Raw genomic sequence first — 44500 nt, 5'->3', positions numbered from 1 at the left:
CCCCTGCTGATCGATCCCTGCGAGATTGGCTCGACCCATTGCATGATGTTCGCCGGATCGGGCGGCTATAAGACGACGACGGCCATCTCCACGCTGCTGACATGGACCGGCTCGGCCATTGTCCTTGACCCCTCGGTGGAGCTGGGGCCGATGCTGCGCCAGGCGCGCGAGGCCATGGGCCACAAGGTCTATATGCTCGATCCCCGCACGGCCCGCGAAATCGGGTTCAATGTGCTGGACTGGATCGATGTGTCCTCCCCTCTCGCGGAAATCGACGTTCAGGCCGTGGTTGAGTGGGTTTGCGGCGATACCAAAGCAGGCGGCGATGAAAACGCTTCCTTCTTCAAGAACAGCGGCAAGGAGCTGGTGACGGCGCTGCTCGCGCATATGCTCTGGGACGAACACCTGGACCCGCACGAAAAGACCTTGCGCGCCGTCCGTGCGGCCATCGTCACGCCCGAAAAGGAGCTGCGGAACGTCCTGGCCCATATTCACAAGAACTCGCAAAGCCGCCTCGCCCGCGATCTCGCCGGTAGCTTGAAGGACATCGTGGATGAGACCTTTAGCGGCATCTACAAGAACGCCACCCAAGACACGGCCTGGCTTTCAACCGCCGCTTATGCGGATCTCGTTTCCGGCAACACGTTCCGGTGCGCTGAGCTGACGCTCGGCAAGGCCACGGTTTTCATCAACATTCCGCTGAAGGCGCTCGATGCCACCCCGGCCGTCGCCCGCGTCATCACCGGCGCCCTGCTGAACGCGGCCTATGAAGCGGATGGCGCGATCGAAGGCCGCGTGTTGTTCCTGCTCGATGAGGCCGCCCGCCTCGGCCCCATGAAAATCCTCGAAACCGCCCGCGACTGCGCCCGGAAATACAAGATCACGCTGTTTCCGTTTTATCAGTCGATCGGCCAGCTTCGCGAGCTGTTCGGCCAGGACGGCCCGGCCAAGTGGTTTGAATCAGTCAGCTGGTATGGCTTCGCCGGCGTCAAAACCAAGGCGGTCGCCGAGGAGCTGGCTACGGCGATCGGCGAATATGGCGTGCTGGCCTGGTCGGAAGGCTCAAACACCGGCAACTCAGCGAAGGGGCTGGAAACAGGCACGCGCTCGACCGGCCAGACCAAAACCTATCATGAGCTGAAACGCCAACTCATCCGGGCTGAGGAAATCATGCACGACATGCGGGATGATGAGCAGATCATCTTCCCAAAATCCGGCCGGCCGCTGCGCTGCGGCCGGGCCATTTATTTCCGGCGACCTGAGATGACAGAGCGCGTCGGCGAAAACCGCTTTGCCGTCAACACAAAATAGCCACGGGCCAAGAACGACGGGGAGGAGGGGGTCAAATTAAATGTCCGTACACGACCCAATGGCGATACTTGACGACGTGGAGTAAAATACGGTTAGCGGACATTCCGAGAGGGCGTCCCTCGTGCTCGGATGGTTATCTTGGCGTAGATCTCTAATAAAATTTTGTTCCGAGATAGGTGCAATGCATTCGCTGCAAATGATACAGAAGCTTCAAAGCCTTGACTTTGACGGCAAGGGGGAGGCGTTCGTCGAATCTCGTTTTTTATCGCCTCTTTTGGAAGCCCTCGGGTACGAAACCCATAGGGATTACGAGGTTGTTCGTCATGGGGACGACGGCTCTGCCTTCAAGCTGCACTATCCCCCGGTTGAAAGCGGCGCACAGCGAGTCAAACACTATCACCCAGACTACATACCAACGATCCGGAAGAAGATGTTCTGGATAATAGAGGCCAAGTCGCCGAAAGATGTGACCTTCCCGTTTGATCAAAAATATCTTGTTCAAGGTTTCCAATACTGTATCCATCCAGAAATACAGGCAAAATACCTGCTGGTGACCACGGGCGCTCATTCGGCAGTGTATGACGCTCATAGTGCCGTGTTTCTTGGACAAGATATCTATCAACCAATCTTGGTATTTCAAGCTTTCGAACTTATCAGCCGATGGGAGGAGATATTTAATCTACTTTCAGTTGAGAAATTGCGCTCTCGGATAGAGAGCGACCTCAAAACAATGTATGATAAACTTTGTCTCTCGAGCCTCGACAAGACTTACCCTAGCCGACTAATTGGGACGATCGGTCTGTCTGCAACTGACAACGCAAGGAAGATTGAGGAAAACGTTCGGAATCTTTCGATCAGTGAAATTTCCCATGCTCGGAAGGCATGGATAGAAGATTTGAAACAGCGAGATACCGCTACCCTGTTCGCCAATATGGACTGCCCTCTGCAGCCTACCGGCTTACAAGTAGAAGGCTACTATTTCGTAGTGAACAGTCTGACCGAAGGGACTTCCCCCCGGGATCTCTTCGAGAAATTGACGAAGGATTTTGAGCAACATAGAATTTTTCGCAAGATGCAAACCCTTATCGCGCTATGTGCGCTTTATCGCCGTACGGATGATGAAGAATTAAAAGCGAGATGTGAAGAGTTTTTTGCTGAACACGCAGATGAAGATTTACCCCTTCTCAACCAAGTTGAGTGCGCAGCTATTCGCCTGAGACGAAAGATAGGGACGGTTGCTTTGTATCCACCTCTTGCCGAACGCCTGCGGCAACAGCTGATGACGGCACCAGAGCTAGTTCGATTTGTTAATCCCCCAAACGTGGCTGGCCAACTTTACGAGTGGGAAATCATCGAAGCCTTCAAAACTTTCGAGGCGGTCAAGGTGCTCAAAGACGAGCAACTTCGGCGAGCCCTCGATGATCTGTTGGAAAAAGAACAGGCAATTGAGCTAGATTTTCAAACTGCTTACATTGCTCTCCCGGATTCGGAAAAATTGATGGATGGTTTCGCAGGATACGGCGCGGGCGGGAAAAACCCTGGTTTTAGAAATATTTTAAGTGTCTGCGGCCTTGAACCGCCATCATGATTGGATCAAATTTTCTTCTGGCCAATCGGTCATGCCCTTTATGGTGGGTCCGATTTTCTATCTATCTGCCGGGGTAGCAGACTGTCGCAAATCCTGAGCGTCTGGGCGAGATAGCGTTGCGGGTCGACGGCATTCAGTTTGCAGGTTTCGATAAGGGAAGCCACCGCTGCCCAATTCTCGGCGCCGTCGTCGTTGCCGGCAAACAGTGCGTTTTTCCGGCTCAAGGCGACCGGGCGCATGCTTCGCTCGATCGTGTTGGAGTCGATCTCGATGCGGCCGTCGTCGAGGAAGCGGACCAGGCCGTCCCAGTGGTTCAAGGTGTAGCCGATTGCCTCCGCGGTCGGGCCGCGGGCGAAGAGCTTCGCGTGTTGCGCCTTCAGCCAGATGCCCAGATCCGCGACCAGCGGAGCGCTGCGGCGCTGTCGGTGCGCGTGGCGCTCGGCCGCGTTCAGTCCCCTGATCTCCGCCTCGATGCGATAGAGCGCGGCGATGCGCTCGAGCGCCTCGGTGGCGATCGGCGCGGCACGGGTCTTGGCAAGATCGTAGAAGCCGCGCCGGACATGGGACCAGCAAAAGGCAAGCGCGCTCGGTCCGGTCCGGCCGGTCGGGTCGGCGAGCTTCTTGTAGCCGGCGTAGCCATCGACCTGCAGGATGCCGCGATAGTCGCCGAGCAGGGCGCGACCATGTACGTGCCCGCGGCCGGGCGCGTAGGTGTAGACCACCGCCGGCGGATCGGTGCCGCCCCAGGGCCGGTCGTCGCGCGCAATCGCCCAGAAGTAGCCGGTCCTGGTGCGTCCGCGCCCGGGATCGAGCACCGGCACCGTCGTCTCGTCGGCAAAGATGTGCGCCGAGGCCAGCATGATCTGCTTCAGTCGCGCCACCACCGGCGCCAGTTCCGCGGCCGCGGTGCCCACCCAGGCGGCCAGCGTCGAGCGATCGACGACCACGCCCTGGCGCGTCCAGATCTGCGCCTGACGATAGAGCGGAAGATGATCGGCGTAGCGGGCGACGAGTACATGCGCGACGGTCGCCTCGGTCGGAATGCCGCCGGCGATCAGCCGTGCCGGTGCCGGCGGCTGCACCACCACGCCCGAACAGGCCCGGCAGGCGAGCTTCGGCCGCCGCGTCACCAATACTCGGAACTGCGCCGGGATGACGTCGAGCCGCTCGGCACGATCCTCGCCGATCACCACCATGGCGGCCTGACAGCACGGGCAGGCGCTCGCCTCGGGCGCCAGATCGACCTCGATCCGTGGCAGATGCGCGGGCAGCTTGCCGCGACCGGCCCGGCGCTTCGCCGCACGCTCGCGACGCAGCGCCGGATCGGTCCGCTCCGCCTCTGCCTCGACCTTGGCGATCGCCGCTTCCGTATCCTCGAGGCCGAGCTGCAGCTGCGCCTCCGGCAGCCGCTCGGACTTCGCGCCATAGTGCAGGCGGCGCAGCGTGCGCAGCAGATGTTCCAACTGCGCGTTACGGACCGTCAGCGTGTCGCGTTCAATGACAACGGCATCCCGCTCGGCGGTAATGGCATCGCGCTCGGCCATCATCGCCAGCACCAGCGCGCGCAGTGCCGCGGCGTCGGTCGGCAAGTCCGGCAGGGTCGGTGCAGCGTCCGTCACGCTCCGATTCTAGGCGACCGCAATCGGCTTGGGAATCCTTCGTGTCGACTGCACGCGCGACCAATCCAACCCGTCGAACAGTGCCGCAAATTCCACCGCCGAAAGGCGCATCACGCCATCCGTCACCGGTGGCCAGCGGAAGCCGCCCTGCGACAACTGCTTCCACACCAGAACCAGACCACTGCCGTCCCAAATCAGCAGCTTGATCCTGTCCGTCCGCTTCGCGCGGAACACCAGTACCGCGCTCGAGAACGGATCCTCGCCCAGCACCTCGGCGGCCAGCGCCGCCAGGCCGTGGGCTCCCTTGCGGAAATCCACGGGACGCATCGCCACCAGCACACGCACCCCCGGCGGGATCGCGATCACGCCGCAGACGCCCTGATCGCCCGCAGCACCTCGGTCAGCAGCGTGCCGTCCGTCTCTACCGGCACCCGCAGCACCGCGCCGGCGAGCCGGATCTCGAGGCATGGTGCCGACCTCGTCCGCTGCGCCGCTTGCCCCACGGAAACCGCACGCCTCTCGTCCGTCTCCGCCAATGGCGCCGCCGGCACGATCGGCACGAACGCCGGCACATGCTCGTCCTGAATGAGCGCCAAGTGCCCTTCGCGGGCCTGCCGACGCCAGCCCCAGATCTGCTGCGGACAAAGCGCCCAGCGCCGCGCAACCTCCGTCACCGTCGCTCCCCCACGAAGCGTCTCGGCAACAATCCGCGCCTTCTCCGCGTCCGACCACCGCCGTCGCCGGCCCGGACCAGTCAAAACCTCAATCCGCCGAAACCCCGCTGCCTTCGCGTCGTCGTTAATTACGTCCATAAAGACCGCTCGATGCCCAAACTCCGCACCGATCCAGCACAAATCATCCCATCACAGGAAGAAGGGTTCCAGCGCTCCGCTTACGCATAAACCTCCACCGAATACATCCCCCGTCGCCTCTCCCTCCATTCCGAAAGAGGCAACTCTACAAGTGGCCGGCTTTTGCCCCGCCACGCAGCAGCATTATGCCGCCGCTACATGGCCTACTTTTCCACCGCCGCGTACAGTGGAGCCAACCCCTAGCAGCCGGTCACGGTCAGCCAGACAGGACAAAACAACCCGCTCCGGGGCTGGGGCCTGCTCGGGCTACGCCCTCACAGCCCCCAGCCCCGGATTCTCACCCTGATTGTCGCAGATTCTCACGCTGATTGTCGCGCGGCAGACGATCGTATCCAGCACCCACATCCGGCGGTCGAGCCGGGGCGCAACCAGCATGATCGCCTCATCCATGCGGCTGTTCATGCCGGCGTGGTCGGCGTCATTCATATGATTCAGGGCGGTGTCGAGCAGCAGCCCTTCGGGCATGCGGCCGGCAAAATCGCGAAGCGCTGCAAGATCCTGCTCGTTCACCCGGCCCATGGCCGCCATCCGCCTGACGATCGAACCGCCCCGCAAGATCGCCCGGCGGAGATACCACATCCGGTCGATGATCACCGCTACTGCGATGACGAAAAGACCAGCGAGCACATAAAGCACACCGTCCGAATAATTTGCGAGATGAACGATATAGTCATAAGACACAGGCATACCTCGTGAAGAATGTATCATATAATTCATATAAACAGAGGCGGATGTTTTCCGCCTCTGTTAATCATTTCAATTATCAACGAAATTTTACATTTAAACTTCCATATGCGGTAAAAGGTGCGCCCGGCTCAGCTAAAAGTTGGCCAGGGACGCCATAGTAGCCACCACCAGAATAATATTCGAACGCATTATATTTATTATTAAGAACATTGAGAAGGTCGACATTAAAATCGATGGCATGAACAAATGTTGTCTTAGGCGTAGCCAAAGCGACCTTCATTCCAAGATTAAGAATGCCGTATCCACCAAGTTTATTTCGCGTTGGTAGTCCTGTATTATTATTATATATATTCTGACTTCCTGTATACTGATACCAAATTCTTGGCTGATAGAGAATATTTGATTTGAAAAATGAATAATAAAGACCGCTATTGAATGTCACCCATGGAACATTTGAAATAGGCAATCCATTATAACTCTGACCGCCAGTTACATAATTAGAGTAGTTTGCGCTTTCAAAGCTGGCATTTGCATATACGTGTATGTTGTATTTTGGGTCGTCTTCAAAGTATATATTGAAACCATGAAACACAGATGATCCCGATGCAAAACGTTTATAATTTTGGTTTGCAATTGGGATGGGAATAATTTGGTTTAGATCATTTAAATGATAATAGTTCGCGCTAAATATGGCATGATGAAGATAGGGGGCATTCGGAATTAATATTTTTATTCCCAATTGATATTGGTTAGACTTTTGTGGCTTTAATGTCGCGGCATCAAAATGTGCATATGTCCCACTAGCTCCGCCAACCCCTTTATAAGCAGTAGAGTAGTTAGCATACAAAGCGATATTTTTGTTAATTTTATAGCTTGCACCTATAGATGGTTCAAATTCAACAAAATTTGTCGACGAATTAGGCCTCCGATCCCCATTGACACCAACAACAGAATCTAGCCCTGTTGTAGTATTGTATGGAAATGTGGCAAGTGAGTTATTAACAAAATCTGTATGCATAGAAACAACGCTCAACCCAGGTGTCAGCCGAATATTTTTATTCGGCCGAATCACATCCTGTGCAAAAGCAGCAAGATCTGTTTCATACAAAAACGAGTTGTGAAAATTATGTGGAATAGCAAGACTATAGTTAACCGGTGTACCGTTAATAAGAACCGGCTGCCCCACATTCGGCCCCGAACTATATACGGCTGGATTGTTTGGATTATAGTAATCTAGAAATGAATTAAATTTGTTATAAACTGCATAACCGCCTATTGATAACGTATTGTATGGTAATTTAAATGTAAAATAAGCTTTATCACCAAACGTTTGGCTGTGAGCATTGTAGTACTGTATTAGTACATTGTTGCTTTGACCATAATTATCATAATGTTCATGTATTCTCTCTCCATATCTGTAAAATAATATGTTGTGAAATGAAGATATTGAATCTAATCTATCAAAAAATTTTGAATATATGAGATATGTTCTTATTGGTATCCTCTTATAATATATAGACTTTGGCAATGTATTATAAAATCCCGTCGTCTGTTGAGAATAAATTGGTCCTGGGTATGGATTCCCTGTTATAGGATTATCGCCATTGATAGTAACTTGCGAATTCGGAGATACTGGGATAGGCACAGGTCTATAAGCAGAAGACCTGGATGCGAATCCTCCAATGCTGATTCGACCACCAGGGAATTTCTTGATTATCTTTGCATAATACGCGTAGTTATTTGATGGATTGTCGAAGCCATAACCGCTTAAATAATTTCCACTTCTGCCGATAGTTCCGGCAAATACGGCTGACCAACCGTCGTGTTCACCAGTATCAAAAGAGAAATTGGTACCGCGCGCGCCGTATGACCCGAAGTAACCACCGATATCAGCCTGCGCCTTGGCTGTTGGTTCAATAGGTACAAAATTTAGGCCACCACCGATGTTATCGTACCAGCGATTAATGGGGTATCCTGGGCCGTAAGTGACAGATACGCCCTTGATAAAAGAAAGATTAGGAATCTCTGAAGCCTGCCAGACACCGTATGCCGGATCGACCATTGGCACACCATCGAAAGTAACCATGACAGTCCCATCGTTGGAATTGCCGGCTATATTCCCCCACCCCGTTTTCATACCATTGATACTGATACCCGCCCTCGGGGAACCACTCGTGCCATCAGCCTCAATGCTTACTCCGGGCGCAACAGCTAGCGCTTGAGCCGCACCGGCAGCCGGCCCCAATGCCTTGATCTGCTTTCTGCCTACCACTTTAATTGATTGAGTCGAGTTGAATATTTCTCTTTTCGTGGGCAATTTTAGTAATGTATTCAATGCCCCTGAGGATGCTGTTACCTCTCCAGCATTTACAACAGTACCACTTCCGGAACTTACAGTCTGTGCGGATGCAGTATGGCTAAAGGGCAACGTCGCCATAGCAGTCGTTCCGAGTAAAAAAAATATATGTTTGTACGACGTTGGTCCCATAAACTTCTTATGACGTCTGTAAATGTAGGGCTCCATGACCTTGTACATTCGGTGTCTCCGTGCAAGTTATGTTTCACATGCAGGAATCTACCTAAAGACTTTCCTGCGCACGGAATCGATATCAAAAAAAACTATGAATTTGATGACAATAAAAAGTCATACATATTACAATGCGAAATAACACATATATTTGATTATTCGATATAGATGCAACAAAACATGAAATATGACATGAAAAGTATCGCCAAGTCGACGCATAATACAGTTATAAACCAAAAATGAAAGGCGATCTGCACGGGCATATGGCCCCGGCAACAGCGCCGATATTTCGGTTCTGTTGCCGATATTCGATCGCCAGTGGTCGCGCTTCGGTATCGGCCGTGTCAGTGCCCTCGCAGGTCACGGCGTCAAATTTTCTGCCCCCCTTTAACGACCACTTTAATACTGGTTCACGTCGATGATGCCCCTGCCATCATCGGTGACACGGCGGCCTCGTCCGTGGTCTCATTGCTCGCAGCCTCCAGACTGAGACCGGCCGGCTCGCGCAGGCATACCGCTGTCAACGCCAGTCCAACCATCGAAAAGACAAAGGTGATGCGCAGCGTGCCATAAAGCCCAAAATCTGTGATCAGGATCGGGAAGATAAATGCGCCGATGAACGCACCCACTTTCGCCACTCCCGCCGAGGCGCCGTGGCCGGTGGTACGTATGTTGACCGGAAAGACCTCGCTGGAGAGCAAGAATGTCGTCGTATTCGGCCCGAATTCGGCGAAAAAATAGGACAGACCATAGACGATCAGGAAGAGTCCGATGGTTGAAATCAGCGCCGGAAACAGTCCGATGATCAGAAACATCAATCCCATGCCCGCAAAGCCGATCAGTTGCAGCCTCTTATGGCCGATCCGATCTACTGTCAGGATCGCGAGGATATAACCGGGCACCGCCGCCACCGCGAAGATAATCAGGCTCATTGCCGTGCTGGTCAGTAGGCTTGCATGCGGCGCGATCTGCTGCATGATCATAGGGGTCGAAATCGTGTTGCCATAATAGGCATAGTCGAACACGAACCACGCGCCGGCGGTCCCCAGGAAAGTAAGCAAATAGCGGCTGAATGGCTGCTTCACCACCTTGTCGCGCCCTGCGGACGTCGCAGTTCCCAAGCTGAACGAAGCGAGTTCTCGCGCAGCGCGCGTACCGTCGCCTTTCACCCTGGCAAGCCATCGCGGGCTTTCCGGCAGGGTGCGTCGAATATAGATCACCATTGCTGCCGGTAGAGCGCCCAGGCCGAGCATGATGCGCCATGCGATGTCGTGATCGATGCCGGCGGCTAGCAGAGTGAGCGCGATCGCCGGACCAACCACTAGGCCGGCTGCCTGGGTGGAAAACACGAGGCTGACCATGCGGCCGCGTGATTTCGTGTTGGAATACTCGCTCATCAAAACGGCGGAAAGCGGATAGTCACCACCGATTCCGAATCCGAGGATCACTCGAGCAATCAAAAGAATGGCGACATTGGGGGCGAACGCCGAGAGGAGAGCGCCCACCGTCATCAAGAGAGCTTCAAGGCCATAGATCGACTTACGACCAAAAATATCCGCAGTACGCCCGAATACGAAGGCGCCAACAAAGGTGGCGGCCAGCGAAATCGAGCCGATCAGCGCGACCGATCCGGGCGACAAATGCCATTCACCCTTTATCAAGGTCAGAGCAGTGCCGATGATGAACAGATCGTAGGCTGAGGCAAAAAATCCCATTCCCGCCGCAAAAATAGCTCGCAAATGGAACGGACTGAATACGACCTGGTTGAGCGCCTCGGAGACGGTATTTTCTACGGACGGAAGTGATGCTGCTGATGTCGATGTCGACATGGAAGGCTCCTCGTCCTGGGTAAGTCCTGAATGGGCATCCGACCTAGGCTAATCGAGGAAACCACCTAGAGGCTATGCGAGCCGCCGTGTGTTACGTTTCAATTACGGAGACCAACATCGAGTAACGTTCCGGTGATGCGCTTGATACTATTGTCCCGATTCCGATTGGTATCCCTGACTTGATTATGCTGTTGTCTTGAGAATGCATGGGGTTAGGCGACGATCAAACAATCTGATATCTTCATTTCTGCCCCCTCATCCCGCCAGCCACTCCCTGAGCTTCGACCACCGGCGCCGGCCCGAGACATTCCGCACGGCGATGGCGACAGCACGCCGACTGCCGACCAGAACGACAAGTCGCCGACCGCGCGTGATGCCGGTGTAGAGCAGGTTCCGCTGCAGCATCACGTAGTGCTGGGTCAGCACCGGAATGACGACGGCAGGGTATTCAGAGCCCTGGGACTTATGGATCGTCGCCGCATAGGCCGGCACCAGCGCGTCCAGCTCGCCGAGGCCGTAGACCACCTCCCGTCCGTCGAAGCCGACGGCGATCTCACCAGCCTCCGCCTCTACCCGGGCGATAAAGCCGATATCGCCGTTGTAGACCTCTCGATCGTAGTCGTTCTCGATCTGCATGACCTTGTCGCCGGGGGCGTAGGTCCAGCCGAATCTCTCGACCCGCGGCTCCGCCGCGCCATTCAGCGCGGCCTGCAGGGTGATGTTGAGTGACCGTGCGCCGACCCCGCCTCGGGCCATCGGACAGAGCACCTGGATGTCGCGAATCGGATCCAGTCCGAACCGGCGCGGAATCCGCGTCTTCACCAGCTCAACAATCCGCTCGACCGCCGCCTCCGCCTCGTCGGCCGCCACGAAATGGAAATCGCTCTCGGGATCGGCGCGGCCGAGATCGGGGATCTCTCCTCGATTGACGCTATGCGCCACGGTGATGATCCGGCTCGCCGCGGCCTGGCGGAAGATCTCTGCCAGCCGCACCACCGGTATCGCGCCAGACCCGATCAGGTCCGCGAGCACCTGCCCCGGTCCCACCGAGGGAAGCTGGTCGACATCTCCCACCACCAGCAGCGCCGCCTCGTCGGGGATCGCCCTGGTCAGCGCATGCATCAACGGCACGTCCACCATCGAGGTCTCGTCGATCACCAGCAGGTCGCATTCCAGCGGATGGTCGACGCCGCGGCGGAAACCGCCGCTCGCAGGATCTACCTCGAGCAGGCGGTGGATCGTCTTCGCCTCGACCCCCGTCGTCTCGGCAAGGCGCTTGGCTGCCCGGCCGGTCGGCGCGGCGAGCAGAATGCGGACGGATTTCGCAGCGAGGATCCGCAGGATCGCCCGGACGATCGTGGTCTTGCCGACACCCGGTCCGCCAGTGATCACCAGCAGCTTCGAGGTCAGCGCCAGCCGCACCGCCTCACTCTGGCTCATCGCCAGATTCATGCCGAGATGGCTTTCCACCCAACCGATCGCCTTGTCGGCATCGATCGATGGCCAGGGCGTTTCACCGGAGGCAATGGTCCGCAGCCGCTCGGCGATACCCTGCTCCGCCCGATACAAGCCGGCCAGGAACACACAATCGGTGCCCGCCACCTGATCGGCGATCACCGTGCCCTCTGCCAGTTCGAGGTCGAGTGCCGTCCCGATCAGCGGCGCCGGCACCTCGAGCAGCGCTTCGGCGAGCGAGACCAGTTCGCCAGCCGGCAGGCCACAATGGCCATCATCCATTGCCGTCGCCAGAGCATGTCCGATGCCGGCACGCACCCGGATCATCGCATCCCTGGCGATGCCAAGCTTCTCCGCGATCGCATCCGCTGTCCGGAAACCGATCCCCCTGATGTCCCGCGCCAGCCGATAAGGGTTCTCGCTCATCACCTGCACCGCGTCGGCGCCGTAGGTCTTGAAGATCCGCACGGCGCGGGCCGTGCTCACCCCATGGCTGTGCAGGAACACCATGATCTCCCGCACCACCTTCTGCTCGGCCCAGGCATTGACGATCCGCCCGGCCCGCACCGCGCCGATACCCGGCACCTCGCGCAGGCGCTCGGGCTTTGCCTCGATCACGTCGAACACCGTCTCGCCGAAGGCCCGGATCAGTTTCTTCGCATAGACCGGGCCGATGCCGCGGATCATGCCGGAGGCCAGATAGCGCTCGATCCCCTCGGCCGTGGTCGGCGCCGATGTCCGCAGGAACCTCGACCGGAATTGCTGGCCATGAACCCGGTCGTTCACCCATTCACCGCTCGCGGTCAGCCACTCACCAGCGCTGATCGTCGCGGCATGCCCGATGACTGTAACGAGATCACGGTGTCCCCGGGCCTTCACCCGCAGCACGCAAAAACCGTTCTCGGCATTGTGGAATGTCACCCGCTCAACCAGGCCCGCGAGGACCTCGCGATCGGGTGTCTGAGCAGGGGCAGTGGAAATAGAATGGTTCCCCATCACCCCATGCGACGCTGTCTTCCGGCGCCGGTCAAGTCAGTCGCAGGCGCGTCTGCTTACGCGGCGCGGCTCCAAGGAGGGGGGCAAAAAAATGGCGGCCATTGAGGCCGCCAAGTTTAGGGAGGAAACGTCCAAAAAGGCGAGGCAGTGCCTCGCGCAGGACCGATATAGCGCCGCAGGACGCAGTTGTCTTATATATTTTGTGCAGTGCAGCATTGTTGCCTGTCATGACCCGGAGCAACGGGGTAGAATTCCTGGCACCGATTATGGAATTGGCCGTGCCAGAGAGCAGCAGGGACGATAGCAGTTCCTCAAGGAACTGGATCCAAAACCCTACCGCCCGCGGCCACGCTTGCGGCTTTCCTGTTCAACCGGACGTTCCTCGGCTTGGCGCTGCGCCTGGCGGCGATGCCCCTCCAGCGCTTTCTGTAGGCGGGCGCGAGCACTCCGGTGAGCAGCCTCGATTAACGGCCGCGCCCGCTCCCACCCCGCCGCCACGGCTGCCCTTACGGCCGGAGCCGCCCGCTCGATGCGGGCCAGCGCCTGCCCCTTATCCTCGGCAGCGCGCGCCATGGTTTCGGTCAAGCGGCTTTGCGCGCCGGCCCGGGCCTGGCTGCGCGCAAAACGCTGGGACAGGTCAGAGGGTAAGCCGGCGGCCTCGCGTTTCTCGTCGGCCGCCAGCCCTTTGAGGAAGGCGCGGGCAGCATTGCGGCGGGCCTCCTCGCCGATCTTCACCAGATCGAGCGCATTGGTCTTTTCCGGCTGGCGCGCGATGTTCCGCGTCCAGTTCGTCCAGATGTCGTGCTCGCGGATCGGACGCGGATCTCCAAGCGGCCGGCGGCCCGCGATCTCCTGACGCTCGGCGCCTTCCGAGGTCAGCCAGTAATCCCGCTCCCGGTGCCGCGACCCGGACACATAGGTCTTGAAGCCGTCCGTGGTCTGCGAGCCGCCCGGGGTTACAAAGATATGCTCGGTCGTGGTGATTCCCTGGGCGGTGTTGGTGGTCATGGCATAGCCATAGGCCAGCCGCATCCGGCCGGTTTCCTTGTCGGCCAGCGTGTCCCACTTCACAAAGCCCTCGCGGCCATGGTCGTTCCGCAGCACCAGGCCTTCGTCGCGGATGCTGGTGATTTCGAGGATCGAGCCGTTATCCCCGATCGCGCCCTTGCTGCCGTCCAGCATCGCCGCATTGGTCCGGGCGAAGAGCCGGATTTTTTCGCCGATGGCGATCGGCATCGCGTAGTGCTCGCCGGTATTCTTGTCGATCGCTGCCAGCGTCATGCGGCTCTGCCCCAGCTCGCCAGAGGCCAGCAGCCGTTGCCGGATTGCCTCGCCGATCGCGCGCGCATCCTGATTGGTCGGTGTGCTGATCGAAAGCGTAAAGCGCGGCCGGTCGGCGTTCGCTTTCCGGCGCTCATCCCAGAGTTCGGCGGCCCGCGCGATCACCTCGCTATGCCCGCCGGCGACGATCTCGGCCGTGCCGTCCTGCCGCTTCATGTCCAGCGCCTTGCCAACAGCCTCGGCACCGCCTTGGCGCAGCAAGCCCGCGATTTCGCGCGCCCGTTCGTTGGTTTGGCGCACGGTGCTTTCGATCGACGGCACCTTGCCCAGCCCTTTTGCGAGAAGGCCGATCACCTGGCCCGCCTCGATCGACTGGCATTGCTTCGGATCACCGATCGCCACCATGCGGAACCCGTGCCGCTCCTGGAGCCGCAACAGATCGAGCATCTGGCGCGTGCCGATCGTGCCCAGCTCATCGATCACCACGACGCTGCGGTGGGACAAATCCAGCCGGCCGCTCTCCACCCGGTTAATGAACACCGACACGGCCGCGATCGTGTCACGCCCGCCGGTCTCGGCCTCGGTATTCAGCCCGGCCTCGCGCAGCTCGCGCGCCTGGCGCCAGCCGAGGCTGATGCCGTGAATGTCCGCACCCTGGTCACGCCACGCCGCCACCAGCGGCTTCAACAGCGTGGTCTTGCCAGCACCGGCCGCACCGATCCCCACCGCGAACCGGCCGCCCATGCCGAGATGATCGATCATCCGGCGCTGGGCAGCGCCATGCGCGCCGGTGAAGCTCAGCCCGCTCGCCTCGATCCCGCGCTTGATCTGTACCGGGTTGAGCGTGCCGCGCCGATCCCGGCCCGCCTGTCCCGCCAGCTCGACCAGCGCGCTCTCCTGCTCGACATGGGCGCGCGTCGTCAGCCTGGTTATGGTGATCGTCACATCCGGGTTGTCCGGGTCATCCCGCTCGGTCTCGACCGCGATGATCTGCGTGCGCGCGGACTCACCATTGCCGCCAGCACCGCCCGTTTCGACAACACCGCGCGCCCGCAACCGCGCGATCACCTGATCAACATCACCGCCATCCTTGATCCCGGCCGCCACCAGGCCACGCGCTGCGGCAACGCGCTCATCCTCGGCCTTGATGACCGCCCGCCGGGCAAACTGCTCGCCCAGCACGCGCGAAGCCGCCTCATAGGCCAGATCAAGCCGGGCCGCTTCGGTCAGTTTCTCCGCTGGCACTGCGTCCTGCAGAACGCTCTTGTGCTGATAGCCGCGATCCTCCGCCTGGCGCCGCCAGCTCGCAAAATCGCTCAGATCATCGGCCTTGGCACTGCGGCTCGCAAAGGCACCGCCTTTCAGCAGCTTGATTCGTTCGTCGCCGGTCATGCGGTCCCAATCCGCCCCCAGCGAGGCGGCATAGGCTTTCGCGTCGGAGAGGGCATCGCGGGTCCGCTTACTGAACGCCGCCCTGATCTCCTCTGGCACGGCGCTGAGCCGCGCCGCGCCGGTGGTTCGGTCCAGCTCTATACTCGCGCCGGCCCGCCGGAGATTCTGGGCGAGATGAGCCTGGTAGATCGCTCCCCATTCATGAATGCGGCCGTGCATCTGCAACGTGTTAAGGGACACAACCCGGCCGCTCTCAGTGACGATGACATTCGGCACCGCGACATGCGTATGAAGCTGCGGATCGCCGGCCACTTTCACCGAGACGATCTCGGTTTCCGTGCGGCCATCCGCTGTCTGCCGGGCGATTTCGATTGTGGGCCGGGCCGTATAGTGGTCAAAGGTGATCCACCCGATACGGCCCTGCTCGGTGCCTTCCTTGCCGCCTTTGCCCTTCCGGGCCTGGCCAATGACCTGCTCGATCTCGGCCATGGTCGCGGCCACCGCATCCTTGTGCGCCTGGGCCAGCTGGTTGCGCTCCGCCTCGGTCGGCGCGAAGGCCCAGGCTAGCGACACCGACTTGTCGGCCGAGAAGGTAAAATCAACGTAGCCGATCGGGGTTTTCGAGCGGTTCACCGCGTTCCGCCAATCGGCCGCATCCAGCGCCGCTCCATCAGCCCGTTTGCCATCAAGGATGTTGGCCCGCTCGGTCTCGGAAAGGCCGCGTCCGTCTTTGGCGCCGAGTGCCTTGTAGAGCCGCACAAGCTCGGGATGAGGCGCGGGCTGTCTTGGTTCGGTCTCGTGGGCGGGCGGGCCATCTGGCGCCGCGCTAGGAGAGGTAGGCGCCAGCTTCGCCTCGATCCGCGCCCGGTCGGCAGCGCTCGACGCCTGGGCCGTCGCCAGCGCCCGCCGCAAGCCGGCGGCGCCGCCTTCGCGCAAGGCATCGGCCCAATCGGCGCCCTTTGCTCCGCCCGCAACATCAGCCGGCGGTTCAAGATAGACCGCCTCGCCGCCATTGGCCTCGATCAAGGCCGCGGCCTTGGCGGCCGCCTTCTGCCCGGCCTCGCCAACATCACGGCCATTATGGAGGCGGGCATTATCGCGATCGGCCAGCAGCGCAACCGGCGTCGAGCCGCTGAACTGCCCGGCCCAGGCCACCAGGCCGCCAGCATTGTAGCCGACAACACCAGCCTGCCGCGTTGCCTGCACCACACTCGCGACGGTCTCGAACCCTTCACCGGCAACCCGGGCCTGGTCATGGCCACCAATCGGCACCGCCGCGCCAGCAGGCGGATGCAGCAGCCAGGCGCCCGAGGCCCCCAGCATCCGGCGGCCGATTTTTGCTCCGCCCTCGGTCAGATAGGTGCGCTGCACGCCCGTCAGCCGCACCAGGCCATCCTCATCCTGGCCGAACATCGGCGTCAGCATCACCACCGCCGCACCGGCCGCCAACTCCGCTGCGTCATAGTTCGGATGCGGCCGGACCAGCCGCACATGGCTCATCAACCAATCAGGATCGAGACCGCGCCCGCTGAGATAGGCCCGGGCTGACGCCCGCAGGACCGCGGCCTCGTCCACGCGCGCCGCATGCGCCGCGCGCTGCTGCAATTTCTGCCCCACCGCCCCGTGCAAACGCGGCGCGCGCAGCTCGCCCGTGCCCGGAATCGCCTCATCCCAGAGCTTCCCGGCAATGCTCTTGCGAAAGGTGTTGCGCCGTATCTCGGCAGTACGCGCCGCCTTGGCCGCCTCGGGATCCAGCTCGACCGCCTCGGCTTTGACGCCCAGCCGGCGCACCAGGCTCTCGAACCGTCCGCCTTCGCTGGCGGCAAAGTCGGTCCATTGGCCAGTGGTGGCGTTGACCGAGACCGTCCAGCTTTCTCCTCCGCGCCAGGTCGCTTGCAGGCGCAACCGGCCGCCGCTGGTCCGGTAAGGCACACCGGCGGCATCAAGCGCCGCCGCAACATCGATCGCCCGTGGTTCCGCTGGCCGCTCCTCGGCCGCCGGGCCACGCGGCGGCACCGCCGGTTCACCGCCCCGCGCAACATCCGCGCGCCAGTCAGCCGACAACTCCGCATCCCGATCATACGCGGCTGCCTCGTCCATCGGGGGCGGTGCAAAATCATCCGGCCAGGGCGGCGGGCCGTCTGGCGCGTGCCCCAGCTCGCCAAGCACCGCCGCTTCGGCGGCAAGGGCCGCGTCGCGATCCTCCGCCTCGTTCACCTCAACAGCCTTTGGCGCTGCGGTCTGCGGATTGGTCGAAAGGGGCGCCTCCACGGGCGCGGCTGGCAGATCAAGTCCGTCAGCCCGTTTGCCGGCCAGCAGGCTTTCCAGCTCCGCGCGGGTCGGCAACCGCATCGGATCAAGCCCGAATACCTCGGCAAGCGGCGTCACCGCGCGCTGATACTGTTTGCCCGCGATCTTATCGCCATCCGCCCGGTTGCCCGCCAGCAGCTCGGCAATCTCGTCACGAGTCAGCGGGCGCGACGTGTCGATCCCCAGCGCGGCGGCAACGGTGGGGTGCATATCCCGGCGGGGCTCGGGAATGGTGCCAGGGCGGGCCGCATCCGTCGCGGTGGCCGCCGCGTTATCTTCCGCCGCGGCCGTGCCGGGCTGCCAAAGCCCGCCCTCGACCGTCATGCCGCGCTGATAATACGCCGCCATGTCCTGCTCGAACCCCGGCAGCGTCATGGTCATCAGGTGATCCGCCATCTTCCCGGCGGCACCGGATGAGGTGGAGGCCGCACCGGCGCGGAACGTCAGCACGTCTCTCCGCCCGCCTCGGACTGCGATCCGTCGTCACCCGGCTCGAGCGCCGTCGCCAGGCCACGCATCACCCCGGCCTCAACCTCCGCCCCCAACCCGTCCAGCGTCGTGCCGATTTGCAGGAGCGCGGTGGTCTGGTCGCTTAGCGCGCCGGCGATTCGCGCCAAGGCTTCCTCAAGCGGGCTTTCCTCCGAAGGGGTCGCCAGCTCGATCAGCCGCGCCAGCATTTGGCTGTGCGTGTTCTGCGTTTCGATCATCAGCCGCATCGCCTGGATGACGGCATCGAGGCGGTCATCTTTCGGGGGCGGCGGGGCGGTTTCGGGCTCGGGCATCGGGCGGAACTCCTGCCGTCACCGTAGCCCCATTGTCACTTGCGCCGCAAGCTCCATAGGTGCAATGGTCTGTAACTCCTCTTCTGAACTTTCCGCTCGCATCGTGGCGGGGATTTGGCGGGCTTTATGGCGCGTATTTGCTGTGATTATGCCGTGAATTTGCATTTTATTTGCCGCGAAAATGGCGGTTGTTATGAAGTGAATCTGCTGAGGTTGTGCTGCGTTCTATTGACGTGCAGAGGTTGAAATCGGTAGGGTTCTCCATGCCCGCGCCTGATCTCGACATTGAAAAGCTCGGTGCGGCGATGGCTTCCGGCCTTCGTCGGCGCTCCCCGTTGATGGTCTGGTTTATCGAGCACCACGACGAATTTGCCGCCCTCCTCGACAAGCATGGAGCGCATTGGAAGGGGTTGGCGGAGCACTTCGCGGCGGCCGGGCTGGTCTCGCGCACGGGCCAGCCGCTCACGCCGCGCACCGTCGAAAACTATTGGCTGCGGGCGCGGCGCCTGGTCGCCAAGCAACGGGCCGAAGGGCGCCCGGTTACGGCGGCCCCAGCCAGCACGCCGGCGGCCGAACCGAAATTCAAACCCTTCACCTTGAGAAGCGAGGGGCGCGGTGTTTCCCCTGCGGAACGCCAGGCCCTCGGCGATCCCACCGCACCAGCTGACCAGGCGGCCCAGCCGGTGCCCAAGTTTCAACGATCATGGATGAGAAATGAGGGCCGGGGCGTTTCCGCTGCGGAACGCCGCGCCCTTGGTGATCCAACCGCCCCGGCCGATCCTGACGATCCAAAATGGAGAGGCGACAAATCCCGATAGGAGAATTTGATGACTGAGGCCCCCTCATCAGAAAAGAAGCCCACCGGCGCGGAAACACCCGCAACCCCCGTATTCCGCCCCGGCAGCTCGACCGCCGGGCTCAAGCCTGCGGAAATCAAACCGCTGCTGACCAGCGAGCAATCCAGCATCGAACCCGTCGCCCAGGGCCTCGATCTCGCCGATCGCCCCAAGATCATCCTGACGGCCGGCCGGGGCAAAACCGGCAAAACCACCTTCCTGCGCTGGATCGTGGAGATGGCGCAGCGGGACGGGAAAGCGCCGCTCCTGGCTGACATTGACCCCACCAACGCGACGTTCTCGACCTATTTCGGCGGGGTCGCTCGGCCGGACACCTTCAACCAGGCCGCCGTTCGCGACTGGCTCCAGGACTTCATGGAGTTCGCCATCGCCGAAAAACAAACCGCCATCATCGATCTCGGGGGTGGCGATACGATCCTCCGCACCATAGCCGGAGAAATGCCCGGCTTCGATGCAATGATCGAGGAGGCGGGCATGGCCGTGGTGATGTTCTACCTCGCCGGCCCGCATCCCGAGGATTTAACCCCTGCGGCCACGCTCGGCGCCTTGGGCTTCAAGCCCCGCGCGCGGGCCTTCGTGCTCAATGAAGGTATGGCTCCAGCCGGACAATCCCGCGACCAGGCATTCAGCCGCGTGATCTCCTCCAACGTCTATCGCGATGAAACGGCGGACGGCGCGCTCACCCTCTGGATGCCGCGCCTGCACGCGGCCGAGGCGGTCGAGGCGCGCACCGCGAGTTTCATCGCTGCACGGGACGGTCAGACAGAACCGCCGCTCGGGGTGTTCAACCGCTCGCGGGTGGGCCACTGGCTCAAGGCTATGGATGAGCAATTCGCCGGCGTGAAATCTTGGATGCCATGAGCGAGGCTGTCGATCAGGACGGAGCAGAAGCCGCGATCCGCGCTGCGCAAGCGGAGCTGGATCGGGCCGAACAGCTGGCCCGGCTCGACAATGACCCCACCGCGCAAACGCTCCACGCGCTCCGGGTGTTTTTAGACTCGACCGCCGCCATTGCCGCCGATCAGCGGCGCGCCATGGCTGAACACCGCTTGCATGTCGATCGGGATTTTAGCGCCGTGCGCCAGGCGCGGGATGGCTTGGCGCAAACCATCGATCAAGCCTTTCATGCCGCAAAGGCGCAGGCCGAAGCGGCGCATGCGGATCTCTCGCGCCAGTTTGTGGCCTCGTTTGCGAAAGAGGCAGAAAAGCGCCTCAAGTCCATGTCGCGATGGGTATGGTGGCGAACGCTCGCCTCGGGCTCGGCACTGGCGATCGTGATCCTCGCGCTCGGCTATGGCCTGGGCTACTGGCGCGGCAACGCGGCCGGGTACAGCCAGGCCGCCGGCACCATTCACGCTGCCGGGGCCGTTGAGCAATCCGTCCTCGGCTCGCAAGGCCCGGCTGGCTTGGCGCAATGGCACCAACTCATGCGCGACAACGCCATCCTCGACACGATGAAAACCGACTGCACCGGCAAGAACGTGGCGCATCAGGATGGCCGCACGGCTTGCCATCTCTGGCTTTGGACAACGCCGAATGTCGCACCGGCCGCTATTGCGGCCATGCGCATGAAAGCGAGACAATGAGCAGGGTATAGACCCAACGGATGCCGGTATGAGCGCGGACATTGAGCAGGGTTTGCCGTCTGCCGAGGCCGAGAGGCTCTTGCGGCAATTTGGTACGAACGAGGTTGCGGATAAATCCGAGAGCTGGCCGCATGCGCTGGCAGCCAAATTATGGGCGCCTTTGCCTTGGATGCTCGAAGCCACAATCCTGCTGGAAGTGTTTCTCGGTCACGGGCTGCAGGCTGTCATTATTTCCGTATTGCTGATTTTCAACGCCATTCTGGGGCTGACCCAGGAAGCCCGCGCCAAGGCGGCGGTCAAGGCGCTCCGGCGGACACTGGCGGTGATGGCCTCGGTCCGGCGCGATGGACGCTGGATGCGCCTCGGTGCATCTCAGCTGGTGCCCGGCGATCTGGTAAAACTGGCGCTTGGCGCGGTGGTGCCCGCCGATATTAAAATCGCCGCAGGCAACGTGCTGGCGGACCAATCGATGCTGACGGGTGAATCCCTGCCGGTTGAGCGCAAACCGGGCGATCTGGCCTATGCCGGCGCGATGATCCGCCAGGGCGAGGCTACCGGCATCGTGGTGGCCACCGGCACACGCACCTATTTCGGCAAAACAGCTTCCTTGGTGCAGGATGCTCACGGTGTCAGCAGCGAGCAGCGCGCGGTTCTGACGGTGGTGCGGGATCTGGCCGTGGTCAACGGTGCCGTGGTGCTGGCGATGCTCGCCTATGCCCATGCGATTGGCCGGAGCTTCGCCGAAACCGTACCCTTGCTGCTGACCGCCCTGCTTGCATCCATCCCCGTTGCCCTGCCTTCCACCTTTACCCTGGCCGCGGCGCTTTCGGCCCGGCGGCTGGTGCGCGGCGCGGTGCTGCCCACAAGGCTCGCCGCAATCAACGAGGCGGCGACGATGAGCCTACTCTGCTCGGACAAAACCGGAACATTAACGCAGAATGCGCTGTCGATTGAAACGATCATCGGCTTTGACGGCATGGCTGAAAACGCCGTGCTGGCCGCCGCGGCTGCCGCTTCGTCGGAGGGCGGCGATCCGGTTGATCAGGTGATTATCGATGCCGCCCGGTTACGCGGCGTGGCAGTGCCTGAAGCCACGGGCTTCACGCCTTTCGATCCAGCGTGCAAATATGCGCAAGCGCGGCTAGCGGATGGCAGCCTGCTCCGTAAAGGGGCGCTTGGCGCGTTGCTCCAAGTTCCGCTTTCCGCTGAGCAGGAAGTTGCACGGCAGCATCTGGCCGAGGCCGGCTGCCGGGTGCTTGCCGTCACCCGGACCGTTGGCGCCGCCACTGTCCTGCTCGGATTACTCGGCCTTGCCGACCCGCCGCGCGAGGATGCGGCCAGCCTCATCACAGCCTTGCAGGAGCTTGGCGTGCGTGTGGTCATGGTCACGGGCGACGCGCCGGAGACGGCCAGGATGATTGCCAAATCCGTTGGCATCACGGGCGATATTTGCGATTCTGCAACGCTTGAAACATTGGCCGCGCCAGGTGATTACGGCGTGTTCGCCGGGGTGTTCCCGGAGCAGAAATTCCGCCTGGTAAAGCTGTTCCAGCACGGCGGCCATGTCGTCGGCATGTGCGGCGACGGCACCAACGACGCCCCGGCGCTGCGTCAGGCGCAGATGGGCATTGCCGTTTCAACGGCCACCGATGTCGCCAAGGCGGCGGCAGGGCTGGTGCTCACCTCACCCGGGCTGGCCGGCATACTGGATGCCATCCGCGAGGGCAGGGCGGCGTTTCAGCGCATCCGCACTTACACACTGTCGATGGTGGTCCGCAAAATCGCCTTCGTTCTTTATCTGGCGCTCGGATTGGTGATGACCGGACATGCGGTTCTAACGCCGCTGCTGATGGTTTTGCTGCTGATCGTCAATGATTTCCTGACCATGGCGATTACAACGGATCGCGCCTTGCCCTCTTCTCATCCCCGGCGCTGGCGCATCGGCCGGATCATCACCGAAGGCGGGGTTTATGGTTTGGCCACGCTCGGCTATGCGGCGTTGATGCTTCTGGCCGGGCGCGTGATCTGGCATCTGCCACTGCCGCAAATCCGCTCGCTCTCTTTCCTCACCCTCATGCTGGCAATCCAGGCCAGCGTTTATGTCATCCGCGAGGAGCGCTGGTTCTGGTCCTCGACGCCCAGCCTCTGGCTGAGCGTCGCCACGCTCGCCATGGTTGGGTTCAGCCTGCTGGTTGCGGGGATGGGTATCTTGATGGCACCGCTTGGGTGGAAGATTCTGGGCACAATCATGATCAGCGCGGCCGTGTTCACGCTGCTGCTCGATCTTTTGAAACATCTTGCCGTGCAGGTGGAGCGCAGGGGATTCAGCCACGCCGGGTGACGACCCGTGTTGCGAGCTTGACGATTTGCCCAGGCTCGTATAGCGGCCAAATGCCCAATCAGCTGGACACCCGCTTCCTCTGCGTAAACTTAAACAAACGAGACTTTCAGTTGATGCCCCGTTGCTTCCGCATAGCGACGCAGCGTCGAAACGGATGGTGACACTTTACCGCCTTCTAATCTGGCAATGGCAGACTGTGTGGTTCCAATCTTTAGTGCCAATTCGGATTGCGTCAGCTTAGCTTCCATCCGCACGCGGATCATCTCCTCGATCAGCCTATAATCTGCATCCGCCTGTGCATATTCTACCCGAAACTCGGGGTTTTCCATTAGCTTTTTCTTCAACTCGCCAAGTTTTGTCATAGCTTCACCTCTTTCATTCTCTCTTGTGCAAACTCCAATGCCCGCCTTGGGGTTTTCTGTGACTTCTTGACAAAGACATGCAAGACGACCACTCGTCGCCCTGTCACCGCTACATAGATGCCCCGCGCTATTCCTTCCGCTGCCTTTGCTCGAAGCTCCCAAAGCTTCCCATCTAAATGTTTGACATGCGGCTCATGAAGCTGGTCCAGCCCGCGGCTTTCAACCATCTCGAACAGCCGTAACAACCGGGCTTGCAACTTCGGCGGCAACTCCATGATCTCATCATCCACGACATCCAGAGTCTCAACCGACCATCTCATATACGCTATATAGCGTATATGCTATTTTTATGCAAGCGCGGGCAACCTTGCCCTGCTCGATAGCGGGATAATTTCTGCCGGGAGCGAGAAACAGCAACCTCTGTTACGTCACCATGATGGGGAGGTGGCCAAGACCATGATACCTACAACAGCACCGATCCACGCATGTTCCTTCTTAAATTGCAAAGCCAGAGCCTCAGCACCAGGCCGCCGACTATGTGCCTCGGCCCAGGCAAGAATGCCGGTGATAAAGCCTGCAACACTAAGAGCTAACGTGATCTTTTTCATAAGAGAGTTCCTTTCATCACTCAGGATTTTGACTTCATAATTGCGTAAGTTACGAATATGCCGAGTGCAGCCCCTGCAAGCAGGATAAGGCCGGGATGCAGATCATGGACACCCTTGGCATCCACGATGGTCACGCCCTGGACAGAGGCTTCCACTTCTGTCTGGTCGGCAATAGCCAGGATTTGTGCGGGCGGCATATCGAGGGCTTGGGCCGCGCGGCGCAAATGTTCCAGCGTCACACTGGTGTGGCCGCTTTCAATCCTTGACCAATTCGCCTGGGTGACACCGACAGCTTGTGCCAGGTCCTTTTGTGGCATGTTCCGTTGAGCACGCAGAGCAGTGAGGACTTTGCCAACGATGGCGGGATAGGTAGTGCCTAAATTGTGAGGCTGATGATCCATGATTACGTCCAGCGTCTAATTTACGTCTGGATTATATATTGAGTTTAACTAAACAACAAGCAAAATCTGAGGCTCCCTATCCAAAGCCCGCCATTCCACTTCCGGCCCACATCTGGCGGCAAACTCAATGGTGGATACGTATGTCCGGAACCGGTCGATTTCGGACAGCCAACCGGGAATATGCCCAAAACTGTGCTTGACGGCATTATGGGCAATGACCGATAGTCGCGGTAGATTTTTGGACGAAATTGCCCAATGTCGCGCGTATTTCTGTATGCCCGCGTATCGACGGTTGAGCAGACCGCCGAGAATCAGATCGCCGAGGTGAAGGCCGCCGGCTTCGCCATCCGCCCGAACCGGATCATTATGGAAACAATCTCGGGAAGCGTCGCGGCTCGCCAACGGCCCGAGTTCCGCCGCCTCCTCGATCGCCTCGAAGATGGTGACGTTCTCGTTGTCACAAAGCTCGATCGGCTCGGCCGTAGCGCACTCGACGTGCGGGCCACCGTCGATGCCCTCGCCGGCATCGGTGTCCGGCTGCATTGTCTGGCCCTGGGCGGCGTCGATCTCACCAGTTCGGCCGGCCGCATGACCATGCAAGTGATCGCGGCCGTAGCGGAATTCGAGCGAGACCTGCTGATTGAACGCACGCAAGCTGGGGTCCAGCGTGCAAGAGCGAGCGGCAAGGTGATCGGGCGGCCCGCATCTTTAACAGATGAGCAAAAGGCGGCTGTCAGGTCGGAGCGAGGATCCGGCGCGTCAATTTCATCCCTAGCGCGGAGCTACAAAGTCAGCCGTCAGACCATCGGCCGTGTCTGCGAATGAAGCCTTGTCGCCTGGCTTATCGCCGTGCGGGTGCGGATCGCCGATGGACCGCCGCAGCCGATCCGCGACATGGGGGCTCAGCACATGCCAGGTGAAGAGGTCTGACTCAACGGAGGGCGCCGTTCGAATGGCGAACGCAAATACTACGTCTCCAACGAGAGCAAGTCCGGCGCACCACAACCATTGTTTCCCTTGCCACCGCTCGGCCCACTCGAGTGCCGCCAATTCGACTACACAGACCTCGCCGACAGTCTCGCTGAACTCGACGCCACGATCCGTAGGACGCGACAATCGCTGGATGGGCTGGTGTGGATACGGCAAGATGAGCCGTAATGACAAACACCTCTTTTTTGACTCTGTTCTCCTGCCGAACCCTCCATGAGCAAGAGGCAATGAACCAATGATCCCGACAACATCGCGAAAGGAAGGTCTACATCGTGGCGCCTTACCGGGATCTCCGGCATTCAAGCAGGCAGGCCTGCGGCTGACACCATCTGGCCATCTCGTATTCGAGCCCGAGAACCTGGCGATTGAACCCGCTGTAGCTGCGAGGCTTGCGCAGGCTTTTGCTCATGGCTCAGGGCCAGGACTGCTGCAACTGAGCGCCGCCGAAGTCGTAACTGATTTGCCACTGGCCCTGGGCTGGTGGCGGAGCTTCGGCCAACGTTACATTACCGTCCTCCGTCTGCAAACGACCGAGCAGGCCTACATAGTGAGATCAAACTCTCAGCCTTCAGTTCCTTCCCCCGACGAAGCTGAGCTGACGACCCTGGTGCTCACCGCGCCGATAATGCCGGGTGCTGAGTTTCTGACCCAGGACATTTTGCGCAAGCTCTGGTCCGAGATCGATCGAGCACTGATCGAGGAGCTCGAAACCAGGCAGATCGATCTGCAATCGTACCTGCATGCGCTCAACCCGGCCTGGAACCTGCTAGGGCGGGTGCATTTTAATCTGGCGGAGAACAAGGGCGATCCCGAGGCGCCCTTCGCGTTCATGGCAACCTACACCACACGGCTGTCGGCGCAGGCGAAGGTGCAGCATCTACCGCTGGGGCAAGCCTTGCGCGAATATGCCGGCGCGGCAAATCGTCGGCAGCTGCTGTCTTTGCTGATGCCGGTGCAGAGAGCGGCGGAAAGCTGCGCGTGGCTGAAGCCGATGATCGAGGGCGGCGAAATCTATCACCCGCTGCGCTGGACGCCGGGCGAGGCGGCGCGGTTTCTCGCCAGCGCCGCCGAGCTTGAAGCGGCCGGGATCGTGCTCCGCATGCCGGCGAATTGGCAGACGAACCGGCCTACGCGTCCGCGCGTCTCGGCCGTGATCGGCAGCGTTGCGCCGTCGAAGCTGGGCCTTGACGGGCTGATGGATTTCCAGATGGAGGTCAGCCTCGATGGCGAGGCTTTAAGTCCGGGCGAGATTGAACGCCTGCTGGCCGGCACCGAGCAGTTGGTGCTGCTCCGGGGCAAATGGGTTGAGGTAGACCGGGCGCGGCTTGAACGGGTCATGGCGAGGTTTCGTGAAGCCGAAACCCTGGCGGCCAAAGGCGGTCTCGACTTTGCCGAAGCGATGAGGTTGCTCGCTGGCGTCGATGAAAGCGATGCGGCGGAAGTCGCTGACCAGGAGTGGAGCCAAGTGAGGGCGGGGCCGTGGCTTAAGGAGACCTTGCAGGCGCTACGCTCACCCGGCTCCCTTGCCGAGGATACACCGCCCGGACTGCGCGGGACGCTGCGACCTTATCAGAAGGCCGGCGTGCAGTGGCTGCGCCTGCTTTCTTCTCTGCGGCTTGGTGCCTGCCTTGCTGATGACATGGGCCTTGGCAAAACCATTCAGGTTCTGGCGCTGCTCCTGGCGGAAAAATCCCGGAGGGCCGTGCGGCAGCCCAGCATTCTGGTGGCGCCTGCCTCGCTGCTGGCCAACTGGTCAGGAGAGATCGATCGCTTCGCGCCTGATCTTCGCGCTCGTATCGTCCACTCCTCAACAAGCAGTGCCACCGAGATCAAGACCTTTACTGCGGAGGATGCCGCAGCCTTCGATTTGGTGATCACCAGCTATGGAACACTGCTGCGTCTGCCGGCTCTCACCGAAATCCTCTGGCACTTCGCCATTCTCGACGAAGCACAAGCGATCAAGAACCCGGCGGCGAAGCAGACCCGTGCCACCAAGGCCTTGCACGCCGAGGCCCGGATCGCGCTCACCGGCACGCCCGTCGAAAACGCGCTCGGCGATCTATGGTCGATCTTCGATTTCATCAACCCGGGGCTCCTCGGCAGTGCCAGGAAATTCGCCCGGTACACCAAGAGCCTCGCCAACCAAAGGCAGAACCCCTACGGACCGCTGCGCGATCTGGTGCGGCCTTACATTCTGCGACGGATGAAGACCGACAAGGCGATCATCGCTGATCTACCCGACAAGATCGAGCTGAATGCGCACTGCCTGCTGAGCCGCAAGCAGGCGGCCCTTTACAGCGAAGCCGTCGACGATCTCGCTCGCAGCCTGGAGGAGGCGGAGGGAATGGCGCGCCGGGGGCTGGTACTGGCCTCTCTGGTCCGGCTCAAGCAGATATGCAACCATCCAGCCCACTGGCTGAACGATGGAAACTGGGATGAGGCCGGAAGTGGCAAATTCAGGCGGCTGCGTGAGATCGCCGAGGCTGTTGCGGCGCGGCAGGACAAGATGCTGGTTTTCACCCAGTTCCGCGAGATGGTAGCGCCGCTGGCCGCCCTTCTGGCTTCGGTCTTTGGCCGTGACGGTCTGGAGTTGCATGGCGGGACGCCAGTACGACAGCGCCGTACGCTGGTGCAGCGATTTCAGGAAGACGAGGAGGTGCCGTTCTTTGTCCTGTCGCTGAAGGCGGGCGGTACTGGTTTGACATTGACTGCCGCCTCGCATGTCGTGCATTTCGATCGTTGGTGGAATCCGGCGGTTGAGGCCCAGGCGACGGATCGTGCCTTCCGGATCGGCCAGAAATCGAATGTGCTGGTCCACAAATTTATCTGCCGCGGCACGGTGGAGGAGAGGATCGACGCGATGATCGAGGCGAAACAGTCTCTCTCGACCGAGTTGCTCTCCGGAGAGAGCGAGCTTGACCTGACCGAGATGGACGATGCGGCGCTGATCGATCTGGTATCGCTCGATATCAATGCCGTAGTGGAAGACTGATGGCCTGGCACTCTCGGAATTGGGCGCCTTATGTCCCGGTCGCGCAACGGCGACGCCAGGGTGCACGGGAGGTGGCAAGACTGCGCAAGGCCGGGCAGATGGTCAGCCCGGTGGAGATCGCCGGCCGCGCCATAGCCACAACGCCCTGGGGCAAGGCGTGGTGCGATCACCTCGAATCCCTGCACGACTATGAGAACCGGTTGCCGCGCGGGCGAACCTATGTCCGCAACGGCTCGGTGATCGATCTGCAGATCGCGCCGCGGGTGGTGACCGCGCTGGTCAGTGGCTCGGACATCTATCGGGTGACGGTGACGATTGGCCCGGTGCCTAAGACGGTATGGCAGACGATCTGCACCGATTGTGCTGGTCAGATCGATTCGCTCGTCGAGTTGCTGCAGGGGCGGCTGTCAAAGGCGGCAATGGCCCGGCTGTGCCGGCGGGAGCAGGGATTATTCCCCAAGCCGTCGGAAATCCGCTTCTCCTGCTCCTGCCCTGATTATGCCGCTCTGTGCAAGCACGTGGCAGCGGTACTCTATGGCGTCGGGGCGCGGCTGGATACAAGACCCGAGTTGCTGTTCAGGCTGCGCGACGTTGATGAGGCGGCCCTGATTGCTAATGCCGGTACGACGTTGCCGGAATCGGCGGCAACAATCCCTGGCCGAATCCTGGAAGATGGCGATGTCGCCGCCTTGTTCGGGATCGATATTGCAACATCGGCGGTCGAAAATGCCAAACTGCCGACGTCTCAGGTGCCTGTGAGCGGCAAGAGGAAAGCGTCGAGACCAACATGCCGAACCACCGGAGACAAGGTTGCCTCCACTCAGGAGTCGGCTGCAAAACCTGTTGGCCGGGCGGCCAAGACACCGAAAGCTGCCAAAGCCAAACTTCAGGCAGCTCCGGCCAGTCCGACCGCGCCTACAAAACCCAAGCGTAAAGCCGTCGACAAGCCGGTAAAATGGTGGCTGAAACCAAAGGTAGCCAAGCCGCTGAAGCGAGGCACTATGAGCAAACCCAAGATTGGCTGATCCAGCCTTACGACCAGCTTCCGCAGATCGCCCCGCCCCCCCTGCTCAGACCAACTCCAGCCGCAGCTCACGGCCGACGAGCGCGGCGGCGCGCTGGAGGGTCTCGATCGTGATGTTGCCCTTGGCCTTGAGGATACGATCGACCTGGGCACGGCTGGTGTGCATGCGCTCGGCAAGCGCAGCTTTCGTCATACCCTGGCGCTCCATTTCCTGAGAGAGCTGCCAGGCGACCACGCGCGTCAGAGCCTCGGCCTTCGCGGCTTCGCGGATACCCTCTTCGCCGAGGAATTCATCGAGCGTCGTGCCCCAATGATGGTTCTTCTTCCTGGTCACACCTGCATCTCCTTCATGCGCCGGCGGGCGAGGTCCAAATCGTCCGCCGGTGTCTTCTGCGTCTTTTTGATGAACCCATGCACTACGCCGATCCGATCATCTTCGATGAAGAACAGCACGCGGGCGATGCGCCGGCTCGGCAAGCTGCTGCGGACCTCCCAAAGGCCGCTACCAAGGGGCCGACATAGCGGCATGCCGATCGGCCAGCCAAACTGCACCGTCGCCAGGTCGGTGCCGATGATGCGGCGGTCCTCCGCCGGCAGGCATCGCAGCCAGTCGAGAACCGGCTCCGCACCACCTGCCGTGCGATAGAAAACAACGGGTATCTCGGTCAGGCGCGCGGGGTTCATACGTTCTCTAAGTATTTATCTGTATCGTAAAAGATACATCACTGCAAGGTCGAAGATTCCCCCGTCATGTGGGCCCGGATCGCGTTTCCGATCTGCGTGCGCTGACGAACCAGAAAGTCCCGCGTGCGGTAAACCACCAGAACCGATGAACAGTATTCGCTCTTGATAGCGACAAACCGCATGGAGGGACGTGTCACGGCAGCGCAGATCGCGGCTGCATCCGCAGCATCCGTTTTGCCGCGCTTCACGTAAGGCTGCACATAAGAAGGAGGAATAAGCCGGACGTCATGCCCCAGTTCCCGCAGCATTCGTATTCCGATGAAGCCGGCCACCAGCGCGTCGTTCGGTTCAGATCTCGACCCGCCCGGTCAGGCGCTTGCGTGTCGCCCCTATCGCGTTCCAGCATCACCTGCTGGAGCTTGTGCTTGAGCATCCAGGCCGACGTCTATCGCACCCCGAGAGGTCGGCCCAACTCGATGCTGGAGATGCTGACGCGCAACAAGATGCCCTGCTTGCTCTCGGTCAGATGCTACATGGCCCGGGTCTTCACTCGCTATGAGAGCGCCCGCCACAGACCGGGCAGGAAACCCGTCGGGCCAGCGGGCGGCAATCACCACCGCGCGGCATTGCACCTCCGTGCCATACAACACGCCGGCATCGCGCTGCCCCACAACATCAGCGAACACCCCGCAGACTGAAGCCACGGCCACGCACCGCCGACCCAACACCCCGAAAATGTAGTGGCAACACCCGTACACGGGGTAACCGGGGCAAAAGTCCGGGCGGGGCGCGCGCCGCGCGCGGCGTCGGTCGCAAGCTCGGTCCGGCCGACATCGCCCACCATGAGCGTGTGGCCGCCGAGCACGCTCCATGGCTCATCCGCGCGGGTGCGGTCGGTTACCGTGAGGCAGAGATGCTCCGGCGTGTGGCCGGGCGTGTGCAGCACCTCGAGCACGACATTGCCGAGTTGGAGCCGTTCGCCGTCCACGAGGCGGCGGCAAGCATAGCCCACCTCGGCTGATTCGTGGATGGCGTATTCGGCACCGGCCGCTTCGGCCAGCGCGCGGCCGGCGGAGCGATGATCGGCATGCAGATGCGTGTCGATCACAAGGCGGATCGGCGTCGCCGAGGCCGATGCGGCCTGCAGATAAAGCTCAATCGGAAACAGCGGGTCGACGACCACGCCCGCCCCCTTGCCGACGCAGCCGAGCAGATAGGAAGCCGCCGTGGGATCGGTGTGCAGGAACTGTCGGAGGATCATGGGTTTGGCTCCCGGCTGACGCGGCGATCTTGTCGCCAACGCGCTATCACATTATCATTCTCGATATTGATTGAATGAGTCGGTGATGAAGTCAAGCAGTGGTCCAAAGCAACAGATTTTCAGCCATCTCGCCGAGATCGCAGCGGCACTTGCGCATCCGCACAGGATCGAAATTCTCGAACTGATCGCCCAGAGCGAGCGTAGCGTGGAGGATCTTGCCGAACGGATCGGCCTCTCACTCTCGAACACGTCCCGCCACCTGCAGGTCTTGCGCCGTGCCCGCCTTGCGGCGCCGCGGAGGGAGGGCAAGAACATGTTCTACAGCCTCGTCTCCGAAACCGAGGTGGTGACGTTGCTGACCAGCCTGGGCCGCGTGGGCGAACGGAACATCGCGGAAATCGATCAGGTGCTGCAGTCCTATTTCCGGGCGCGGGATTCTCTCGAGCCCGTATCGCGCTTGGCCCTGCTTGAACGCCTCCGGGACGGCAGCGTGACACTCCTCGATGTCCGGCCGGCGGACGAGTTCGCCCGGGGCCACTTGCCGGGTGCTCTGAACATTCGCCTCGATCAGCTGGATGCGGCGCTGGGCAGCTTCACCCAGAATGTCCCGGTCGTCGCGTATTGCCGCGGCCCCTATTGCGTTCTCTCGTACGAAGCCGTGGCGTATCTTCGTGCACGTGGCATCGAGGCAATGAGGCTGGAGGATGGCTATCCCGAGTGGAAGGCGGCGGGTTTACCCGTCAAAATCTAGACGATTCTAGGCTGCGGCGCTTTGATCAACGAGCAGGGCTTGGGGCCGCCAGACTTCTACTCCCAAGGTGGGACTTTCAATCAAGACCGTCGGCTTTTGGAGCGGTGATACGAAGAAGGCGCGGCGCAAGGATCGGCAGGACGAACAGCGTCAGGATCGTCGCGGTTGCGAGCCCGCCGAGGATGACGATGGCCATTGGTCCCTCGATCGCATCGCCGGGAGAGCCGGTGGCGAGTGCGAGCGGGAGCAGGCCGAGCGCGGTCACGCAGGCGGTGATCAAGATGGCCGGAAGCCGGTCGGCTGCGGCCTGACGCGCGATCTCTGCAGACCATGGTTTGCCGCTGCCCTCCATGAGCCTGCGCATGTGGATCAGCAGCAGCAGGCCGTTGCGCAATGTGAGGCCGAACAGCGTGGCAAGGCCGACCATGGCGCCTAGTTCGAGATGGCCGCCAAGGAAGGCCCAGGTCGCCGCGATGCCACCAGAGAAGGAAATCGGCAGAATTGCCATGATCAGTATGACGGCCCGCGCCTCGCGCAGGGCCAACGCGATCAGGATCAGGATGCCGGCAACCGCGATAGTGGCATGTATTGCAAGTTCGCGCCGCGCAGTGCCGCCGGCGACGGCCGTCCCGCCGTAGCGGACATAAACGCCCGTGCCCAGCCGAAGCCTGGCGATCCGTTTTCGCAGGCTGCGAATGACCGGGGCGGCATGGCCATGTGCAACCTGGATGGTGACAACCTGAACGCGGCGGCCGTCGTTGTGCAGGATCTGCGCCGGTACCCGCGTCTGGCGAATTGTCGCGATACGGTCGAGGGGCACGACCATGCCGCCTGCCGCCACGACGGGGAGTTCGCCGATCGCGGCAGGTTGATGCCTGAGCGCCGCGGGGAGCGTAACGACGATCGGTTCGACGATGGTCCCGCGATATACATGGCCGACGGCGGTGCCCGAATAGGCGATCTTCATCGCCTCGAGTGCCGCGCGGGGGGTAATGCCGTACCGCAACATCGCCACGCGGTTTAGGTTGATCGCGATGGATGGCACCTGCTGGACGGCCGCCATGCTTGCCGCGCGTACTCGGGGTATTCCCCGTGCCACCGCCACGATCCGGGCCGCAGCGCTGTCGATTGTATCAAGCGAGAGGCCGAACACCGAAACGGTCACCGGGGCGGTGACGCCAGAAAGGCTTTCATCGACACGCTCGCTGAGAAATGTGCGCGACCACCAGGACAGGCCGTCGATATGGTCGACCGACGCCAGGATCTGCCGCGTCGATCGTTCGACGTGTCGGTTGCCGGTCTTGCTGAGCGTGATGTCGATCTCGGCCTTGTTCACGCCGGCATGGCCGTTGCTCATCGAAGCGCGGCCGATATGCATCACGACATCTCCAACCGAGGGGAGGCCCTCGAGTGTGTCGATTGCGAGGTGGCCAATCGCGAGCATCGCGTCGATCGAGGTTCCAGATGCCGCGAGATAATGGACGATGACGTCATTCTCACGAAAGCGCGGCAGGAATCGAGTTTGCAACAGCGGCACGCTGAATCCGGCCAGCAGGATCAAGGCAAGCGCGAGGGTAATGAAGGTGCGTCCGCGATGTTCCAGCCTGCCGAGAACGCTGCGATAGGCCGGGCGCAGCAGTGCGATTGGCGGCGTGTGGTCCGGTGCCGCGGCGGGTCGGGCCAGAAGCAAGGCAGCAAGGGCCGGAGTGAGGACTAGCGCGACGACGAGCGATGCGCCGATCGCGGTGACGTAGGCGATGCCAAGGGGGGCGAACAGGCGGCCTGCCACACCGCCGAGAGCGAGCACCGGGGTAAAGGCGACGGCGACGGCGGCGCTGGCGAAAATGATGGCACTGCGTACCTCCAGCGATGCCCGGAAGATGACGCGGAACGGTGGTTCCGGGCAGCCGGCGATGCGGTTCTCGCGCAGGCGGCGGGTGATGTTTTCGACATCGACAACCGCATCGTCGACGAGTTCGCCGAGTGCGATGGCAAGACCGGCGAGCGCCATCGTGTTCAGCGTGATCCCGAGGGCGGTGATGACGGCGGTAGCGGCAAGCAACGAGACCGGGATTGCCACAAAGGAGATGACCGAGGCTCGCCAGTCGCGCAGTGCGATGAGAAGGACGAGCATGATCAGCGCCGCACCGATCAGCAGCACATGGCCGAGATCGGCCAGTGCGACATGAATGAACGTGGCCGGCGTGAAGGCTTTGGGATCGACCTCGATCCCTTGTGCCTCAAGGCCCGGGGTCAGCCGCGCGACCGTCCGGGCCGCCTGGTCGGCCACTGCCAGCGTGTTCGCGCCATAAAGCGAGGAGACGATCATCAGAAGGCCAGGGTGGCCGTGGATCAGCGCCGCGCCGTACCGGGGCGGCGCCGACAACCGAACGCTCGCCACATCGCCGAGGCTGATCGGCGCACCTTCGCGGATGCCGAGCCACGTCTTTGCCAGGGCGGAGGCAGTGCGAGCCTGGCCATGAGGGGCAAGCACCAGCCGCTGGTTGCCGTTGTCGATGAAGCCAGCGCCGAGCACGGCACTGCCGCGCCGGGCGGCGCGCGCCACGTCCTGCATCGTGAAGCCGGTCGCGATGAGCGATTGGGGCTGTACCGCGACATCCAGCTGCGGCGGGCGGGCGCCGAAGATCACGACATTTGCAACGCCGGGCACCGCCTGCAAGGCGGGTCGCAGTCCGGTTTCGGCGATGGCGGTCAGGCGTTCGAGCGACATGCCATGACGGGCATAAACTCCGATCTCCAGGGCCGTTCCAGTAGATGACTGCATCGGTGCGAGGCGTGGCAGGATCCCGGCCGGGAGCGCGCCGCCAAGTTCGCTCAGGCGCCCGGCGACGCGTTGCCTGTCCTGATACGGATCGGTGCCGCCATGAAAGACGAGATGGATGACGGACAGGCCCGATTCCGAGGACGATCGCATCTTGGCGAGGCCGGGCAGGCCGGTGAGCGTACGTTCGAGGCGATCGGTGACCACCTGCTCAGTTTGCAGCGCGCTGAAGCCGGGTGTCGCTGTCTGGATCACGACAGTGGGGGCGGTAAAGGTGGGGAAGACATCGTAACGGGCAGTGGGCAGGCGGGAGATCTGGAGCGCCGCAAAACCCGCGACCAGAAGCACGACGACGAGGCGATAGCGCAGGGCGGCACGGACGATCGGTGACAGCATGAGATTGTCTCAGTTGCTGTTCGGAACGGAAGCGTGACTGTCGGCCAGCGCCGAGTTCAGCAGCCCGGCGCCCGACGTCACGATCGCCGGGTGGGCCGGCAGGTCTGCGCCGGGGACGAAAAACCCTGAGATCGCGCCCGTACGCCGCAGCTTGTGGGCCGTCGTCACGCGGTACATCGTGAAACGACTGGCGCCGGTGCGGACGAAGACGAATGGTCCGTTGTCGTGCCAAACCAGCGCGGCCGCGGGCACCTCGTAGCCGGTGATAGCGCTTGGCTCGCGGAGCGTGACAGTCAGCGGTGTGCCGACGGCAAGCGCCGGGCCGGAGTAGAAAAAAGCCTGCCCCAGCAATCCCTTCGGAATCCGGCCCGCAGACCCGATAGGGCGCAGCATGATGCGAGACCCGTCCGGCGCCCTGGCCGATGCGGGCGGTGGGATTGCACGTACGGCACCAGCCTGCACAACCGAGACCAGCGAACCGACGTCGCTTATTTTCCTGAACGAGGCACCTTTGCCGGCAATTACCGCTCCGAGAGCGGTGCCGTAGCGCACTTTCGCCCGGGCCAGCAGTTCATCAAGATGTCCTTGCGCGATGGCGGTTGTAGCCTGGATCTGCTGCAGGCTGGCCTTGGAGACGTTACCTCCAGAGCGATAAAGCTTCCGGGCGCGGGCGAGATTTGCATCGTCAAGCGTCAGTTTTGCCCGTGCTGAGATGATCCGGTGCCGCAAGGTGATCGCTGGTGTGGGATCGATCACCATGCCGTAGGCCACGGAGACGGGGTGTCTAGTCTCAAGATGCAGAACGCTTGTCTTGATGAGACCGCTGCTCATTGTCGCCGTATCAACCGTCACGTTACGCGGCGCTTCAGCATGCGCAACAGCCGCGGAGCAAACCAGTGACAGGCTTGCCGCAAAAGCCTGCAGATACCTTTTCATTCGTTACTCTCCCGGAAAACGGGGTGATGGAGCGCGTCCGCCAGGGCTGCGAGGGCGCGCAATCGCTGGGCATCTGCTGTCAGCACCTGTTCGCGGACCAGGGTTGCCTGCCGCTCGGCCTCGACCATGCGCAGCCGGCCGATGGCGCCGGCGCGGTAGGCTTGAATGGCCTGCTGTTCGCGCTGATGGGCGATAACAAGGAGGTGCAGCCCCTGACCGGCAACGCGTTCACTGCCTTGCAGGGCGGCCTCGGCGGCGTCGATCTGGCGAAGAATGTGCGCCTGAGCCCGATTGAACAGGGCCGCCGCAAACAGGCGCCGTGCACGCGCTTCGGCGATCGGGCCCTGATTCTGGTTGAGAATTGGCAGCGGTAGCGAGAGGGAGAGAATGAACTTGTTGGCGCCCTGATCGTAGTGATACCCGGGGCCAATACGAAAGCCTGGAAACTGCTGGTCGATCGCTTTGCGGAGAGAACCGTCGGCCGCGCGATAATTCTCATAGGCCGCGACGACTGATGGACTGGTTACCAGCGCTGTGCGCGTAAGAGCGACGAGATTGGCAGGCGGCAATGGATGCTCAAAGGCGGTGAATGAAAGGTACTCACCCCGAAGTGCCGCCGCGGGCATTCCGATCGCGGCGGCCAGGCGGGCCCGGTCCATTCCGATCTGGGCCCGCGCCTCGGCGGCGCCAAAGCTTGCCTTGTTCGCCGCCTCGGTTGTGCTGGCAAGAACGGTCTCAGCGAGCATCCCGGACGTCACGCGCTGGGCTACGAGGCGGGACGCTGTCGCAGCATAGCCGGCGACGCGCGCCTTGATCCTGGCGATCCGTTCATCGAGCCAGAGTGTGAGCAACGCGTTGCGGACGTTGCTGCGTTCCCGCCATGCCGCGGCAGCGATGAGTATTCGCGCGGCTTGCTGGCGATCCCGCGCGGCGGCGATGCCAGCCTCACGAGCGCCGAGATTGGAGACAAGAAAACTGATGACCGGCCCGATCTTGATTGGCGACGGGAAAGCTTGCGTCGCGTTGAAGCTGGGCACGAGGGAAAGCGTTGGGTTCGGGATCTGCCGGGCCGTCGTCACCGCCGCTTTCGCGGCGTCGTAAGCGGCGGCGCTGATCCGCAGATCTGGCCGCTCATAGACGGCAACGAGCGTCAGAGCCCGCAATCCCCAGTGTCCGCGAGGATGCGCGCCCATCGCCGCGAGGAATTGACCAAGCGCCGGCTCGTCGAGACGGCGGCCGAGCAGTGCCGTGGCCGAAGCAGCGGGATGCAAGGGCGCAGGCTGATACCGGGCGCAGCTGGCAAGTAGCGTCGCAAGCGCAAGAGCACCGACGCGGCTGGATCTGAAACGGAGGTGTCGGGACGCTTTCTTCATGGCTTCAAGCGGAAATGAGTTCGCGCTTTAGCCGGCGAGAATGACGTTTCCGCCTCGCCAGAATGACGATTTCGTCAGTTTGGGCTCACCGTTTCGGGATCAGCGCGCGGGCGCTGCCACCAGTAGCGATACGGTGGTGCCCTGACCCTGCGTGCTTTCAATGGAAACCCGGCCCCCGTGCAGGTCCATGATCGCGCGAACCACGGCGAGGCCGAGCCCGAGATTGCCGCCGACATGCGAACGCGCGGGATCGGCGCGGTAAAACCGGTCGAAAACATGCGGAAGATGCTCGGGTGCGATCCCTTGCCCGGTATCCGTTATGCGGATGGTGAGCTGTTCCGGCGCCTCCGCAACCACAATGGTGATCTGGCCGCCGGCGACGGTATGGGCGATTGCATTGGCCACCAGATTGCCGAGGGCCTGCTGGAGGAGAATGCGGTCGAACCGGATCGGCTGCCCCGGACGGACATCGGCGGTCAACGACAGCCCCACCTCCGCCGCCAGCGGCTGGTAGAATTCAAGCACCGTCGTGATCTCGGTGTCGAGATCAAGCGTTTCAACGGCAGGTGGCGCACCGACCATTTCGGCGCGCGCAAGGAACAAGAGGCTCTGGATGACCCGGCTGATGCGGGTGCACTCCTCGAGCGCGGAGCCGAGAACCTCGCGATACGTATCGTCTGAGCGTGGCCTCGATAACGCGACTTCCAGCTCGCCGCGCAGATTGCTGATCGGTGTGCGCAGCTCGTGCGCGAGATCGGCCGAGAACTGGGAGAGTTGCAGGAAGGATTGCTCCAGCCGGTCCAGCATCAGGTTGAACGTGTTGGCGAGCGCGGCGAGTTCGGCCGGCAGCCCCGCGACGTCGAGACGTTCATGCAGGGTCGACAAACGGATGTTTTCGGCAGTTTCGGCAATGCGCTCGATCGGGCGCATGCCTGAACGGGCGATGAGATATCCAAGCACAGCGCAGAGGATGATTGATACTGCAAGGACCAGGGTCAGGGTTTCGCGATAGCGGAGCAGGAGCGCCTGCGAGCCGGGGCTGGCGATGGCGATCTGCAGCATGAAGCCGTTCGGCAGGCGCTCGGTGAGGACACGAAACGCCATACTGCCGCTATTGACCGTGCCGACATTCGGCAAGCCGGCCGATGATGGCAGCGGCAGATGATTGCTCCGTGACTGGAGGGCGATCCGACCGTGCGGGCCGATGATGCGGAACTGGATCTCGCGGGCGTTGCCCGCTCGCTCAAGTGCCGATGCAATAGCGCGCGATACGGACGGATCGGCAGCGCCGCTCAGCGGGCGGGCGATGCGCGCGAGCACGCGCAGCGTGCGGTCTTCCTGTCCGGCGATGCGCGCGCCGAACGACCAGGACAGAAAGCTAGTGGTGAGCAGGACGAGCAGGAACGCTGTGCCAGCATACCATGCGGTCATCCGCAGGGACATCGATCCGCCGGCACCCGGCGCTGAAGGCTCAGCCGCCACGGTCTTCGAGCACATAGCCTACGCCCCGAACGGTGTGGATCAGCCGGCGGGAGAACGGGTCGTCCAGCTTGGCACGGAGGCGGTACATGTGGACGTCGACGACGTTCGTGCCAGAATCGAAGTTGATGTCCCAGACCTGTTCGGCGATGACCGTTCGGGAGATGACATCGCCCGCGCGGCGGGCCAACAACGAAAGCAGGCGGAACTCCTTCGGCGTCAGATCGAGCGCCTGACCCGCTCGCGTTGCCCGGTGTCCCGAGAGGTCGATCTCGAGATCGGCGATCTGGATCAGCGCCGGTTGCCGCGCATGCCCTCGCCGCAGAATGGTGCGCACACGGGCAAGCAGCTCGGAAAACGCGAAGGGCTTGACGAGGTAATCGTCGGCCCCGGCCTCCAGCCCGGCGACGCGGTCTGTCACTTGGTCCCGCGCGGTGAGCAGAAGCACCGCGGTGTGGCTGTCGCGGCGACGGATTTCGTCGAGGATTTCGAAGCCGTTGCGTCGTGGTAGCATGACATCCAGGATGATGGCATCGTAGCCGCCGTGACGGGTGAATTCGAGGCCCGTCTCTCCATCCGCCGCCACATCCGCCGTGAAGCCGTTCTCTTCGAGACCCTTGCGGAGATAGGCCGCGGTCTTCGCCTCGTCCTCAACGATAAGAACCCTCATCGCTCGGCACCCTTCTGACTTGGCGGCAGGCATTCCTCCGCATCCACTGCACGATCGCCGGCGAGCAGGACGGTGGCGCCATCGGCGGCACGCGTCACGAGCCGCGAGGAGGGTAATGCAGCCGCGAGTCGAGGTAGTACGGCAGTCGTCGACCCTTCCGAGACAGGTACCGTCAGGGTTGAGAACATCCTTTGCAACCTCTGCATTTCGATCTCCCCGATCCTGAGCGTCTGCGCCCGCCCTGTCGGCGTGATTACGGATACACTGGTTTTCCAGAGACGCAGCACCAGTCGTTGATCGGCGGCAAGCCCGTGCCCAGCGAGAACCATCGCCAGGTCCACGCGTCGGCCGTCATCCCATCGCGGTAGCACCGGGATCGCGGCGGGCGTTGCGCGTGGAGCGAGAAATCCAAGGGCATTGCGAAACGTCCAGGGGGCCGGTGGCTGCCAGCCGAGTTGTGCGAGATCATGCCGAAGCCCGCCGACCGGCCCGATCCACTGAATCGTCAGCATGCCGGAAAAACTGCCGAGCATGCCGAGGCTGCGTGCAGGCAGGTTCTGCCATCCGTGTTGCAGCCAGTCGCGACACGTCATTATCGAGCTCCTGCGTCTCACTTCATGGTGCGCCAAATCGGCATTGCGGTTGAAGGCGACCGCAGGCGTACCAGCAATGGCGAGCGTAGCCGCCGTGATGGCGACGAGGCGCCAGGACGCCACCGGTTCGACCGGGCGTGCAACATAGGCGAGGCCGAGACCGGCCGCCCACGCGAACCCGAAGCCCAGCGCAGCCAGTTCGGATGAAAACCAGTCCAAGCCGAGATAGACACGACTGACCAGCTGCAACCCCGCAAAGAGGGCGGTCGCCGTCATCAGCGCAAGGCGCGGGCGCGCGCCGAGCCGTCGGCCGGCGATGACGGTCAAGATGCCATAGACCGCGCATGACGTTGCAAGATCGCCGCCGGGGAACGGCATCAGGCTCCAACCTGGTGCAATCGGCGACGGTGGCGCGCGATGCAGGGTGAGATCGAGCCCGGCGGTGAATAGGGACGCACCGATCACCGCGGCAATGCCATAGGCCGCACCGCGCCATGCACTCTGCCGGTCGAGCCAGACAAGTGTGACCGCGACGACCGCAAGCGTGACTGCGCCGCTGCCAAGCCGGGAAAACGCAACCGCCACTTCCATGGGGATTCCGCTTCGATAAGGCTCAAGGAAATGCAGAATCGCGTGATCGGCATAGACCAGCGGGTCTCCGGCAATCAGGTCCTGCAGAACGCCGAGAAGAAGCCAGAGACTGCCGGCAAGGGCCCCGGCGAGGGTGATCAGGCCGGACAGTTCCGTTCTTGCCGGATCGAGGATAGAAGCCACGGCACTCCGGATCCGGCCTTTGCCAGCGCGGGCCCAAGCGAGCGCCGGCCTTCGCCTGGTTTCCAGCCAGTTGATCACAGAGCGAAGAAGCCGTGGAACCAGCCAGAGCAGGAACACGAGGCCGACGATCGAGCCGACGAGCAGGGCCTCGAGCCTGCCGGCCATGACGCCGAGAATGGCTAACGAGGCGCCGACAAGAACCCCGGCGGCAACATGCGCGGGCGCCCAGATGACCGCAGACACCACGTCGAGCACATAAAAGCGGAGCGGCATCATACCGCTGACGCCGGCCACGATGGGCAATACCGCCCGGACGCCCGGCGTGAAGCGCGCGATGATCACGGCGGCCCCGCCGTGGCGCTCGAAAAACGCCTGGCCTTTCGGCAGGAGCCCTGGATGCAGATTCAGTGGCCAGAGTTCTGTCGCCCGGTCCCGGAACCGAGAGCCGAACCAGAAGGGCAGCCCGTCACCTACGATGGCGCCTCCCGTGGACCAGGCCACCAGAGGCCAGAAATGCAGGGCGCCCGTTGGCACTAGAGCGCCCAATCCGACAACAATGGCAGTCCCTGGCACAAGTGCTCCGATGACAGGAAACGCTTCCGCGGCGGTCAGCACGAAGGCAAGACCATAGGCCAGTAGCGCATGCGTCCGGGCTGCATGAACGATCGTGTCAGAGAGGTGACCCAGCAAATCCCGACGGCTCCGTTGTTTGTGGTTGTCGCCCGTCCCCATGGACGACACCACACTTTGCCTGGCGGGGGAAGATCGTGGCGAAACCCGGCGCGGGTTATCCTATGTCGCGCGGGCGCCGTTGCAGTCGAACGCGATCATTACCGCTTTGCGGCCTACATCGCTGACAAGACAATAGATCGGGACAGTTCCGTCACCATGAAGTGCAATTGGCAAGATATGCAGCAATTTCATTGCCTCGAAACGTGTCGCCGCGCGGTGCGATGCCGACTATCGGTGATGAATTCGAGCTCGGCCCGCATCATCGGCGTTGGGATTCTACCTATTCCTCGCTACCGGGCGCAGCGATGGCCGTGAAGATAGAGAGCTATGTCCATGACAGCGATAACGCTGATCATCACAACAGCAAAAGCCGCGATCGGACGATCATAGAGAATGACGCTTTTCGAGCTGATGCAATCCACGACACGAATGAAGCGTTGCCGCAGCGACACCATCACAAAGACCCTTTCTTGTCGAATTCTTGTCGAACATGTTACCATTTTTTCATTTTTGACCTTATCGATGTCCAGGCCCGCGGAATAGTTGAAATTCGGCATGGCTGATTCTTACGATCTGCCGTCTGCACAATCTTAATCAGCCAGGATCCACGGCTCGGCGATCCCAAGAGCAACCCCACAACCGAGACTGTCAAAGCACACCGCCACAGGCCCGCAGGTGGCGTCCGAATACTGGGATCAAGGCACTGGCAGCCGCGCGTGATGGCCGGGCCATGATGCCCCTCGCCACGGGGATCCATAGCGTCCGGGACGGACAAGAAAATGGCGACCCCATGGTCAAGGGTCGCCGAGTGACAGGTCGCATACCGCTATGAGACGAAGGAAAGGCTAACCCAAGAAGCCTTGTCCGGGGTTGGTAGTGTGTTTTCCACCCCTCATTTCAAGGCGATATTACGCTCTTGTGTCATGGCGGCAGACTGGCCGCTGTGCCACATTGTATTTCAAAACACGCATATTGCGGCCCCGCCAAACCGGGCCATATCGAACGATGAAGCGGATCTGATCTCCGCTGACGTTCCCTCCCAATCTCAAAACTTGGCGGCTTTAAAGGCCGCCATTTTCTTTTTGGCATTCATCATGGTCGGTCCTGGGCTTCGTGCCAGATGCGGAGAATCCGCACCATATCGGATGATTTTCTCACAGGCATGGCGACGTTGATCGGTAAGGGGATCGAACCGAAGACCTCAACCGGTATGACGGTCAAGCCCCGCCAGACAACAACCTCAACTCTCCGCTTACAGTGGACCAGGAAGTAAGTGAGGATCCAGACAGCGTGATCACAACTTTAGACTGATGGTATAACAACCTTAATTTGTTCTCATCAAATTTTCTGTCGGAATATTTTACACGTCGCCGTTTACTGCGGTTTAAATGCCTGATTTTGTTTTGCGTTATTATATGGCACGACTTTTGCTAGTATTACGTTGCGCTTCAGGATGGATGCGTGATGTCTCCCTTGATGGAGCATCTTTCAGATTTTTTGCAGGTGTGAAAATGACAAAGTTTCGAACACTGTTATTGGCCGGTGCCGTTGCAGCACTTGGAGTTGTAGGCACTGCCAATGCCGGACTCCTGGATGGATCGTTTCAAGTAACAGTCTATCACGGGACGAACACCGGCGGTGAAGGTGCTGCAATGGAGCAGGCCCTGCCGAACAATCCGCTGGGTCAGACAAATCCGATCGCGGCTTTCACCTACACCGGTAATTTGTATCTGCTCATCCTGGTCCGTCGATAAGTTGAATCGATTGTGAATTGACGTGACCACGGCGGATACGATTCGACGGGAGGCGTGAACGAGCTTCCTGACCTGTCTCTCCTATCGCACGCTGAGAAAGACGCGCTGATCCGCGCGCTATGGGACGCGTTGCAATCATCCGAGCGCAGGAACGCGGAACTGGCAATCCGGCTTTCGGATGCGGAACGCCGGATTGCGGAGTTGGAGGCGCGGCTAAACGAACCGCCGAAGCGGCCGGACAATTCGAGCCTGCCGCCATCGCGCGGGCAGAAGCCAAACCGGCCCGAGAAAAGTCCGCGCAAGGGGCCCCGCAAAGGCAGTCTCGGCCGTGAGGGTGGCGGTCGCTTGCTTGCCGAGAACCCCGATCAGACGGTGATCGCGAAGGCGGCGCATTGCCAGCACTGCCGTGCCGGGCTGACTGACGCGGATCAGCGCCTCGCGCAGCGCTACGACAAGATCGATCTGCCGCCGATCAAGCCGGTCGTCACCCGCGTCGAACGCTATG

The 44500-nt window shown here is 61.4% G+C and carries 35 protein-coding genes and 1 pseudogene; 12 read left to right on the top strand and 24 right to left on the bottom strand.

Going from position 1 to position 44500, the window contains the following annotated elements:
• A partial coding sequence (locus RT91_RS02070) for a type IV secretory system conjugative DNA transfer family protein (RefSeq protein WP_035185475.1) occupies positions 1 to 1311 on the top strand: 1311 nt, incomplete at its 5' end.
• A 181-nt stretch (positions 1312 to 1492) separates the two neighbouring features.
• The gene (locus RT91_RS21255; RefSeq protein ID WP_152982770.1) at positions 1493 to 2899 is read left to right on the top strand and encodes a hypothetical protein; all 1407 of its coding nucleotides are present in this window, start codon (positions 1493 to 1495) and stop codon (positions 2897 to 2899) included.
• 38 nt (positions 2900 to 2937) lie between these two features.
• Here the strand turns inward: RT91_RS21255 and tnpC are convergent, their stop codons facing one another.
• The 9 genes from tnpC to RT91_RS02025 all read right to left on the bottom strand — a co-directional run bounded on the left by tnpC (position 2938) and on the right by RT91_RS02025 (position 18649).
• The gene (tnpC, locus tag RT91_RS02060; RefSeq protein ID WP_082468510.1) at positions 2938 to 4446 is read right to left on the bottom strand and encodes an IS66 family transposase; all 1509 of its coding nucleotides are present in this window, start codon (positions 4444 to 4446) and stop codon (positions 2938 to 2940) included.
• Between the two features lie 81 nt (positions 4447 to 4527).
• Positions 4528 to 4884, bottom strand: coding sequence for an IS66 family insertion sequence element accessory protein TnpB (gene tnpB / locus RT91_RS02055; RefSeq protein ID WP_035185464.1), 357 nt, complete (start codon positions 4882 to 4884; stop codon positions 4528 to 4530).
• Positions 4881 to 5330, bottom strand: coding sequence for an IS66-like element accessory protein TnpA (gene tnpA / locus RT91_RS02050; protein ID WP_035185462.1), 450 nt, complete (start codon positions 5328 to 5330; stop codon positions 4881 to 4883). The genes tnpB and tnpA overlap by 4 nt, the downstream gene beginning before the upstream one ends.
• Positions 5331 to 5636: 306 nt before the next feature.
• Entirely contained in the window at positions 5637 to 6077 is a 441-nt protein-coding gene (locus RT91_RS02045; protein ID WP_240314152.1) for a MotA/TolQ/ExbB proton channel family protein, read from the bottom strand.
• Between the two features lie 76 nt (positions 6078 to 6153).
• Entirely contained in the window at positions 6154 to 8514 is a 2361-nt protein-coding gene (locus RT91_RS20085) for a TonB-dependent receptor (protein WP_240314151.1), read from the bottom strand.
• A 500-nt stretch (positions 8515 to 9014) separates the two neighbouring features.
• Entirely contained in the window at positions 9015 to 10433 is a 1419-nt protein-coding gene (locus RT91_RS02040; RefSeq protein WP_035185460.1) for an MFS transporter, read from the bottom strand.
• Positions 10434 to 10688: 255 nt separating this feature from the next.
• Positions 10689 to 12884, bottom strand: coding sequence for an ATP-dependent RecD-like DNA helicase (locus RT91_RS02035; RefSeq protein ID WP_035185458.1), 2196 nt, complete (start codon positions 12882 to 12884; stop codon positions 10689 to 10691).
• A 333-nt stretch (positions 12885 to 13217) separates the two neighbouring features.
• Entirely contained in the window at positions 13218 to 18191 is a 4974-nt protein-coding gene (gene mobF / locus RT91_RS02030) for a MobF family relaxase (protein WP_240314150.1), read from the bottom strand.
• 119 nt (positions 18192 to 18310) lie between these two features.
• A complete protein-coding gene (locus RT91_RS02025) occupies positions 18311 to 18649 on the bottom strand; it encodes a hypothetical protein (protein ID WP_035185455.1) in 339 nt (112 codons plus the stop codon).
• Between the two features lie 263 nt (positions 18650 to 18912).
• Here RT91_RS02025 and RT91_RS02020 point away from each other — a divergent pair, with 263 nt between their 5' ends.
• Genes RT91_RS02020 through RT91_RS02005 form a run of 4 tightly spaced genes read left to right on the top strand, consistent with a single transcriptional unit; the run spans position 18913 to position 23433 of the window.
• The gene (locus tag RT91_RS02020; protein ID WP_051788121.1) at positions 18913 to 19467 is read left to right on the top strand and encodes a hypothetical protein; all 555 of its coding nucleotides are present in this window, start codon (positions 18913 to 18915) and stop codon (positions 19465 to 19467) included.
• A gap of 9 nt (positions 19468 to 19476) precedes the next feature.
• Positions 19477 to 20367, top strand: a complete 891-nt coding sequence (locus RT91_RS02015) for a hypothetical protein (RefSeq protein WP_035185451.1) — start codon at positions 19477 to 19479, stop codon at positions 20365 to 20367.
• Positions 20364 to 21092 carry a hypothetical protein gene (locus tag RT91_RS02010; protein ID WP_240314149.1) on the top strand — a complete coding sequence of 243 codons (729 nt, stop codon included), beginning with the start codon at positions 20364 to 20366 and terminating at the stop codon, positions 21090 to 21092. Before RT91_RS02015 ends, RT91_RS02010 begins: the two co-directional genes overlap by 4 nt.
• Positions 21093 to 21120: 28 nt before the next feature.
• On the top strand, positions 21121 to 23433 hold the full coding sequence (locus RT91_RS02005; protein WP_035185449.1) for an HAD-IC family P-type ATPase: 2313 nt from the start codon (positions 21121 to 21123) through the stop codon (positions 23431 to 23433).
• An 89-nt stretch (positions 23434 to 23522) separates the two neighbouring features.
• Here the strand turns inward: RT91_RS02005 and RT91_RS20080 are convergent, their stop codons facing one another.
• From RT91_RS20080 to RT91_RS20075, 4 genes are all read right to left on the bottom strand, one after another.
• Positions 23523 to 23795 carry a helix-turn-helix domain-containing protein gene (locus tag RT91_RS20080; RefSeq protein WP_013641229.1) on the bottom strand — a complete coding sequence of 91 codons (273 nt, stop codon included), beginning with the start codon at positions 23793 to 23795 and terminating at the stop codon, positions 23523 to 23525.
• Positions 23792 to 24085: a type II toxin-antitoxin system RelE/ParE family toxin gene (locus tag RT91_RS02000; RefSeq protein ID WP_240314148.1), complete on the bottom strand. Its 294-nt coding sequence runs from the start codon at positions 24083 to 24085 to the stop codon at positions 23792 to 23794. Before RT91_RS02000 ends, RT91_RS20080 begins: the two co-directional genes overlap by 4 nt.
• 138 nt (positions 24086 to 24223) lie before the next feature.
• Positions 24224 to 24403: a hypothetical protein gene (locus RT91_RS21250; protein WP_152982769.1), complete on the bottom strand. Its 180-nt coding sequence runs from the start codon at positions 24401 to 24403 to the stop codon at positions 24224 to 24226.
• Between the two features lie 20 nt (positions 24404 to 24423).
• Positions 24424 to 24804: a helix-turn-helix domain-containing protein gene (locus RT91_RS20075; RefSeq protein ID WP_082468508.1), complete on the bottom strand. Its 381-nt coding sequence runs from the start codon at positions 24802 to 24804 to the stop codon at positions 24424 to 24426.
• 255 nt (positions 24805 to 25059) lie between these two features.
• Here RT91_RS20075 and RT91_RS01995 point away from each other — a divergent pair, with 255 nt between their 5' ends.
• The 3 genes from RT91_RS01995 (at position 25060) to RT91_RS01985 (ending at position 29811) form a co-directional block, all read left to right on the top strand.
• Complete coding sequence (locus tag RT91_RS01995) at positions 25060 to 25629, top strand: recombinase family protein (RefSeq protein WP_035185445.1); 570 nt, start codon at positions 25060 to 25062, stop codon at positions 25627 to 25629.
• 400 nt (positions 25630 to 26029) lie between these two features.
• On the top strand, positions 26030 to 28786 hold the full coding sequence (locus RT91_RS01990; RefSeq protein ID WP_082468507.1) for a DEAD/DEAH box helicase: 2757 nt from the start codon (positions 26030 to 26032) through the stop codon (positions 28784 to 28786).
• Between the two features lie 71 nt (positions 28787 to 28857).
• Positions 28858 to 29811 (top strand): SWIM zinc finger family protein, encoded by a 954-nt coding sequence (locus RT91_RS01985; protein WP_240314147.1) that lies wholly within the window; start codon positions 28858 to 28860, stop codon positions 29809 to 29811.
• Between the two features lie 45 nt (positions 29812 to 29856).
• Here RT91_RS01985 and RT91_RS01980 read toward each other — a convergent pair whose 3' ends face one another.
• From RT91_RS01980 to RT91_RS01965, 4 genes and pseudogenes are all read right to left on the bottom strand, one after another.
• Positions 29857 to 30144, bottom strand: coding sequence for a helix-turn-helix transcriptional regulator (locus RT91_RS01980; RefSeq protein WP_035185441.1), 288 nt, complete (start codon positions 30142 to 30144; stop codon positions 29857 to 29859).
• On the bottom strand, positions 30141 to 30494 hold the full coding sequence (locus RT91_RS01975; RefSeq protein ID WP_035185439.1) for a type II toxin-antitoxin system RelE/ParE family toxin: 354 nt from the start codon (positions 30492 to 30494) through the stop codon (positions 30141 to 30143). The genes RT91_RS01980 and RT91_RS01975 overlap by 4 nt, the downstream gene beginning before the upstream one ends.
• Positions 30495 to 30559: 65 nt before the next feature.
• Positions 30560 to 30805 (bottom strand): annotated as a pseudogene (locus RT91_RS01970) (transposase); the annotation flags it as partial.
• Positions 30806 to 31104: 299 nt separating this feature from the next.
• The gene (locus RT91_RS01965; protein ID WP_240314146.1) at positions 31105 to 31755 is read right to left on the bottom strand and encodes an MBL fold metallo-hydrolase; all 651 of its coding nucleotides are present in this window, start codon (positions 31753 to 31755) and stop codon (positions 31105 to 31107) included.
• Between the two features lie 85 nt (positions 31756 to 31840).
• On the opposite strand from RT91_RS01965, the gene RT91_RS01960 reads away from it, so the two are divergent.
• Positions 31841 to 32506: a metalloregulator ArsR/SmtB family transcription factor gene (locus RT91_RS01960; RefSeq protein WP_035185437.1), complete on the top strand. Its 666-nt coding sequence runs from the start codon at positions 31841 to 31843 to the stop codon at positions 32504 to 32506.
• A 76-nt stretch (positions 32507 to 32582) separates the two neighbouring features.
• Here RT91_RS01960 and RT91_RS01955 read toward each other — a convergent pair whose 3' ends face one another.
• The 7 genes from RT91_RS01955 to RT91_RS20070 form a co-directional block, all read right to left on the bottom strand.
• The gene (locus tag RT91_RS01955) at positions 32583 to 35684 is read right to left on the bottom strand and encodes an efflux RND transporter permease subunit (RefSeq protein WP_035185435.1); all 3102 of its coding nucleotides are present in this window, start codon (positions 35682 to 35684) and stop codon (positions 32583 to 32585) included.
• A gap of 9 nt (positions 35685 to 35693) precedes the next feature.
• Positions 35694 to 36620 carry a hypothetical protein gene (locus RT91_RS01950; RefSeq protein ID WP_035185433.1) on the bottom strand — a complete coding sequence of 309 codons (927 nt, stop codon included), beginning with the start codon at positions 36618 to 36620 and terminating at the stop codon, positions 35694 to 35696.
• Positions 36617 to 37891, bottom strand: coding sequence for a TolC family protein (locus RT91_RS01945; RefSeq protein WP_240314145.1), 1275 nt, complete (start codon positions 37889 to 37891; stop codon positions 36617 to 36619). Before RT91_RS01945 ends, RT91_RS01950 begins: the two co-directional genes overlap by 4 nt.
• A 201-nt stretch (positions 37892 to 38092) precedes the next feature.
• Positions 38093 to 39436, bottom strand: a complete 1344-nt coding sequence (locus tag RT91_RS01940; RefSeq protein ID WP_035185429.1) for a heavy metal sensor histidine kinase — start codon at positions 39434 to 39436, stop codon at positions 38093 to 38095.
• A 28-nt stretch (positions 39437 to 39464) separates the two neighbouring features.
• Complete coding sequence (locus RT91_RS01935; protein ID WP_035185427.1) at positions 39465 to 40142, bottom strand: heavy metal response regulator transcription factor; 678 nt, start codon at positions 40140 to 40142, stop codon at positions 39465 to 39467.
• Positions 40139 to 42241 carry an LssY C-terminal domain-containing protein gene (locus RT91_RS01930; RefSeq protein WP_240314144.1) on the bottom strand — a complete coding sequence of 701 codons (2103 nt, stop codon included), beginning with the start codon at positions 42239 to 42241 and terminating at the stop codon, positions 40139 to 40141. The genes RT91_RS01935 and RT91_RS01930 overlap by 4 nt, the downstream gene beginning before the upstream one ends.
• 290 nt (positions 42242 to 42531) lie before the next feature.
• On the bottom strand, positions 42532 to 42798 hold the full coding sequence (locus RT91_RS20070) for a hypothetical protein (protein ID WP_082468506.1): 267 nt from the start codon (positions 42796 to 42798) through the stop codon (positions 42532 to 42534).
• Between the two features lie 831 nt (positions 42799 to 43629).
• Here RT91_RS20070 and RT91_RS22260 point away from each other — a divergent pair.
• Both RT91_RS22260 and RT91_RS01925 read left to right on the top strand, forming a co-directional pair.
• Complete coding sequence (locus RT91_RS22260) at positions 43630 to 43995, top strand: hypothetical protein (protein ID WP_205408940.1); 366 nt, start codon at positions 43630 to 43632, stop codon at positions 43993 to 43995.
• 54 nt (positions 43996 to 44049) lie between these two features.
• Positions 44050 to 44500 (top strand): DUF6444 domain-containing protein (locus RT91_RS01925; protein ID WP_240314143.1); only part of this gene is annotated, 451 nt, incomplete at its 3' end.

This window comes from Acidiphilium sp. JA12-A1 (assembly GCF_000724705.2).
Taxonomy (GTDB): Bacteria; Pseudomonadota; Alphaproteobacteria; order Acetobacterales; family Acetobacteraceae; genus Acidiphilium; species Acidiphilium multivorum.
Note: the sequence above shows the minus strand (reverse complement) of the source record. Positions and strands in the feature narration are given on the sequence as shown.

Coding starts and splice junctions, on each gene's coding strand:
- RT91_RS02045 (WP_240314152.1), bottom strand. CDS start 6,077: ATGCCTGTGTCTTATGACTATATCGTTCATCTCGCAAATTATTCGGAC.
- RT91_RS01975 (WP_035185439.1), bottom strand. CDS start 30,494: ATGAACCCCGCGCGCCTGACCGAGATACCCGTTGTTTTCTATCGCACG.
- RT91_RS02025 (WP_035185455.1), bottom strand. CDS start 18,649: ATGCCCGAGCCCGAAACCGCCCCGCCGCCCCCGAAAGATGACCGCCTC.
- RT91_RS01950 (WP_035185433.1), bottom strand. CDS start 36,620: ATGAAAAGGTATCTGCAGGCTTTTGCGGCAAGCCTGTCACTGGTTTGC.
- RT91_RS20080 (WP_013641229.1), bottom strand. CDS start 23,795: ATGACAAAACTTGGCGAGTTGAAGAAAAAGCTAATGGAAAACCCCGAG.
- mobF (WP_240314150.1), bottom strand. CDS start 18,191: ATGACGGTCGAGGGCGGGCTTTGGCAGCCCGGCACGGCCGCGGCGGAA.
- RT91_RS02035 (WP_035185458.1), bottom strand. CDS start 12,884: ATGGGGAACCATTCTATTTCCACTGCCCCTGCTCAGACACCCGATCGC.
- RT91_RS02010 (WP_240314149.1), top strand. CDS start 20,364: ATGAGCGAGGCTGTCGATCAGGACGGAGCAGAAGCCGCGATCCGCGCT.
- RT91_RS02015 (WP_035185451.1), top strand. CDS start 19,477: ATGACTGAGGCCCCCTCATCAGAAAAGAAGCCCACCGGCGCGGAAACA.
- tnpA (WP_035185462.1), bottom strand. CDS start 5,330: ATGGACGTAATTAACGACGACGCGAAGGCAGCGGGGTTTCGGCGGATT.
- RT91_RS20085 (WP_240314151.1), bottom strand. CDS start 8,514: ATGGCGACGTTGCCCTTTAGCCATACTGCATCCGCACAGACTGTAAGT.
- RT91_RS01930 (WP_240314144.1), bottom strand. CDS start 42,241: ATGGGGACGGGCGACAACCACAAACAACGGAGCCGTCGGGATTTGCTG.
- RT91_RS02040 (WP_035185460.1), bottom strand. CDS start 10,433: ATGTCGACATCGACATCAGCAGCATCACTTCCGTCCGTAGAAAATACC.
- RT91_RS21250 (WP_152982769.1), bottom strand. CDS start 24,403: ATGAAAAAGATCACGTTAGCTCTTAGTGTTGCAGGCTTTATCACCGGC.
- RT91_RS02020 (WP_051788121.1), top strand. CDS start 18,913: ATGCCCGCGCCTGATCTCGACATTGAAAAGCTCGGTGCGGCGATGGCT.
- tnpC (WP_082468510.1), bottom strand. CDS start 4,446: ATGATGGCCGAGCGCGATGCCATTACCGCCGAGCGGGATGCCGTTGTC.
- RT91_RS02005 (WP_035185449.1), top strand. CDS start 21,121: ATGAGCGCGGACATTGAGCAGGGTTTGCCGTCTGCCGAGGCCGAGAGG.
- RT91_RS01990 (WP_082468507.1), top strand. CDS start 26,030: ATGATCCCGACAACATCGCGAAAGGAAGGTCTACATCGTGGCGCCTTA.
- RT91_RS01935 (WP_035185427.1), bottom strand. CDS start 40,142: ATGAGGGTTCTTATCGTTGAGGACGAGGCGAAGACCGCGGCCTATCTC.
- RT91_RS20075 (WP_082468508.1), bottom strand. CDS start 24,804: ATGGATCATCAGCCTCACAATTTAGGCACTACCTATCCCGCCATCGTT.
- RT91_RS21255 (WP_152982770.1), top strand. CDS start 1,493: ATGCATTCGCTGCAAATGATACAGAAGCTTCAAAGCCTTGACTTTGAC.
- RT91_RS20070 (WP_082468506.1), bottom strand. CDS start 42,798: ATGCCGAATTTCAACTATTCCGCGGGCCTGGACATCGATAAGGTCAAA.
- RT91_RS01965 (WP_240314146.1), bottom strand. CDS start 31,755: ATGATCCTCCGACAGTTCCTGCACACCGATCCCACGGCGGCTTCCTAT.
- RT91_RS01955 (WP_035185435.1), bottom strand. CDS start 35,684: ATGCTGTCACCGATCGTCCGTGCCGCCCTGCGCTATCGCCTCGTCGTC.
- RT91_RS01960 (WP_035185437.1), top strand. CDS start 31,841: ATGAAGTCAAGCAGTGGTCCAAAGCAACAGATTTTCAGCCATCTCGCC.
- RT91_RS22260 (WP_205408940.1), top strand. CDS start 43,630: ATGCCTGATTTTGTTTTGCGTTATTATATGGCACGACTTTTGCTAGTA.
- RT91_RS01940 (WP_035185429.1), bottom strand. CDS start 39,436: ATGTCCCTGCGGATGACCGCATGGTATGCTGGCACAGCGTTCCTGCTC.
- RT91_RS01995 (WP_035185445.1), top strand. CDS start 25,060: ATGTCGCGCGTATTTCTGTATGCCCGCGTATCGACGGTTGAGCAGACC.